52 protein-coding genes (2 of these 52 running past the window's edge) are annotated in these 56,764 nt (G+C 68.5%); 11 read left to right on the top strand and 41 right to left on the bottom strand.

Features of this window, described 5'->3' with window-relative positions; all coding sequences use genetic code 11:
- From bioA to ABD116_RS28370, 5 genes are all read right to left on the bottom strand, one after another.
- Positions 1-282, bottom strand: the start of a protein-coding gene (gene bioA / locus ABD116_RS28390) for an adenosylmethionine--8-amino-7-oxononanoate transaminase (RefSeq protein ID WP_343976754.1). Its footprint begins 1,029 nt before the window's first position; only the first 282 of its 1,311 coding nucleotides appear in the window; its start codon is at positions 280-282; the stop codon falls past the left edge of the window.
- 3 nt (positions 283-285) lie between these two features.
- Positions 286-474, bottom strand: a complete 189-nt coding sequence (gene bsaP, locus ABD116_RS28385) for a biotin synthase auxiliary protein BsaP (protein ID WP_343976751.1) — start codon at positions 472-474, stop codon at positions 286-288.
- Positions 471-1,466 (bottom strand): biotin synthase BioB, encoded by a 996-nt coding sequence (gene bioB / locus ABD116_RS28380; protein ID WP_343976748.1) that lies wholly within the window; start codon positions 1,464-1,466, stop codon positions 471-473. The genes bsaP and bioB overlap by 4 nt, the downstream gene beginning before the upstream one ends.
- A gap of 687 nt (positions 1,467-2,153) precedes the next feature.
- Positions 2,154-3,902 (bottom strand): GMC oxidoreductase, encoded by a 1,749-nt coding sequence (locus ABD116_RS28375; protein WP_343976746.1) that lies wholly within the window; start codon positions 3,900-3,902, stop codon positions 2,154-2,156.
- Entirely contained in the window at positions 3,899-5,491 is a 1,593-nt protein-coding gene (locus tag ABD116_RS28370) for a succinic semialdehyde dehydrogenase (RefSeq protein ID WP_343976743.1), read from the bottom strand. The genes ABD116_RS28375 and ABD116_RS28370 overlap by 4 nt, the downstream gene beginning before the upstream one ends.
- Before the next feature lie 138 nt (positions 5,492-5,629).
- Here ABD116_RS28370 and ABD116_RS28365 point away from each other — a divergent pair, with 138 nt between their 5' ends.
- Both ABD116_RS28365 and ABD116_RS28360 read left to right on the top strand, forming a co-directional pair.
- Positions 5,630-7,069 carry a tetratricopeptide repeat protein gene (locus tag ABD116_RS28365; protein WP_343976740.1) on the top strand — a complete coding sequence of 480 codons (1,440 nt, stop codon included), beginning with the start codon at positions 5,630-5,632 and terminating at the stop codon, positions 7,067-7,069.
- A gap of 52 nt (positions 7,070-7,121) precedes the next feature.
- The gene (locus tag ABD116_RS28360) at positions 7,122-8,042 is read left to right on the top strand and encodes a TIGR03086 family metal-binding protein (protein ID WP_343976737.1); all 921 of its coding nucleotides are present in this window, start codon (positions 7,122-7,124) and stop codon (positions 8,040-8,042) included.
- 3 nt (positions 8,043-8,045) lie between these two features.
- On the opposite strand, the gene ABD116_RS28355 is transcribed toward ABD116_RS28360, so the two are convergent.
- The 9 genes from ABD116_RS28355 to groES form a co-directional block, all read right to left on the bottom strand.
- Positions 8,046-8,453, bottom strand: coding sequence for a hypothetical protein (locus ABD116_RS28355; protein ID WP_343976734.1), 408 nt, complete (start codon positions 8,451-8,453; stop codon positions 8,046-8,048).
- 37 nt (positions 8,454-8,490) lie between these two features.
- Positions 8,491-9,225, bottom strand: coding sequence for an alpha/beta fold hydrolase (locus ABD116_RS28350; protein ID WP_343976731.1), 735 nt, complete (start codon positions 9,223-9,225; stop codon positions 8,491-8,493).
- Positions 9,222-10,328 carry a GuaB3 family IMP dehydrogenase-related protein gene (locus tag ABD116_RS28345; protein WP_343976728.1) on the bottom strand — a complete coding sequence of 369 codons (1,107 nt, stop codon included), beginning with the start codon at positions 10,326-10,328 and terminating at the stop codon, positions 9,222-9,224. The genes ABD116_RS28350 and ABD116_RS28345 overlap by 4 nt, the downstream gene beginning before the upstream one ends.
- Before the next feature lie 25 nt (positions 10,329-10,353).
- Entirely contained in the window at positions 10,354-11,868 is a 1,515-nt protein-coding gene (gene guaB / locus ABD116_RS28340) for an IMP dehydrogenase (protein ID WP_343976725.1), read from the bottom strand.
- A gap of 124 nt (positions 11,869-11,992) precedes the next feature.
- On the bottom strand, positions 11,993-13,474 hold the full coding sequence (locus ABD116_RS28335; RefSeq protein ID WP_343976722.1) for a hypothetical protein: 1,482 nt from the start codon (positions 13,472-13,474) through the stop codon (positions 11,993-11,995).
- Positions 13,475-13,476: 2 nt separating this feature from the next.
- Positions 13,477-14,073 carry an RNA polymerase sigma factor ShbA gene (gene shbA / locus ABD116_RS28330; RefSeq protein WP_343976862.1) on the bottom strand — a complete coding sequence of 199 codons (597 nt, stop codon included), beginning with the start codon at positions 14,071-14,073 and terminating at the stop codon, positions 13,477-13,479.
- A 133-nt stretch (positions 14,074-14,206) separates the two neighbouring features.
- On the bottom strand, positions 14,207-14,749 hold the full coding sequence (locus ABD116_RS28325; protein ID WP_343976719.1) for a hypothetical protein: 543 nt from the start codon (positions 14,747-14,749) through the stop codon (positions 14,207-14,209).
- 82 nt (positions 14,750-14,831) lie between these two features.
- A complete protein-coding gene (gene groL / locus ABD116_RS28320; protein ID WP_343976716.1) occupies positions 14,832-16,451 on the bottom strand; it encodes a chaperonin GroEL in 1,620 nt (539 codons plus the stop codon).
- Between the two features lie 108 nt (positions 16,452-16,559).
- Positions 16,560-16,856, bottom strand: coding sequence for a co-chaperone GroES (groES, locus tag ABD116_RS28315; RefSeq protein WP_328329211.1), 297 nt, complete (start codon positions 16,854-16,856; stop codon positions 16,560-16,562).
- A gap of 314 nt (positions 16,857-17,170) precedes the next feature.
- On the opposite strand from groES, the gene ABD116_RS28310 reads away from it, so the two are divergent.
- The 3 genes from ABD116_RS28310 (at position 17,171) to ABD116_RS28300 (ending at position 19,582) form a co-directional block, all read left to right on the top strand.
- Entirely contained in the window at positions 17,171-17,791 is a 621-nt protein-coding gene (locus tag ABD116_RS28310; protein WP_343976710.1) for a peptidoglycan-binding domain-containing protein, read from the top strand.
- A gap of 107 nt (positions 17,792-17,898) precedes the next feature.
- Entirely contained in the window at positions 17,899-18,390 is a 492-nt protein-coding gene (locus ABD116_RS28305) for a peptidoglycan-binding domain-containing protein (protein WP_343976707.1), read from the top strand.
- A gap of 22 nt (positions 18,391-18,412) precedes the next feature.
- Entirely contained in the window at positions 18,413-19,582 is a 1,170-nt protein-coding gene (locus tag ABD116_RS28300; protein ID WP_343976704.1) for a class I SAM-dependent methyltransferase, read from the top strand.
- A 258-nt stretch (positions 19,583-19,840) separates the two neighbouring features.
- On the opposite strand, the gene ABD116_RS28295 is transcribed toward ABD116_RS28300, so the two are convergent.
- The 10 genes from ABD116_RS28295 to ABD116_RS28250 form a co-directional block, all read right to left on the bottom strand.
- A complete protein-coding gene (locus ABD116_RS28295; RefSeq protein ID WP_343976701.1) occupies positions 19,841-20,566 on the bottom strand; it encodes a dienelactone hydrolase family protein in 726 nt (241 codons plus the stop codon).
- On the bottom strand, positions 20,563-21,015 hold the full coding sequence (locus ABD116_RS28290) for a GNAT family N-acetyltransferase (protein ID WP_343976698.1): 453 nt from the start codon (positions 21,013-21,015) through the stop codon (positions 20,563-20,565). Before ABD116_RS28290 ends, ABD116_RS28295 begins: the two co-directional genes overlap by 4 nt.
- Entirely contained in the window at positions 21,012-22,067 is a 1,056-nt protein-coding gene (gene tsaD / locus ABD116_RS28285) for a tRNA (adenosine(37)-N6)-threonylcarbamoyltransferase complex transferase subunit TsaD (RefSeq protein ID WP_343976695.1), read from the bottom strand. The genes ABD116_RS28290 and tsaD overlap by 4 nt, the downstream gene beginning before the upstream one ends.
- Entirely contained in the window at positions 22,067-22,516 is a 450-nt protein-coding gene (locus ABD116_RS28280) for a GNAT family N-acetyltransferase (RefSeq protein WP_343976692.1), read from the bottom strand. Before ABD116_RS28280 ends, tsaD begins: the two co-directional genes overlap by 1 nt.
- Positions 22,513-23,181, bottom strand: a complete 669-nt coding sequence (gene tsaB / locus ABD116_RS28275) for a tRNA (adenosine(37)-N6)-threonylcarbamoyltransferase complex dimerization subunit type 1 TsaB (RefSeq protein WP_343976689.1) — start codon at positions 23,179-23,181, stop codon at positions 22,513-22,515. The genes ABD116_RS28280 and tsaB overlap by 4 nt, the downstream gene beginning before the upstream one ends.
- A gap of 2 nt (positions 23,182-23,183) precedes the next feature.
- Complete coding sequence (gene tsaE, locus ABD116_RS28270) at positions 23,184-24,236, bottom strand: tRNA (adenosine(37)-N6)-threonylcarbamoyltransferase complex ATPase subunit type 1 TsaE (protein WP_343976686.1); 1,053 nt, start codon at positions 24,234-24,236, stop codon at positions 23,184-23,186.
- Positions 24,237-24,285: 49 nt separating this feature from the next.
- The gene (locus ABD116_RS28265) at positions 24,286-25,404 is read right to left on the bottom strand and encodes an alpha/beta fold hydrolase (RefSeq protein ID WP_343976683.1); all 1,119 of its coding nucleotides are present in this window, start codon (positions 25,402-25,404) and stop codon (positions 24,286-24,288) included.
- Positions 25,405-25,409: 5 nt separating this feature from the next.
- Positions 25,410-26,558: an alanine racemase gene (gene alr, locus ABD116_RS28260; RefSeq protein WP_343976680.1), complete on the bottom strand. Its 1,149-nt coding sequence runs from the start codon at positions 26,556-26,558 to the stop codon at positions 25,410-25,412.
- 17 nt (positions 26,559-26,575) lie between these two features.
- Positions 26,576-27,223 carry an HAD family hydrolase gene (locus tag ABD116_RS28255; protein WP_343976677.1) on the bottom strand — a complete coding sequence of 216 codons (648 nt, stop codon included), beginning with the start codon at positions 27,221-27,223 and terminating at the stop codon, positions 26,576-26,578.
- A gap of 154 nt (positions 27,224-27,377) precedes the next feature.
- Complete coding sequence (locus ABD116_RS28250) at positions 27,378-29,828, bottom strand: lamin tail domain-containing protein (protein ID WP_343976674.1); 2,451 nt, start codon at positions 29,826-29,828, stop codon at positions 27,378-27,380.
- A 156-nt stretch (positions 29,829-29,984) separates the two neighbouring features.
- Between ABD116_RS28250 and ABD116_RS28245 the strand changes: the two genes are divergently transcribed.
- Positions 29,985-30,824: an META domain-containing protein gene (locus ABD116_RS28245; RefSeq protein ID WP_343976671.1), complete on the top strand. Its 840-nt coding sequence runs from the start codon at positions 29,985-29,987 to the stop codon at positions 30,822-30,824.
- Here ABD116_RS28245 and ABD116_RS28240 read toward each other — a convergent pair.
- The 3 genes from ABD116_RS28240 to ABD116_RS28230 are packed head-to-tail and all read right to left on the bottom strand — an operon-like array spanning position 30,811 to position 35,626.
- Complete coding sequence (locus ABD116_RS28240; RefSeq protein ID WP_343976668.1) at positions 30,811-33,783, bottom strand: sugar-binding protein; 2,973 nt, start codon at positions 33,781-33,783, stop codon at positions 30,811-30,813. The genes ABD116_RS28245 and ABD116_RS28240 overlap by 14 nt on opposite strands.
- Before the next feature lie 54 nt (positions 33,784-33,837).
- Positions 33,838-35,274, bottom strand: a complete 1,437-nt coding sequence (locus ABD116_RS28235; protein WP_343976666.1) for an NAD(P)H-hydrate dehydratase — start codon at positions 35,272-35,274, stop codon at positions 33,838-33,840.
- A 1-nt stretch (position 35,275) separates the two neighbouring features.
- Positions 35,276-35,626 carry a holo-ACP synthase gene (locus ABD116_RS28230; RefSeq protein WP_328329245.1) on the bottom strand — a complete coding sequence of 117 codons (351 nt, stop codon included), beginning with the start codon at positions 35,624-35,626 and terminating at the stop codon, positions 35,276-35,278.
- A 93-nt stretch (positions 35,627-35,719) separates the two neighbouring features.
- Here ABD116_RS28230 and coaA point away from each other — a divergent pair, with 93 nt between their 5' ends.
- Positions 35,720-36,673, top strand: a complete 954-nt coding sequence (gene coaA, locus ABD116_RS28225; RefSeq protein WP_343976662.1) for a type I pantothenate kinase — start codon at positions 35,720-35,722, stop codon at positions 36,671-36,673.
- A gap of 176 nt (positions 36,674-36,849) precedes the next feature.
- Here coaA and ABD116_RS28220 read toward each other — a convergent pair whose 3' ends face one another.
- The 12 genes from ABD116_RS28220 to ABD116_RS28165 all read right to left on the bottom strand — a co-directional run bounded on the left by ABD116_RS28220 (position 36,850) and on the right by ABD116_RS28165 (position 50,411).
- Complete coding sequence (locus ABD116_RS28220; protein ID WP_343976659.1) at positions 36,850-37,800, bottom strand: hypothetical protein; 951 nt, start codon at positions 37,798-37,800, stop codon at positions 36,850-36,852.
- Positions 37,801-37,916: 116 nt separating this feature from the next.
- Positions 37,917-38,867, bottom strand: coding sequence for a hypothetical protein (locus ABD116_RS28215; protein WP_343976656.1), 951 nt, complete (start codon positions 38,865-38,867; stop codon positions 37,917-37,919).
- A 171-nt stretch (positions 38,868-39,038) separates the two neighbouring features.
- Positions 39,039-39,989 carry a hypothetical protein gene (locus ABD116_RS28210; RefSeq protein WP_343976653.1) on the bottom strand — a complete coding sequence of 317 codons (951 nt, stop codon included), beginning with the start codon at positions 39,987-39,989 and terminating at the stop codon, positions 39,039-39,041.
- 6 nt (positions 39,990-39,995) lie between these two features.
- A complete protein-coding gene (locus ABD116_RS28205) occupies positions 39,996-40,904 on the bottom strand; it encodes a hypothetical protein (RefSeq protein WP_343976650.1) in 909 nt (302 codons plus the stop codon).
- A gap of 80 nt (positions 40,905-40,984) precedes the next feature.
- The gene (locus ABD116_RS28200; RefSeq protein ID WP_343976647.1) at positions 40,985-41,959 is read right to left on the bottom strand and encodes a hypothetical protein; all 975 of its coding nucleotides are present in this window, start codon (positions 41,957-41,959) and stop codon (positions 40,985-40,987) included.
- Between the two features lie 146 nt (positions 41,960-42,105).
- Positions 42,106-43,317 carry an MFS transporter gene (locus ABD116_RS28195; protein ID WP_343976644.1) on the bottom strand — a complete coding sequence of 404 codons (1,212 nt, stop codon included), beginning with the start codon at positions 43,315-43,317 and terminating at the stop codon, positions 42,106-42,108.
- Positions 43,318-43,385: 68 nt separating this feature from the next.
- Entirely contained in the window at positions 43,386-44,669 is a 1,284-nt protein-coding gene (locus tag ABD116_RS28190; RefSeq protein ID WP_343976641.1) for an aminotransferase-like domain-containing protein, read from the bottom strand.
- Positions 44,669-45,754: an alpha-hydroxy acid oxidase gene (locus ABD116_RS28185; protein WP_343976638.1), complete on the bottom strand. Its 1,086-nt coding sequence runs from the start codon at positions 45,752-45,754 to the stop codon at positions 44,669-44,671. Before ABD116_RS28185 ends, ABD116_RS28190 begins: the two co-directional genes overlap by 1 nt.
- Positions 45,747-46,676: an alpha/beta hydrolase gene (locus ABD116_RS28180; RefSeq protein ID WP_343976635.1), complete on the bottom strand. Its 930-nt coding sequence runs from the start codon at positions 46,674-46,676 to the stop codon at positions 45,747-45,749. The genes ABD116_RS28185 and ABD116_RS28180 overlap by 8 nt, the downstream gene beginning before the upstream one ends.
- A 12-nt stretch (positions 46,677-46,688) precedes the next feature.
- Positions 46,689-47,894, bottom strand: coding sequence for a cytochrome P450 (locus tag ABD116_RS28175; RefSeq protein ID WP_343976632.1), 1,206 nt, complete (start codon positions 47,892-47,894; stop codon positions 46,689-46,691).
- On the bottom strand, positions 47,891-49,108 hold the full coding sequence (locus tag ABD116_RS28170; RefSeq protein WP_343976629.1) for a cytochrome P450: 1,218 nt from the start codon (positions 49,106-49,108) through the stop codon (positions 47,891-47,893). Before ABD116_RS28170 ends, ABD116_RS28175 begins: the two co-directional genes overlap by 4 nt.
- A 7-nt stretch (positions 49,109-49,115) precedes the next feature.
- On the bottom strand, positions 49,116-50,411 hold the full coding sequence (locus ABD116_RS28165) for an SGNH/GDSL hydrolase family protein (RefSeq protein ID WP_343976627.1): 1,296 nt from the start codon (positions 50,409-50,411) through the stop codon (positions 49,116-49,118).
- 199 nt (positions 50,412-50,610) lie between these two features.
- Between ABD116_RS28165 and ABD116_RS28160 the strand changes: the two genes are divergently transcribed.
- From ABD116_RS28160 to ABD116_RS28150, 3 genes are read left to right on the top strand one after another with little or no spacing between them, the layout of a single operon-like run.
- Complete coding sequence (locus ABD116_RS28160; protein WP_343976624.1) at positions 50,611-52,173, top strand: class I adenylate-forming enzyme family protein; 1,563 nt, start codon at positions 50,611-50,613, stop codon at positions 52,171-52,173.
- Entirely contained in the window at positions 52,170-53,426 is a 1,257-nt protein-coding gene (locus tag ABD116_RS28155; RefSeq protein ID WP_343976621.1) for an MFS transporter, read from the top strand. The genes ABD116_RS28160 and ABD116_RS28155 overlap by 4 nt, the downstream gene beginning before the upstream one ends.
- A complete protein-coding gene (locus ABD116_RS28150; protein ID WP_343976618.1) occupies positions 53,423-54,082 on the top strand; it encodes an SGNH/GDSL hydrolase family protein in 660 nt (219 codons plus the stop codon). The genes ABD116_RS28155 and ABD116_RS28150 overlap by 4 nt, the downstream gene beginning before the upstream one ends.
- 52 nt (positions 54,083-54,134) lie before the next feature.
- Here the strand turns inward: ABD116_RS28150 and ABD116_RS28145 are convergent, their stop codons facing one another.
- Positions 54,135-54,641: a CatB-related O-acetyltransferase gene (locus ABD116_RS28145; RefSeq protein WP_343976615.1), complete on the bottom strand. Its 507-nt coding sequence runs from the start codon at positions 54,639-54,641 to the stop codon at positions 54,135-54,137.
- A 239-nt stretch (positions 54,642-54,880) separates the two neighbouring features.
- Between ABD116_RS28145 and ABD116_RS28140 the strand changes: the two genes are divergently transcribed.
- On the top strand, positions 54,881-55,582 hold the full coding sequence (locus ABD116_RS28140; protein WP_343976612.1) for an SDR family oxidoreductase: 702 nt from the start codon (positions 54,881-54,883) through the stop codon (positions 55,580-55,582).
- Here the strand turns inward: ABD116_RS28140 and ABD116_RS28135 are convergent.
- On the bottom strand, positions 55,548-56,764 hold the 3' portion of the coding sequence (locus ABD116_RS28135) for a cytochrome P450 (protein WP_343976609.1). The gene runs 34 nt beyond the window's last position; the window shows 1,217 of its 1,251 coding nt (coding positions 35-1,251); the start codon falls outside the window, past its right edge; it ends in the stop codon at positions 55,548-55,550. The genes ABD116_RS28140 and ABD116_RS28135 overlap by 35 nt on opposite strands.

The raw sequence follows: 56,764 nt of genomic DNA, 5'->3' as shown, positions 1-56,764 counted from the left end.
AGCCGGCTCATGCGTGAGCCCACCGAACATCACATGGCTGAACGAGTCGACCTGCGCCTTGAGCGCCGCATCCAGCACCGGGTGCCGATATCCGTGGATCATGCACCACCACGAAGCCATCGCATCGATCGCCTCGACGGTCCCACCGGCCCCGTCATCCAGCTGCAGCCGCACCCCGGACGCCCCGCGCACGAGGTGCATCGGCGCCGGCTCCGTCAACGACGAGTACGGATGCCACAACGTCGCCGCATCCCGCCCGAGCACTTCCTCAGCCGACCACATAGGTCAACCCGCCAGTTCGCCGTGGACGGAGCACTTGGCGGTCCAGCCCATCGGGTGCACCTGGACGATCATCCGCCGCCGGCACTCCGCGCAGTACCGCGGCGGTTCCATCGCCAGCGCGCGACGGCAGTCCGAGTGACTGCCGTCGGCGGCGTCACGGCCGCAGTGGCCGCAGTAGAGCAGAGTGGTCATAGCGTCTTCTGGAGTTCCTTCACCGGCATCTTCAGGTCGGCCAGCAGATCCAGGTCGGCGGTCGCCGGGCGGCCCAGGGTCGTCAGGTAGTTGCCGACGATGACGGCGTTGATGCCGCCGAGCAGGCCCTCGCGGGTGCCGAGGTCGCCCAGCGTCAGCTCACGGCCGCCCGCGTACCGAAGTACCGTCTTCGGCATCGCCAGCCGGAACGCGGCGATCGTCCGCAGCGCATCCTTGCCCGCCATGATCTCCATGTCGCCGAACGGAGTGCCCGGACGCGGGTTCAGGAAGTTCAGCGGTACTTCGTGAGGCTCCAGCTCAGCCAGCTGCGCCGCCAGCTCCGCGCGCTGCTCGAGCGACTCGCCCATCCCGACCAGGCCGCCGCAGCACAGCTCCATGCCGGACTCGCGAACCATCAGGCAGGTGTCCCAGCGCTCTTCGAACGAGTGCGTGGTGACCACGTCGCCGAAGTACGAGCGGGCCGACTCCAGGTTGTGGTTGTACCGGTGCACGCCCATCGCCTTGAGCTCGTCCACCTGCTCCTGGGTGAGCATGCCGAGCGAGCAGGCGATGTTGATGTCGACCTCGGCGTTGATCGCCTCGATGCCGGCCTTCACCTGCGACATCAGCCGGGCGTCCGGGCCACGGACCGCGGCGACGATGCAGAACTCGGTCGCGCCGGTCTTCGCCGTCTCCTTCGCGGCCTCGACCAGCTCGGGGATGTTCAGCCAGACCGAGCGGACCGGCGAGGTGAACTGGCCGGACTGCGAGCAGAAGTGGCAGTCCTCCGGGCAGCCGCCGGTCTTCAGGGAGATGATCCCCTCGACCTCGACCTCTTCACCGCACCACTTGACCCGTACTTCGTGCGCGAGCGCCAGCAGGTCGTCGAGTTGCTCGTCCGGCGATCGCAGGACCTCGACCAGCTGCTCCTGGGTGAGGCCGATCCCTCGCTCCAGAACCTGCTCACGCGCCACATCGAGGATGTCGTTCATGGTTCTCCTGCCTCATCGAACGGTCGGCCCACAGTAAGCCAGGTCCCCACCGGCCGCTGCGAGCGGTATCACCCCGCAGAAAAAACTTTTGGCCAATCTCGTAACCCCTTGTGAGTGGCCTCGTTGATGTGTGCAGAGGCGGTGATCGCAAGAACACCGCTTCCGGTTACGAGGAGCGACTGCAAGGTCGCACATTACGAACAGCACGCAGAGTGATTACGGTCACCGCGAGCAGGTCAAAATGGCTCGGATCGGTAGTAGAGTGAGGACCACGAACTCGGGTCGCCGGCTATGGTCGGTGACCCGATCCCAAAGCGCCGGGCGCCTCACCCCGGCTTGAGTGAGCCCCTCGGGAAACGATTTGGGCGGAAACGTTCCCGAGGGGCTTGCTCCCTTTTACGGCACCAACCAAACCCTCAGAACCTCATTCTGAGGGTTTTTCACTTTCCCCCCAGTGCATTCCAGTCCCGCGACCATCTCTGGTCACGGGACTTTGTCATCACTGCGTCACGGTTTCATTACAACCCGCTGCCCCAGCACCCCCGACCGGCCCGCCTAACCGTCCCCGGGGAGGAACTTGTCCGCGAGTGGGGAGTGTTATAGCCCGATCCCGGTGCATTTCCCTCCCCAGTCGGCCAAGTCCCTTTGGCGCGGAGGGGGTGGGCACCCGCGTCCGCCCGGCGTGGGTCAGCGGGTGGTGGTGGCGCCCGGCTTGTCAGGCTGGGTGGTGGTGGCGCCTGGCTTGTCAGGGTGGGTGATGGTGACGATGGGCAGGCGGAGTGCCGCCGGGGCGTCGACGGGTACCACTGGGTTGGCCGGTGCGACCGGTGTCAGCCGCTGGTACTCCGAACCCAGGGCCGGTCGCGAGTCCTCCTCGCCCTTGTTCGGCCAGAACGCCAGCGCCCGCTCCGCCTGGGCGGTGATCGTCAGGGACGGGTTCACCCCGAGGTTCGCCGAGATGGTCGAGCCGTCGACGATGTGCAGCCCGTCGTACCCGTAGACCCGGTGGTACGGATCCACCACGCCGGTCGCGGCCGAGTCGCCGATCGCGCAGCCGCCGATGAAGTGCGCGGTCATCGGCACGTTGAACGGCTCGCCGATCGTGCCGCCCGGGGTCCCGCCCATCAGCTTCGCCATCCGCCGGACCACCTCGTTGGCGACCGGGATCCAGGACGGGTTCGGGGCGCCGTGGCCCTGTTTCGAGGTCAGCTTCCAGCGGCCGAGCCGGTCGCGCTTGCCGTAGGTGGTGATCGAGTTGTCCGCGGTCTGCATCACCAGCGCGATCACGGTCCGCTCGGACCAGTGCTTCAGGTCGTACAGCCGGCGCAGGTTCTTGCGCTGCAGCGCCATCTCGCGCAGCCAGGTCCGCCAGCGCGGCTTGTCGCCACCGCCGTCGGTCAGCACGGTCTGCAACAGCGACATCGCGTTGCTGCCGCGGCCGTACCGGACCGGCTCGATGTGGGTGATGTCGTCGGGGTGGAAGGACGAGGTGATCGCCACGCCCTTGGTGTAGTCGACCGACTTGTCCCGGGCGATTGCCCCGAGCAACGATTCCGAGTTGGTCCGGGTCAGTACGCCGAGCCGGTCGGACAGGTGCGGCAGCTTGCCCTCGTCACGCAGCCGGTGCAGGAGCTTCGCGGTGCCGAGGGCGGAGGCAGCGAAGATCACCTGCTGGGCCGTGAACTTGCGGGTCGCCTTCTTGTTCGACGTCCGCCGCGTCTCGATCGCGTAGCCGCCACCGGGCAGCTCCTCGACCGACGTCACCGTGGTCATCGGGTACACCTGCGCGCCGGCCTTCTCGGCCAGGTACAGGTAGTTCTTGGTGAGCGTGTTCTTCGCGTTGTGCCGGCACCCGGTCATGCACTCGCCACAGTCGATACAGCCGGTACGCCGGGGTCCCGCGCCGCCGAAGAAGGGGTCGTCCACCTCGACGCCGGGCTCGCCGAAGAACACGCCGACCGGCGTCGGGTGGAAGGTGTCGCCGACGCCCATGTCGTCCGCGACCTGCTTCATCACCTGGTCGGCCGGGGTGAAGCCGGGATAGGTGGTGACGCCGAGCATGCGCTTGGCCTGGTCATAGTACGGGGCGAGCTCGGTCCTCCAGTCGGTGATGTGCGCCCACTGCTTGTCGGCGTAGAAGGCGGGCAGCGGTTCGTACAAGGTGTTGGCGTAGACGAGGCTGCCGCCGCCGACTCCGGCGCCGGACAGGATGATCACGTCGCGCAGCGCGCTGATCCGCTGGATGCCGTACCAGCCCAGCTTCGGCGCGAACAGGAACCGGCTCTTGTCCCAGGAGTTCTTCGCGAACCCCTGGTCCTCGTACCGCGCGCCGGCTTCCAGGACCCCGACGTCATACCCCTTCTCGACCAGCCTCAGCGCTGAAACACTGCCACCGAAACCGGACCCGATGATCAGGACGTCGTGGTCGAAACTCATGCGCGACCCAGTTTCTTCAGCACCCGCAGGGCGCCGGTCATCAGCTCGGCGTAGGCCTCGTCCTTGAGTCCGTGCGAGGCGGCGATCGGCAGGACGCGCTGGGTGGCGATCGCCTGCGGGTCGACGTACCGGCGGATGCCTTCGGCGCCCTGGCGGCGGCCCAGGCCGGAGGAGCGCATGCCGCCCATCGGGGTGTCGATCGAGCCGAAGGTCGCGGCGTAGCCCTCGTTGACGTTGACCGTGCCGGCCACCAGCTGGGCAGCGATCGCGCGGCCGCGGCGGCCGTCCTTGGTCCAGACGCTCGCGTTCAGCCCGTACTCGCCCTCGTTGGCCCGCTCGATCGCCTCCGCCTCGTCGGAGAACCGGTAGACCGACACCAGCGGCCCAAAGGTCTCGTTGTCGAAGCACTCCATCTCCGGCGTCACGCCGGACAGCACGGTCGGCTCGTAGAAGAGCGGGCCGATGTCCGGCCGCGCCTTGCCACCGGCCAGTACGACGGCGCCGTGCTCGCGGGCGTTGTCGACGTGCCGGCTGACCGTCTCGAGCTGGGCCTTGGAGATGAGCGAGCCCATGTCGACGTCCCAGCCGGTGCCGGCCGAGAGCTTGAGCTTCTTCACCCGGTCGATGAACGCGGTGACGAACGCGTCGTAGATCTGGTCGGCGACGTAGAGCCGTTCCATCGAGACGCAGAGTTGGCCGGCGCTGGCGAAGCAGGCCCGGACGGCGCCCTCGGCTGCTCGGTGGACGTCGGCGTCGCGGAGTACGAGCATCGGGTTCTTGCCACCCAGCTCGAGGCTGCAGCCGATCAGGCGCTCGCCGGCCTGCTGGGCGACGAGCTTGCCGGTCTTGGTCGAGCCGGTGAAGCAGACGTAGTCGGTGTTCTGGATGATCGCGCCGCCGACGGTCGGGCCGTCGCCGTTCACCGGCTGCCAGGCATCACGTGGGAGACCGGCTTCGTACAGCAGCTCGATCGCGCGCAGAGCCGTCAGCGGCGTCTGGCTGTCGGGTTTGTGGACGACCGTGTTGCCGGCCATGATCGCCGGGATGCCGTCGGCCATCGCCATGCTGAGCGGGTAGTTCCAGGGCGAGATGATGCCGACGACACCCTTGGGGACGAACCGCTGCTCGGCGCGGGTGAGCACCGGGAACATGCCGAGTTTGCGCTGTGGGGCGAGCAGTTCGGCGCCCTTGCGGCCGTAGTACCGGGCGGTCAGCGCTACGTGCGCGACCTCCTCGAAGGCTTGTTTGCGGGCCTTGCCGGACTCGGTGATCACCAGGTCGACGAGTTCGTGGCGGTGGTCCAGGACGAGGTCGTGGTACCGCAGCAGGATGGCCGAACGGTCGGCGATCGACGTGCCCTTCCAGCTCCGCTGCGTCTTGCGCGCGGACCTGACCGCCCGCACCACGTCGTCCGGACCGGACACCGGCAACTCGGCAACCGGTTGCCCGGTCGCCGGCGCATAGGAGGTGCGCGTACCCGCCGTGGCGCGCAACAGACCGGCCAGCCGACGGATGACCGATTGGTCGGTCGCGTACGACGCGGTCGGGTCGAGCTCGGGGTCGGCAGGGATCGAGGTCTGCTCGCTCATCCACCCAGGCTACCTGCCGGTAATGAGATGTGTCAGTACTTTGCCACGGCACCCATGTAACGGTCGCGAACGTGCGCGATCGGTGGGCGTTTGGCGCTAGGGTGAGCGATTGAACCTGTGAAGGGGTGGAACGTAAAGATGGTGGACAGCGGGGGGCTCTGGACGCCCCCTGAGGACGAGCTCGGTGAGGCTCTGCAGACGGCCCAGGTGCTGATCGAGGAGGGTCGCGCCGACGAGGCCGGGCCGTACCAGCAACGCGTCATCGAGCTGGCCAGGGAGCGCGCCGGGGATCGCCCGGATCACTACGAGGCCAAGCATCTGATGGCGGCGACGCAGTACGAGCTGGCCGGGTCGCTGAACGCCTCGGGCCGGCACGAGGAAGCGCTTGCCGCTCTGCACGAGGCCCAGCTGGGCTACACGGAGCTGAGCGACGCCGACGTACTCGACTGCACCTCGTTCCTCGCCGACGTGCGTGCGCGACGCGCGATGACGCAGGCGCATCGCGGGTACGGAGCGACCGCGGTACTGGAGATGGACGGCGCGGTGATCGCGTACGGCCAGCTGGTCGGCGGTCCCGACGGCCTCCTGCACCAACCGGACTTCGCCCGGGTGCTCGCGATGAACGCGCTCGTGCTGCGCCGGTACGGCGATCCCGACCTCGCTGTCGCATCCGCCGACGCGGCGACCCAGTTGTTCCTGCAACTGGCCGATCAGATCAACGCGAGCTCGCAGTCCCTGTCATACGCGCGCTACCTCTGTTCGGCGGCAGCCGTCTCGGCCGACATCCATGCCGCTGAGGGTCGGCTGGACCTCGCGCTGGAGGCCGACGAGATCGGGCTGAGCACCGCGGACACCCTGGCCGATTCGGAGTCGGCGACGGACCTGCGCACCCTCGTCTCCGCCCTGACCCGCAAGGGCAAGCACCTCGCCATCGCCGGCCGGGTGCTCGAAGGCGAGAACTGCGTGCGGACCGCGTTCGCGACCGACCCGACGACGGCCGCGCTCGTCACCGAGGAGCTCGAGCGCGGCGTACCGCCGTCATTGACGACCGCGCTGGAGACGGCAGAGATCAAGCTCGGTCCGTACGAGCAGTACCACCGACTCCTCGCCCTGAGCCAGCCCGCGCCGGGGATGACGCTGGCGACGGTGTCCGGCCGGACCGATCCGGAGTCGGCCGCGGTACGGGCCACCGAGCTCGCCGAGCTGGTCCGTCCGTTGCTCGCGCACGACGCCGAGACGGCGCTGACGCTCGGGCTGGAGGCGCACTACCTCTTCGCGATCTCGTCGGAGCGTGAGTCGCAGCGGATGCGCTACGAGACGAGCACCTATGCGCCGGTCTGGGCGAAGGTGCTGCTCGACATCTCCGGGGCGTACCACGCGAGCGGCCAGACCGAGATGGCGCTCGACCTGGCCGGCTGGAGCGCCGAGGTGGCGACCGCACTGATCCCGTTCACGATGACGGATCTCGAGATGAAGATCCTGGCCGGCGACTGCCTGCGCCACCACGGTGACCTGCTGGCCGCGAAGGGTGACTTCACCGCTTCGCAGCACGCGCACGAGGCGGCCGCCCAGCTGTAACCATTGACCTGGTTGTCCCCCAGGCGCACTCTGACGCTTGGGGGAGGTTGTCATGGACGTTGTGGAACTTCATCGCCGGGCGGTCGCGGAATTCGTCCGGCAAGTGGCTGCGGTGCGGGCGGATCAGTGGGGCGCTCCGACCCCGTGCCCGGACTGGGATGTGCGCGAGCTGGTCAACCATGTCGTCGGCGAGGAGCGCTGGACGGTACCGCTGATGGCCGGCCGGACGATCTCGGAAGTCGGCTCGTCGCTCGACGGTGACCTGCTCGGCGACGACCCGGCCGCGGCTGCGGATCAAGCGGCCCGCGCGGCCCAGGACGCGCTGGCCGAGGGCATCCCGCGCGATGCGACCGTGCAGCTCTCGTACGGCGAGGAGTCGGCCGCGGAGTACGCGTATCAGCTGGCGGCCGACCATCTGGTGCATGGGTGGGATCTGGCCGTCGCGATCGGTGGAACGGCTCAGCTCGATCCTGAGGTGGTCGAGGCGGTGTCGGCGTGGTTCAAGGACCGGGAGGAGCTCTATCGCGGTGGGGGTGCGATCGGGGCGCGGGTCGACGGGTTCTCCAGCGCCTCGGATTCGCTGATCGGCGCTTTCGGTCGCGATCCTGCCTGGACGCCTGGTCATACGGCGGTCGCGTTGCTCGGTGCGGCTTTCGGGGCAGGTGATGTTGACGCGATCATGGCGCAGATGACGGACGATTGCGTCTTCGAGTCGACCTCGCCGGCGCCCGACGGGGCTCGGTACGAGGGCGCGGAGGCGGTACGGGAGCAGTGGCGCAAGCTGTTCGCGGAGACGCCGGATCCGCTCTTCGAGACCGAGGAATGGGTCGTGCGCGGTGACCGGGCGATCGTCCGGTGGAAGTTCTCGTGGGCTTCAGGCGACGACGGCGAGCGCGGCCATGTGCGCGGCGTCGACGTGATGCGGCTGCGCGACGGCAAGGTCGCGGAGAAGCTCTCTTACGTGAAGGGCTGAACTTCAGGAGTCCTGGGTCGAGTGGTTCTCGGCGCGGAGGGCGCCGACGAAGAGGCCGGCCTCCAGCTCGGTCATGCCGGTCTCGCTGACCACCAGGGCGGTCGCCTGGTGCAGCTCGCCGGCCGCCTTCAAGGCACGGGTGCGCTCGGCCAGGTTGTTGCCCGGCCTCCGTAGTACCGGCGTGTCGGTCACCGGTGGGACGTACCGGCCGAGCCGGATGTCCTCGACGATGTCCTTCGCGTGCTTCATCTGGATGCCGGTCCGGTCCATCACGTACTTGACCGCGAAGACCGTCTTCTTCGTCGTCAGAAGGAAACGAATCTGATCGACATCCTCCGACGTGAGCCGGCCACGAGCCTCGGCCAGCACGACATTGTCAACCTCGGTACGGCGGCTGCTGAACAGTCCCATGCCCCAATCCTTGCAGACTCAGCAAAGCGGGGTCGTCTCAGCGCGTCCCCGACAGCACCCGATCGACAACTGGCCAGGCCAGGCCGCCGAAGGCCCGATCGGCCTCCTCGCTCCCGCCGCGAGCCATCCGCTGTCCGCTCGTCTTGACCTCCTCGCCGGGAAACACCACCCGGTGTCCGGCCGCGCTGGAGATGAGCACTCGGGTGGGCAGGCTGCCTCGTCGGGCGGCGAGCTGCTCCGCGAACTGCGCCGACGGCCAGGTCTGGTCGTCACCACCGGCGAGCAGCAGCAGGTCGCCCTTGAACCGCTCGATCGGGATCTGTGCCGCGTCGGCCTGCTCGGCGTACCGCTCCAACGACTGGCGATAGAGCCCGAGGTAGCTCGGCGGATCGTCGGCCGGCTGCCAGTCCAGGTCGAACGGTACGAACGGCAGCGGCTGACCCTGCTGGCTGAACATCGACGTCTGCTCGCCGTCCCCGATCCAGGCCCACACGTGTGCGCTCGGAGCGATCGCGACGACGGCGTCGATGCGCTCGTCGAAGCTGGCCAGCAGCAACGCTGCCAAGGAGCCGTACGACATGCCCATCACGACGAGCCGGTCGTTGCGGGCGGCCAGCTCGTCCAAGGGGAAGGACTCCAGCGGGATCTCGCTGATCGGCCCGTCGAACCAGCGGGGCGCGACGACGTCGTACCCCGCTGCCTCCAGGATCCGGATGCGATCGGCACCCGGTTGCCCGCTCGAGCCATGCAGGAGCAGGACCCCGGTGGTCACCCGACGACGACCTCGACCCGCTGGAACTCCTTGAGCTCCGTGTAACCGGTGGTGGCCATCGCGCGCTTGAGGGCGCCGACGAGGTTCATCGTGCCGTCCGGGACGAATGACGGGCCGAAGAGGATCTGCTCCATCGTGCCGCTGACGCCGACCTCGACGCGCTCGCCGCGGGGCAGGTCTGCGTGCCAGGCCTCGGCACCCCAGTGGAAGCCGCCACCGGGGGCATCGCTCGCGCGGGCCAGCGGGGAGCCGACCATGACCGCGTCGGCGCCACAAGCGATCGCCTTGGCGAGGTCGCCGGAGCGACCGACCGAGCCGTCGGCGATGACGTGTACGTACCGGCCGCCGGACTCGTCCATGTAGTCCCGCCGGGCCGCCGCGACATCCGCGACCGCCGACGCCATCGGCACCGCCACACCGAGCACCTTGCGCGTCGTGTGCGCAGCACCGCCACCGAAGCCGACCAGTACGCCGGCAGCGCCCGTCCGCATCAGGTGCAGCGCGGCCTGATGCGTTGCACACCCACCGACGATGACCGGTACGTCGAGGTCGTAGATGAACTGCTTGAGGTTGAGCGGCTCCGCCTGACCCGAGACGTGCTCGGCCGACACCGTCGTACCGCGGATGACGAACAGGTCGACACCCGCGTCCACGACGTGCTTGGCGAACTGCTTGGTCCGCTGCGGCGACAGCGCACCGGCCACGGTCACCCCGGAGTCGCGGATCTCCTGCACCCGCTGGGAGATCAGCTCGGGCTTGATCGGCGCCGAGTAGATCTCCTGCAACCGGGTGGTGGCCTGGTCCTTGCTGATGCTGGTGATCTCCTCCAGCAGCGAGGTCGGGTCGTCGTACCGGGTCCAGAGACCTTCGAGGTTGAGCACCCCGAGCCCGCCGGCCTTGCCGATCGCGATCGCGGTGGCCGGCGACATCACCGAGTCCATCGGCGCCGCCAGGATCGGCAGCTCGAACCGGTACGCGTCGATCTGCCAGGCGACCGAGACCTCCTCGGGGTCCCGCGTCCGCCGCGACGGCACGATCGCGATGTGGTCGAACGCGTAGGCCTGCCGGCCGCGCTTGGCCCGGCCGATCTCGATCTCGGTCATCTGAATCCTTCGGTGTTGGCGGAGCTCAGCGGCCGGAGTAGTTCGGCGCCTCGACCGTCATCTGGATGTCGTGCGGGTGGGACTCCTGCAGGCCGGCCGAGGTGATCCGGACGAACTGGCCCTTCTCCTGCAGCTCGGGGACGGTGCGGGAGCCGCAGTACCACATGGACTGGCGCAGGCCGCCGATCAACTGGTGGGCGACGGCGGACAGCGGGCCGCGGTACGGGACCTGGCCCTCGACGCCCTCGGCGATCAGCTTCTCGTCGCTGCCGACGTCGCTTTGGAAGTACCGGTCCTTGGAGTAGGACTTGCGCAGACCGCCGGACGACTGCATCGCGCCGAGCGAGCCCATCCCCCGGTACGCCTTGAACTGCTTGCCGTTGATGAAGACGAGGTCGCCGGGCGACTCCTCGCAGCCGGCCAGCAGCGAGCCGAGCATGACGGTGTCCGCGCCGGCGACGAGTGCCTTGGCGATGTCACCGGAGTACTGCAGGCCGCCGTCGCCGATCACCGGGACGCCGGCCGGCTTGCAGGCCAGCGACGCCTCGTAGATCGCGGTGACCTGCGGGACGCCGACGCCGGAGACGACCCGGGTGGTGCAGATCGAGCCCGGTCCGACGCCGACCTTGACGCCGTCCGCGCCCGCGTCGACCAGCGCCTGGGCGCCGGCCCGGGTGCCGACGTTGCCGCCGATGATGTCGACGCCGCGGGTGGCCGGGTCGGCCTTGAGCTTGCGAATGATGTCGAGCTGGGCCTGCGAGTGACCGTGCGCGGTGTCGACCACCAGCACGTCGACGCCGGCCTCGATCAGCGTCATGCCGCGCTTCCAGGCCTCACCGAAGAAGCCGATCGCGGCGCCGACGACCAGGCGGCCGCCGGAGTCCTTGGTGGACAGCGGGAACTGGTCGCGCTTGACGAAGTCCTTCAGCGTGATCAGGCCGGTCAGCTTGCCGGACTCGTCGACCAGCGGCAGCTTCTCGATCTTGTGCTGGCTGAGCAGCTTGATCGCGTCGTCGGCGCTGATGCCCTGCGGGCCGGTGACGAGCGGCTGGCGGGTCATCACCTCGTGGATCGGCCGGGACGGATCGTTCTCGAAGCGCATGTCACGGTTGGTGACGATGCCGACCAGGACGCCGGCGTTGTCGACCACCGGCACGCCGGAGATCCGGTACTGACCGCAGAGCGCGTCGGCCTCGCCGATCGTGGCGTCCGGGCCGATGGTGATCGGCTGGGCGATCATGCCGGACTCGGAACGCTTGACCAGGTCGACCTGCTGAGCCTGGTCCTCGATCGAGTTGTTGCGGTGCAGCACGCCGAGACCGCCCTGGCGGGCCATCGCGATCGCCATCCGCGCCTCGGTCACGGTGTCCATCGCGCTGGAGACCAGCGGGATGTTCACCTCGATGTTGCGGCTGACCCGCGACTTGGTGACGGCCTCCGACGGGATCACGTCGGACTCGTTCGGTTGCAGTAGCACGTCGTCGAACGTCAGTCCGAGCACGGCGAACTTGTCGGGAACTCCAGCGGGTGTGATGTCCATGAGGAAGGCAAGCACCTTTGCACGGCGAGAACGGGCTCCCATCGTAAGCCGCCCCTGCCCACCGTCCCGAATCGGTCCTCTACAGCCGACCGCGTGGTCCCCATCGCGGGGGACCACTTTGCGGTCAGCGGTCGGACATCGGGGTGTTGAGGACGCCGAGGATCTGGCGGATGGTGACTGGCGCCATCGAGCCGTGGGCCCGGGTGAACGCGGCGTGCCTGCCCTCGGCGTAGTGACCGGTGGAGTGCTTGCCCTTGGCGTACTCCGACTTGGCGTAGCCCAGCGCAGGCTTGCCGCTGGAGTGCTTCCCGTGGCCGGTGAACCCCTTGCCGACGTACTGCGGCAGCCGGGCCGGCTCCTCGGCCGGCGCAGCGGTCCGAGTCGACAGCGCCACCGGCAGCACGTTCTCGACGACCTCGGAGATCGGGTCGCCCTTCACTTCCCCGCTCTGGTCGCCGACCGGGACGATGGGCAGGTCCGGGAGGGGCAGATCCTTGACGGGCTGGTCGCCTGCGGGCACGTCGGGCTTCGAGTCACCCGTCTGGCCACCCGGCGGCGTCTGGTTGTCCCCACCGTTGTCGCCGGCAGGCGGAGTCCCGGGGTCCTCGGTGTCGGTACCCGTGCTCGTCTCGCCGGGACCGGTGTTCGGCAGCGTGATCGGCGGCTCACTCGTGACCGGAGCGCTCGGGGTGTCTCCCGGGCCCTGCGGCGGGGTGTCTCCCGGGTTGCCGGTCGAGCCGTTGTCGCCCGGCCCTGGAGCCGGCGTGGTCGGCGGCGTCGTGACCGGCGGTTCCGTCGGCTCGGTCGTGGTCGGGCCGTCTGTGGGCTGCGGCGTCGGCTCGGTCGTCGTCGGGCCGTCGGTCGGCTGCGGCGTCGGCTCGGTCGTCGTCGGCTGGCTCGGCTGCGGGTCCACCGGCGCGGGCGGGTTGGCGTCCGTCGGCTCCGGGTCGGCCGGCTTCGGGTCCACCGGCGGGGGCGGCGCGGCCGGCGTCGTCTCGATCGGCGACGTCTTGTCGACCACCGGCTGCACCAGGAACGGCGGCTTCGGCAGTGCGACGGACTGGGCCGGCGCGTTGGTCGAATCGTCGGTGTCGGTGGCGGAGGCCGTCTGCTGGCCGTCGTTGCGCTGTTCCTGGTGGGCGCGGAAGTCCTTGCCGACCTTGACGATCTTCGTCTTGTCGAAGGCGGGCAGCCCGTCGAGTTGCTCCTTCGGCAGGCTGGTCTCGGGCCGCAGCCCGTCGGCGATCTTCTCGATCACCTTCTCGTACGGCGAGAGCGGGTTGCCCGTCACGGCCGCCGCCACACCCGACACCGACAGCGCCGCGACCGCGGCGACACCCAGCGCCAGGCCGCGCGCGGCCAGCTTCCGGGCGAACGGGTCGGTGACCGGGTTCAAGGCGGCACAGCGCGCCAGGAAGCTCTCCGGATCGTCGATCGACTCCACCGGGAGCTCGCCCTCGACCTCGACCGCCAGCCGCAGATCGGCCAGCAGCATCAGGGCCGGGTCGTGCTCGCCCGCCTGCCAGGCGGACTCCCCACCGGCTGCGAGCAGGTCGAGCAGTGCGTCATCGGCCTCAATCGCGTCTAGATCGAAACGGTCAGCCATGGTCACTCCTCCCCTGCCTCTCGTTGCGCCTTTGCTTCATGCCCCACAAACCCCCTGAGCGTGTTCAACGCCCGATGTTGTGCGACCCTCACCGCCCCCGGTGTCATCCCCAGTGCCCGGCCGGTCTCCTCGGCTGACATCCCCGCTACCACCCGGAGCCGCAGGATCTCCCGCAGCTTCTCCGGCAATCTGTCCAGCAGCCCCACGATGTGCTGGACCTCTGAATGTCTGACCGCGTGCTCCTCCGGCGTCGGCGACTCGTCCGCTCCGTCCGGAAGATCCGGCGTCGACAAGTCCGCCACCGCGAACGCACGCTGCGCATCGGCCACCTTACGGGCTGCGATGCCGTACACGAAGGCCTCGAACGGCCTCCCCTCGTCCCGGTACCGGCCCAACGCGCCGAACACCGCGACACACACTTCCTGAGCGACGTCATCGACCATGTCGGCGCCACCGGGGTATGTCCACAGCCGTGACCGCACGTAGCGGTGAGCAACGGCCCGGACCCGGGTGAGCAGGTCGTTCAGGGCATTCCGGTCGCCTGCACTCGCCAAAGCGGCGAGATCACGAAGTTCAACGCGATCCTGGGTGTGCGGCACTTGGACCTCGGTCACCCCTCGCCCCCCTAGTTCACGGACTGACCAGCCTGCAAGAGAATACGACGCCGGCCCCCCTTTGCCTAGTGGCAATAGGTGAGAACCGAGCTTTTTTCATCACGAACAGTGATCGCCGCTACGAGGTCAGCACGGCCCCCGCCGCCAGCGCCGGTACGCCGCTCCGCTCGACCAGCAGCGTGAACCGTCCGCCACCCACCCCGGTGAGCTCCAGCCCGAGCACTTTGACCGCCTGGCCGTCGGCGGTCCGCAGTACCGACCCCGCCGCGACTTTGCCCGTGACGAGCTGTCCTGCGACCAGCAACCCACCCCGCGAGTCCAGGTCGAAGACCTCCTCGACCGAGAACACGACCGGCGCGACCTCAGCCGGCACCTCCAGCCAGTGCTCCCTGGGCAATCCCTGCTTGCGCGGAAACCCGGGCTCCGTGGCCGGGCCATGCGCCAGCCCGACCATCTCGTAGTTCCCGCACCGCAGGCAGACGAACCCGTCCCCGAGCATCAGCCCGTCCTCGCTGCCGTACATGTCCTCCAGACACTCGTGCGCCCCTTCGTCGAGGCAGCACGGGTCCTCACCTCCGTGGACATAACAGACCACCGCCACCCGCTCAGGGCAGCCGTAGGCGTACTCGCAGCAGTACTTCACACCCCAGACGGTAGCCACGCCCAGGGGCACCCAGACAAAGAACTGCCCGGCTGGTCCGAGGACCGGCCGGGCAGTTCTGGTGGTGCCAAGTACGAAGAGGTCAGTGACCGTGACCGTGGCCGTGACCGGCTGCGGCGGGCTCTTCTTCTTCGGGCTTGTCGACGATCAGCGTCTCCGTGGTGAGCAGCAGAGCGGCGATGGAGCCGGCGTTGGCGAGCGCGGAACGCGTCACCTTGACCGGGTCCAGGACACCCTGGGCGAGCAGGTCGCCGTACTCACCGGTGGCGGCGTTGAAGCCGCTGCCGACCTCGAGCTCCGCGACCTTGGCGGTCACGACGTAGCCCTCGTAGCCACCGTTCTCGGCGATCCAGCGCAGCGGCTCGACGACCGCCTTGCGGACGATCCGGACACCGGCGAGCTCGTCGCCCTCCAGGCCCAGACCCTCGTCGAGCACCGCGGCGGCGTGGACGAGAGCAGAACCGCCACCGGCGACGATGCCCTCCTCGATGGCCGCACGGGTCGCGGACACCGCGTCCTCGATCCGGTGCTTCTTCTCCTTCAGCTCGACCTCGGTGGCCGCGCCGACCTTGATCACGCAGACGCCGCCGGCCAGCTTGGCCAGCCGCTCCTGCAGCTTCTCGCGGTCCCAGTCGGAGTCGGTGCGCTCGATCTCGGCCTTGATCTGGTTGACCCGGGACTCGATCTCGTCGGACTTGCCGGCACCCTCGACAACAGTGGTGTTGTCCTTGGTGACGACGATCCGGCGGGCGGTGCCGAGCACCTCGAGACCGACCTGGTCCAGCTTGAGGCCGACCTCGGGCGCGATCACCTGGGCGCCGGTGAGGGCAGCCAGGTCCTCGAGCATCGCCTTGCGGCGGTCACCGAAGCCCGGCGCCTTGACGGCGACGGAGGTGAAGTTGCCGCGGATCTTGTTCACGACCAGGGTCGACAGCGCCTCGCCGTCGACGTCCTCGGCGATGATCAGCAGCGTCTTACCGGACTGGACGACCTTCTCCAGCAACGGCAGCAGGTCCGACACCGCGGAGATCTTGCCCTGGTTGATCAGGATGTACGGGTCGTCCAGCACCGCTTCGCCACCCTCGGCGTCGGTGATGAAGTAGGGCGAGATGTAGCCCTTGTCGAACTGCATGCCCTCGGTGAAGTCCAGCTCGGTGCCGAACGTGTTCGACTCCTCGACGGTGATGACGCCGTCCTTGCCGACCTTGTCGAACGCCTCCGCGATCAGCGAACCGATCTCGGCGTCACGGGCGGAGATGGTGGCGACGTGGGCCATGTCGCCCTTGTCGTCGACCGGACGGGCGGTCTCGATCAGCTTCTTCGAGACGGCCTCGACGGCGGCCTCGATGCCCTTCTTCAGGCCCATCGGGTTGACGCCGGCGGCGACGGCGCGCAGGCCCTCGTGCACCAGCGCCTGCGCCAGGACGGTCGCGGTGGTGGTTCCGTCACCGGCGACATCGTTGGTCTTGGTGGCAACCTCTTTGGCCAGCTGCGCACCGAGGTTCTCGAACGGGTCGTCCAGCTCGACCTCACGCGCGACGGTGACACCGTCGTTGGTGATGGTCGGGGCGCCCCACTTCTTGTCCAGCACGACGTAGCGGCCCTTGGGCCCCAGCGTCACCTTCACCGTGTTCGCGAGCTTGTCGACGCCACGCTCCAGCGCGCGCCGCGCGTTCTCGTCGAACTCGAGGATCTTCGGCATAAAAAACAAGTCCCTCTCTGAGTTTCAACAATGATGCCCGCGACCCGAACGACTCCGCTCCGGAGCCGAGTCGGCGCCGGAGCGGTGTCGGTCAGGAACGAGCGATCGTCACTTGGTGACGACTGCGAGGATGTCGCGGGCGCCCAGGATCAGGTAGTCCTGGCCGTCGTACTTGACCTCGGTGCCGCCGTACTTGGAGTAGATGACCTTGTCGCCGACGCTGACGTCCAGCGGGACGCGGTTGCCGTTGTCGTCGATGCGGCCGGGGCCGACGGCGAGGATCTCGCCCTCCTGCGGCTTCTCCTTGGCGGTGTCCGGGATCACCAGGCCGGACTTCGTGGTCTGCTCGGCTTCGAGCGGCGCAACGAGGATACGGTCCTCGAGCGGCTTGATCGTGACCGACACTTGCTGACCTCCACGGTCGAGTTCTTGTGTGTTCAAGGGGTGCTGCGAGCGGCCGTTCCACCTCTGCCGTCGCGGGGATCAGAGGCCGGGCCGCTGGCACCCTCGAGTGGAGAGTGCCAATAAAGAATCTAGGCCGCGATTAGCACTCGGTCAACTCGAGTGCCAGATTCTCGCCACCGGCGAACGCAGGTACCGCCCGTGTCCGCCTCGACGCTTTCTGCCATCAAGGGCTGGGCGAACCCCGCCCGCTCGTGGGACCGTCGTCTCTGTAGGGATCCCGGCCGCCCCGGGACCGACCGCCCGAGGAGAGAACCATGGCGCTCCACCTCCCGTCACTGCCGAAGCTGACCACCCGCAAGACGGTGGTGATCGCACTGCTGGTGATCAGCCCGTTCGCGGTCGCCGGCCTCGCGGCCAAAGGCGCGCACGACTCCTCCTCCGGCCACCCCGGCAACGCGGCCCCTGGCGGCGCCGCGCCCGCAGTACAGCTCAAGGCCAAGGACGCGGCCGCAGAGACCGCTGACCGGACAGCCGCGGCCCAGGCGGCCGCCGCGACCCCGCAGTGCCTGTATGCCCGGGTCGTACCGATCGGCAAGACCGGCTGGGGCATTCCGATGCCGTCGCTGTGGAACAGCCCGAGCACCACCTGCAACCTGATGTACGGCGACGACCCGTTCCGGGGCTCGAACCACAGAGGCGACCCGGACACCGCCATCCGGGTCCTTCAGCGCAACCTGAACTACTGCTACGGCTACAGGCTCACAGTGGACGGCATCTACGGCAGCAACACCCGTGGAGTGATCAAGGCCGTCCAGAGGCGCCACAAGCTGGCCGTCGACGGCATCTACGGTCCCAAGACCCGCTCGGCGATGAACTGGCGCCTGTACGCCACCAAGACCAACACGTGGAGCAAGAACTGCTCCAGCCCGCTCTGACCCGCTGCAACTTCCTGCAACCAACTGCAACGAACAAAAGGGCAGCCGGCGCAGTCTCAACGAGCAAGCGATCCCGGAGGGGGGATCGGATACTCGAGGGGCACACCATGGGATTTCTACGTACCGCAGTCACTGTCGGCGCGACGGCCGTGATGGCCATCAGCGGCGCAGTGGTCGCGACCACGACGGCCGATGCCGCACCGGTCAGGGTCAAGGGGCTGGAGCAGTGTCTGTCCGCGCTGATGAAGCCGGTCGGCAAGGGCTGGGCCGTGCAGGTGCCGGGCGGCTGGGAGGACACCTCCACCAACTGCAACCTGAAGTACGGCGACAACCCGCGGCGCTACGGCCCGGACTACGTCGGCGATCCCGCGTCGGCGATCAAGGCCCTGCAGCGGGACCTGAACTTCTGCTACGGCAGCAAGCTCACCGTCGACGGCAAGTACGGCAGCAAGACCCGCGCGGCGGTGCTGAAGGTCCAGCGCAAGCACAAGATCACCGCCGACGGCATCTACGGCCCGAAGACCAGGTCTGCGATGAACTGGCGGATGTACTCGCTGCAGAAGCACGCCTGGAGCAACACCTGCGCAAGCCCGCTCTGAGCGGCGGGGCAGACTGTGCCGGGTGACACCTGACTCGATCTCGCTGTTGCTGGCGCCGGCCGGAGCTGAAGTACTAGCCGAGGCCTGCGCCGGCTTCACGCCAGGAGGCGAACTACGCCTGGTCGAGAAGCTCAGACGCCGGTACGACGTTGCTGTGGTCACCGCTGCTGTCACGCAGGCTTCTCTGCGGCATCGGGCGGTGGCCAAGTTCGGTGCCGAGGATGCAGCACGCATGTACTTCACCCCGGACGGCCTGGAGCAGGCCACGCGCACGACGGTCGGGGTGCACCGGGCCGCTCGCATCGGTGCGACGCTTCCGGGAGCAACTGTGGTCGACCTCGGCTGTGGGATCGGGGGCGACCTGATCAGCGCGGCACGGGCCGGGTTGCGAGTCACCGGTGTCGAGCGGGATCCCGCGACGGCTGCAGCGGCTCAGGCGAACCTTGCCGCCCTGGAGTTGCCCGGCCAGGTTCTGGTGGGTGATGCAGAGGCGCAGGACTGTTCGCAGTACGAGGTGGTGTTTGCTGATCCGGCACGGCGGGCGGACGGGAAGCGGGTGTTCGACCACAACGCCTATTCGCCGCCGTGGTCCTTCATTACCGATCTACTGGCGGGCACTGCCTGCGTGAAGGTCGCCCCGGGCATCCCGCACGAGGCCGTCCCGGACGGCGTCGAGGCTGAGTGGGTCAGCGACGCAGGCGAGGTCAAAGAGGCAGCGCTTTGGTCCGGCAAGCTCTACGCCGGTACTACGCGCCGTGCGACCCTCCTCCCCAGTGGAGCGACAGTGACGTCCGCACCGGAGGTCGACAGCGCTCCGGTCGGCCAGTACATCTATGAGCCCGACGGAGCCGTCGTCAGGGCCGGTCTGGTCACCGCAGTGGCCGAAGCCGTCGACGGGTGGCTGCTTGATCCGCGGATCGCCTATGTGAGCGCCGATAGCTTGGTGGCGACGCCGCTGGCATCGGCGTACGAGGTGGTCGAGGAGCTGCCCTACAAGGAGAAGGCGCTGCGGTCCTGGGTGCGCACACAGGGCATCGGGACGCTGGAGATCAAGAAGCGCGGCGTGGATTTCGACCCGGCCGTCCTGCGCAAGAAGCTGGCCCCCAAGGGCGCGGCGAGCGCCACCCTGATCGTCACCCGGATCGGCCGGGACGCCGTCGCGTACTCCTGCCGGCGGGTCGCCCGCCCTTGACTTGCATTCGCAGGAGATTCGAACATATGATCGATCTCACGAGCGGGCTCCTGGCCGGCTCGCCGACGGACGAGGTGCTGCGTCCGTTGCCGCCGCCCCGGCCAGGAGCCCGCCACTAAGCAGTAGGCCGTCGTTCGACAGCTCGGCGTCATGCGGACGCAGGAGGATGTTCACCTTGTCGAGGCAGGCTGATCCTCAGAACCGGCCTACCGCTGGCCGTTACTGGGGACCTAGCGGTGCACTTTGGTCCGCAGTTTTCTACAGACGCCCGACGACCCGATGGGTCAGCCGCGCCTTGGCGATGTCGAGTACGCCGCGCAGCGCGCTGTCCGCGTGCTTCGAGTGCGGCAGCGGGTCGACGCGATCGGAGTCGAGGCTGAGTTCGTACGACGTACCGGCGGCGAAGTCTCGTACCAGCGCGTTCCAGTCCGGGCTGCGCTGGAGCATCGTGTGGTTTTCGCCTGCCACCGACAACAGAGCAACCGGTACTCCGGAAGCCCGCAACCGCTTGGCGTAGGCGGCCGTCTGCGCCGGGGCGGTGATCCGGTCGTCCGTGCCATGGGCGAACACGACCGGTCCGCGCGACTGCACCAGCGGCTCGCCGTCCGGCAGCCAGGGCGCGAGCGCCAGCACCCCGTCGACCAGCGGGTGGTTGCCCGCAGCAACGATGGCGCGCCCGCCCATCGAGTGCCCGATCAGCACGACGCGGGTGATCCGTACAGGCAATCGATCCAGCACCGCCCGGAGGTCAGCCACGGGATCGGCGTCAGCGCCGTTCCAGCCGCGGTAGCGATAGCGCATCAGCCCGACGGCAGCTCCCGGCGCACCAGCCCGAGCAGCCGGGGCAAACGGCCACATCCGCAGGATCGCCGCCCGCCAAGCACCCGCCGGCTCCCGCGAGTCCTCTTCACCGCCGTGTGCCAGGAGGATCAGCTCGGTCGCCTCCGACGGCGCCACCAGCAGATCAATCCTCGGAAAACTCACGCGTGGCTGCCGTACAGCGTGGCTGGGTCTTGCTGGACCACCAACATCCGGCTTGGGTCGGGCAGGTCATGGAAGCCGTAGGACCGGTACAGGTCGTGTGCGTCGGCTGTCGCCAGCATCAGGCGCCGCAACCCACGCAGCTCCGGGTGCTCCAGCAGCGTGGACACGACGAACCTGCCGAGTCCGTGCCCCCGCTGCGATTCCAGCACGAACACGTCGGCGATCCACGCGAACGTCGCCCGATCCGTCACCGCCCGCGCGTACGCCACCTGCGCGCCCGCTTCGTCATACACACCGAGATTCAACGACCCGGCGATCGCCCGCTCGACCACATCCCGCGGCACACCCGGCGACCAGTACGCCGTACGCAGGAACCCGTGCACCACATCGACATCGATCCGGGCCGCGTCGTCATCGGCGACGAACCCGCCGTCGTGCTGCCACCTCATGAGTTCAGCACCGTCGTGATCGGCATCGACGAGTCGGCCGGCAACCCCAACGGCGACGGCTCCTTGCCGGCCCGGACCAGCTCCGACCCCAGCGCGGCCACCATCGCCCCGTTGTCCGTGCACAACCCCGGCCGCGGAACCCGTACTGCGATGCCTGCCGCGGCGCAGCGCTCCTCGGCCATCGCCCGCAGCCGCGAGTTGGCCGCGACGCCGCCGCCGATCAGCAGGTGCTCGTAGCCGCGGTCCTTGCACGCGTCGATCGCCTTGCGGGTCAGCACATCGCAGACCGCCTCCTGGAAGGCCGCCGCGACGTGGTTGATCGGAACCTCCTCACCGTCGCGCCGCTTCGCCTCGACCCAGCGCGCGACGGCCGTCTTCAGCCCGGAGAAAGAGAAGTCGAAGCGATGCCGCTCCAGGTCCTTCTGGCTGGTCAGCCCGCGCGGGAAGCGGACGTACAGGGCGTCTCCGCCATCCCGTGCCGCCTTGTCGACATATGGACCTCCGGGGAACGGCAGCCCGAGCACCCGCGCGACCTTGTCGAACGCCTCGCCGGCCGCGTCGTCGATGGTCGACCCCATCGGCTCGACGCCGACGGTGATGTCCTCGACCGCGAGCAGCGACGAGTGCCCACCGGAGACGAGCATCGCGATCGCGCCCTTGGGGATGTCACCGTGTTCGAGGGTGTCGACGGCGACGTGCGCGGCGAGGTGGTTGACGCCGTACAAGGGTTTCTCGAGGGAGAGCGCGAGGCCCTTGGCGGCGGCGACGCCGACGAGCAGCGCGCCGGCCAGACCGGGGCCGCTGGTGACGGCGATCGCGTCGACGTCGGTGGGTTTGATCCCGGCCGTCTCGCAGGCGCGGCGGATCGTCGGCACCATCGCCTCGAGGTGCGCACGGCTGGCGACCTCCGGTACGACGCCGCCGAACCGCGCGTGCTCCTCGACACTGGAGGCGATCGCGTCGGCGAGCAGCGTCTGACCGCGGACGATGCCGACCCCGGTCTCGTCGCACGACGTCTCGATCCCGAGGATCAGCGGTTCGTTGTCACTCATCAAGCCTTCTCCTGCCACTGCATGATCACTGCGTCCTCGCCGCCGGCGTAGTACCCGCGCCGCCGGCTGATCTCCTCGAAACCGTAGCCGCGGTACAAAGCCCCGGCCCCTTCGTTGCCTGCAGCAACTTCCAGCAGGACCGTCCGGCCGGTGCATCGTTGCAACGCGGCGGTCATCAACTGCCCACCGATCCCGGTACGCCGTTCAGCCGGGCTGACCGCGATCCGGAGCAGGTCAACCGGGTCCTCCGGTGCGGGCGGCATCAGCAATACGACGTACCCGACCTGCATTCCCTCGTCCGCCACGAGCACGACCCGGTCCGTACTGAGCCGGGCGAACTCCGCTGCCCACGACTCGGCACTCCACGCGGAGTCGCCGAAACAAACCTTGTCGAGCGCAACCAGCGCATCGAGGTCGGCTGATTTCGCTGGTCGGATCGCTGGTCTCACTTCGGCAGCACGCTCTTGGGCCCGCCCGACATGGTGACGTCCGGGCGGCGGAGGTAGAGCGGGTCGGGCGCGACGATCGGCAGCGTGCCGGTCGCAACTCCCAGAGCGAGTACCTCAGCCGACGGGTACTCGATCACGTCGCTCGTCTCGAGCCCCAACGCCTCGCCGTACAAAACAGCCCCACGCCCGATCACCGGCAACCCGGCGAGCACGTGCGCAACGTCCGCCGGCTTGTCCACCGCCGGCCCCTCGAGCCGCCGCCGGCTCCCATCCGCCGCAGGCCCGTCATACAACGCCCAGTAGATCTCTTTCCGCCGAGCATCCGTCGCCACCGCTACCGGCAACTGCAAAGAAGACTGCCGAGCCAACACATCAAGACTGCAAACCCCGACAACCTCGACCCCCAGCACCTCCCCCATAGTCCGGGCAGTAACCAACCCGACCCGCAACCCGGTGAACGGCCCCGGCCCAACCCCCACCGCAATCTTCGTAAGATCCCGCGGAGTCGCCCCCGCCGCAGCCAACGCCTGCTCGATAGCAGGAGCCAACAACTCCCCATGCCGCAAAGCATCCACCGTCGAAGAAGAAGCAACGGTCGCCCCGGTCACTGGGTCGGCAAGCGCCACAGTCACGGCAGCACTGGAGGTGTCAAAAGCAAGCAGCATCGTCAGTTCTCCTCATGCCCAGCGTCGGCACTCCGCACCGCGCCACCTCCGGCGGCGCTCGCGGAGGGCGAGTCCACGCTCTGATCGGCAGCCGGCTGCGCCGTGCTGTCGCTCGCCGGCAGATCTGCTGCCGGCTGGGCAGGCGCAGTCAGGTGGATGCCGCTCTCCGCCCAGCGGGGGCCTGCGGGGGTGATGCGGAGTTCGCGGGTTTCGTCTGTGTCGTTGTCGCCTCGGGTGACGACTATGTCCAGGCGGTCGGGGGCTAGGGCTTCGGCTAGGCCTTGGCCCCATTCGACGACTGTTACCGCTTCTTCCAGGGAGGCGTCCAGGTCCAGGTCGTCCAGTTCGGCGAAGCCGCCTAGGCGGTAGGCGTCTACGTGGACCAGGGCGGGGCCGCCGGACAGAGAAGGGTGGACTCGGGAGATTACGAAGGTTGGGGAGGTGATGTCGCCTCGGACCTTCAGACCCGCGCCCAGGCCCTGGGTGAAGGTGGTTTTGCCGGCGCCCAGGTCGCCGGAGAGGACCAGTACGTCGCCGGCGCGTAGCTGGCCGGCTAGTTCCTCGGCGATCGAGCGCATGTCATCGGCGGTGGGGACGGTGAGGAAGACGGGCATCGCCTTGGCGTAGATGAGGTTCTGGCCCTCCTGCGCAACGACGGAGTAGCCGCGGCGGCGCCAGAATTCGACCGTGTCGGGGAGTTCGACCCGGGCGATCAAGCGCACCCGGCGCAGTCCGCGTGCGCGCGCGGCATCTTCGGCGCAACCGACCAGCGCGGACGCCACGCCACGGCCCTGGAAGCGTGGGTCGACCGAGACCCGGCGCAGGCCGAGGACGTCGCCGGAGATCTCGAAGAGCATCGCGCCGGCCGGTTCGCCGTCGATGCGGACCAGCAGGCCGCCGTACGTCGAGACTGCCTCGCCGACCGTCGTCGCGTTCTCCTCCAGCGCGGTGGAGGGCGGGTCGAGGGTGCGGCGGGCGGCGAACGCGTGATGGATCACCGCAACGATCTCGTCCACGTGCTCCGCAGTCGCGTCCACCACGTGCAGGTCGGTCATCTCTGTCCCAGGGCTAGTGCGGTCGTGTCTGTCCGAGAGCTGGGCCGGGTCATCTCTGTCCCAGGGCTAGTTCGGCGCGCTCGATCATGCCGAGCAGGGCCGCGGTGAACTCACGATGATGCTCGATCAGGCCGAGGTGACCGCAGTTCGGTACCTCGACCAGTTCTGCTCCCGGCACGTGCCGGACGATCTCCTCGGAGTGCTCGAAGGGAGTCAGATGATCGGAGTCCCCACCGATCACCACGCACTCCACCTTCTGCAACGGCTCCAGGTCCTCGTACCTGTCGTGCAGCGCGAAGATCGGGTAGAACTCCGCGATCACCGAGATCGGCGTCGCCGCGATCATCTCGTTGACGAACTCGGTGTACGCCGGCGGTACCTCCGACCCGAACGAGTACTTCCGGGTCAGCAGATAGCTGATGTCCGTACCAGCCTTGCGACTCCGCTCGACCACATCGGGAATCCGCGCCAGCGCCGCAACCGTCGGCGTCGCCAAAGCCCGCGCGAGCATGCCGACCCGACCGGGAAAAACGATCGGTACGTCGTCCAGCCCGCCGGCGCTGGTCGAGCACAGCCCGACCCCGATCACCCGATCCCCGAACAGCTCCGGGTGCTCGCCGGCCAGCGCCATGATCGACATGCCGCCCATCGAGTGCCCGATCAGGATCACCGGACCCGTCGGGGCGAACTCCTCCAGGATCCCGTACAGATCCCGCCCGAGCTGGTCGATGCTGACGTTCTCCTTGGGCGACCGCCCGGACCGCCCGTGCGAGCGCTGGTCGTAGAAGACCATCGTGCCGATCCCGGCCAGGTCGCGGCGCTCGAAGTGCCAGCAGTCCATGTTGAGCCCGTAGCCGTGCAGGAAGATCAGCGTCAGATCCTCCATCGGCGGCGGCACCTTGCGACCCAGCCGTCGCCGTGGCGGCGGTTCGGGCCGGCGCGATCGCTTCAAGGCGTCGACCTCGACGTACAACTCGACCCCGTCATCGGCCGTGAACACGTGCGGCGTACCGCGCAGCGAGCCGAACGGCTCGGCTTCCAGCTGCGCGCGCTGTCCCGACCGGCGCCCGATCACCTGCCGCTCGACGGCCACGCCGGCGGCAGCACCTGCCGCGAGCACACCGACCGCGGCGCCGATCAGACCGGCAGTGCGTCCTACCTTCGCCATCCCGGTCACCTCCCGCTGTCGACGTACCGGCGGGGGATGCGAGCTCCCAGCCGGGTCACGATCTCGTAGTTGATGGTGCCTGCCGCATCCGCCCAGTCGTCCGCGGTCGGCTCTCCGTCGGCACCGGGGCCGAACAGCACGACCTCGTCGCCCGCGGCCACCTGGTCGTCCTGGAGATTCACCACGCACTGATCCATACAGATCCGGCCGACGATGGTACGACGCTCGCCGCCCACCTGGACGGGCGCACCGTTCGACGCGTGCCGCGGCAGGCCGTCGCCGTACCCGAGCGGGATCAGTCCGAGCGTCGACGGCCGCGGCGCGGTCCAGGTCAGCCCGTACGAAACGCCCACGCCGGCCGGCACCCGCTTCACCATCGCGAACCGCGCCTTCAACGTCATCGCCGGCCGCAGTCCCAGCTCCCCCGACGGCACGTCGTGCCCGAACGGAGACAGCCCGTACGTCGCGATGCCAGGCCGCACCAGGTCGAGATGAGTCTCCGGCAGCGCCAGCGTGCCACCCGAGTTCGCGATATGCCGCAGCCCCGGGTCGACCCCGAACGACTCCGCCACCTCGACGGCATGCCTGAACGTCGCCAGCTGCGCCTCGTTGACCGGACTCTTCGGCTCGTCCGACGACGCCAGATGGGACCAGATGCCCGCGATCTCGATCCGCCCGGTCGCCACTTCGGCCAGCGCGGCGCGGATCAGGGCCGGCCACTCCTCCGGTACGGCGCCCCCGCGGCTCATCCCCGTGTCGATCTTCAGGTGCACGCGGGCCGGCCGGTCGTCCACACCCGCGGCCAGCTCGTCGATCTCCCACGGCGCGGACGCCGACAGGTCGATGCCCGCGGCAATGGCCCGCGCGAGCGGCTCCCCCGGCGTGGTCAGCCAGCAGAAGATCGGCCCGGTGTCCCCGGCCGCCCGCAATTCGAGCGCTTCATCGAGTACGGCCGCACCGATCCAGTCCGCGCCGGCCTCCCGCGCGGCCCTGGCGACCGGGATCATCCCGTGCCCGTACGCGTCCGCCTTCACCACCGTCATGACCTGCGCCGAGCCCACGCGCGCACGCAGCGTGGCCACGTTGTGGCGGATCGCGCCGAGGTCCACGACCGCGACAGCACGAACCTTCGAGGGGGCTTCAAGCTCTGACATAGCCCTACCAGTGTCCATCAGGCCTGGTGGATAAGCTCCGGGAGGTCGGTCATCTTGTGGAAAACCTGGGTTGCGGTGGCCAGTTTCGCCGGGTCGGTCATCGCGGCGAAACCGAAGACTCTCATGCCGGCCGCGTTGGCGGCGGCGACGCCGAGTGGGCTGTCCTCGACGACCACGCAGCCGGCCGGTGCGACGCCCATCGTGGCCGCGGCGTGCAGGAAGAGATCAGGCGCCGGCTTACCGTGCGCGACGTCCTCCGAGCTGAAGATCCGGCCCTCGAAACGGTCCCAGAAGCCGACCGCGGTCAACGCCGTGTGGATCCGCCGATGCGTTCCCGATGACGCCAGGCAGTACCTGATGCCCTCCGCATCGAGCTGATCCAGCACCTCCCGTACGCCGGGAATCGGCTCCAGCCGGGCGAATCCGGCGAAGAGCCGTTCGTGGTACCGGTCCTCGAGATCAGCCGGCAACGGCGACCCGAGCTTGGCCTCGGCCATCGTTCGCATCGACGCCATGCTGCCGCCCATGAAGTCCCGCACGGTCTCCTCGAACGTGTACGGCAGCCCCGCCTCGGTCAGCAACTCGGCCAGGATGCCGTTGGCCAGCCGCTCCGAGTCCACCAGCACGCCGTCGTTGTCGAAGATCACCAATCCGGGTCTGCTCACACCGCGACCCTACGCACACCCCGCCAACCCCCGGCCGCCCCCACCGCGGCATCTCGGGGGTTAACCCCTCACCTGGTGGGTTGCCTCCCGAGAACCACGGGTGGCAACCCACCATCTCGGGGGTTAACCCCCGAGATGGTGGTGAGGCCAGGTGTTACGGGACGTCGACCACCGGGCTGCCGGGGAGGCAGCGGGTCGGGAGGGGGTCTACGTCACAACCGGTCAGGATGCGGACGATCTGCGGATCGTGGTCGCTGGCCTGGTCGGAGAACTCCGCGTTGATGTGCACGACACCGTACGAGTAGCCCTTGATCGCCGGGCTGACCGCGATGTGGTCGAGCACCTGCGAGTTGCCGTCGAAGATGTAGCTGTACCGCTGGTCGGCGGGCAGCGTGTCGATCAGCGTCTTCAGCACCGTCCCGTTGCCGGTCAGGGTCTGGACGGCCGGGCTGAACTGGTAGTCGTTCAGGTCGCCCAGCACGATCGCCCGGGCCCGCCCGGCCGACTTGGTGTTGAGGTCGGAGATGAACTCGTTCACCTCGGCGGCCTGCTTCTGCCGCTGTACCTCGCTACTGCGGACCGGCGGCTGGACCGCGGCCGACAGCGGGTAGTCGCCACCCTTGGAGTTGAAGTGGTTGGCCACCACGAACAGCTGCTTGTTGCCGTCGTAGAGGAACTCGCCGACGAGCGGCTTGCGGCTGGACGGCCACGCGTCGCTGGTCGGGTCGATCCGGCCGGGCGAGACCGACAGCGAGACCTGGTTGCTGGTCGGCCGCGCGCGGACCACCTGGACGGCCGTGTTCGCGTCACCGCCGGGACGGTCGACGAACGTCGTACGGGCCGGGTTGAACAGGAACACCTGGCGGATGTTGCCGCCCGGCTCGCCGCCGTCGGTGTCGTTGTTCGGGTTGATCGAGCGCCAGTCGTACGTCGGTCCGCCGGCCGCCTGGATCGCGGCGATGAACTTGGCGATGGTCTGGTCGGCCGCGACCACTCCGTTGTCGGTGGCGCCGTTGTTGTCCTGGATCTCCTCCAGCGCGAGGATGTCCGGGCTGCCGAGGTTGCTGACGACCGCCTGGGCCAGCTTCGCGAACTTGGAGTCCGGGTTGGTGGCGGCCAGGTTCTCCACGTTGTAGGTCGCGACGGACAGGTCACCGGCCTTCTTCGGCGGCAGCACCATCTGCTTCTTCAGACCGCCCTCGGTGATCGTGCCGAGCTGGGTCGCCATCAGCGCGTAGCCGCCGAACGACTGGTAGTCGAGCGGTCCGGCGGTGCCGGCGGCCAGCGTCGAGCCGACGTTCGCCGCGGGAGCGCCGATCAGCGAGGCAATCATCAGCCGGCCGCCGTTCTGGTCGTCGTACGACTTGTAGATCGTGCCGCCGCGCGGGGTCGGGTTCTGGCCCGGCTTCAGCGTCACCCAGAGCTCACCGAACTGGGTGTTCACCGGGCTGACCAGCCGGGTGGCCTGGTCGATCGAGATCCGCATGCCTTCGTGCGTCTCGAGCCAGTCCAGCACGTAGCTGTTCGGCTCCAGCGGCTGCGCCTCGAGGGAGCCGGTCTTGGTGTAGGCGTCCGGGAAGACGACCGGTACCGGCGCCGGCAGCGGGTTGCCGCTGGTCAGCTTGATCGTGTTGACCGGGCCGCCGATCTCGGTCAGCGACTGGGCGCCGGTGGCCGGGCGGAACTCGGTGACCCGGCCAGTGGCCAGCACGGAGTCGCCGGCCACGACCGCCGGGGTCGTGGTGCCGGTGAAGACGAAGATGCCTTCGCTGCTCAGCGGGTCGGCGTCGGCGGTCGGGTCCTGGAACCAGTAACCGCGCGCGGAGCCGGTGGTACGGACCGCGGTGACGATGCCGGGGACGTTGGTGACGGACGTGCCGACGATCGGCGAGATCCGGCCGGTGCCCTGGATGTCGTGGATGCGGACGGTACCGGGGGTCGGGTCACCGGGGTCGCCCGGGTCTCCGGCGCTGACCGTCGTACCGGCGCTGTTGGTCGCCTTCGGTACGCCGGAGGTGAAGTCGACCGAGTTGTTGTCGGTGTCGATCATCGCGCCGCTGCGGGCGTCGGCCGTGGTGTTCGTGAGGCCGGGAGCCGCGAGCGTCTCGACGTTCGCCGTCGCGCCGTAGCCCACCAGGTCCTTGACGTTCGGCGCGGTCGAGCAGGTGATCCCGCAGCCCACCAAGGGGATCTGTGCGGTGACCAGGGCGACGACGCCGGAGGTCGCCGACATCGGGACCGAGCCGGTCGCATCGGGTGTCGGCAGGGCGACCGTGCCACCCGCACCCGCGGCCTGCTGGACCAGGTACTTGCCGTGGGCCGGGATGCTGCCGGTCAGGTTCGTCATCTGGAAGACGGCGCCTGCGGCGGACGCGTACTGGACGCTCCAGCCGGCGACGCTGACCGGGCTGTCGCTCAGGTTCGCGAGCTCGATGTAGTCGTTCTTGAAGACCGCCAGGTTGTTACCCCCGCCGCCGTAGACGCCGGAGATGACCACGTCGGTCGACAAGGCGTTCGCGGTACCGGGCAGCCCCACCATCGCCGTGATGACGGCCAGCGGTAACGCTGCCGCCACAATGCGCCGGCGCGCTCTGGAATGTGCCACTTGAATGTTCCCCCACCTAGATCGGATTGATTCCCACCGAGGAGCATGGTGCTACGAACGCCGCGCCGAAACCAGCGTTGGCGACTGTTTGCTTCCGGCATCCGAGGTGTTCACCTGCAACGCCTGGACGCCCCGCGGCGTCCTTAGATTGTGAGGATGCGGATAGTAGTGGCGGCGGTGGCCGGAGTGATGATGCTGACGGCTTGCGGGAGTGAGCCGTCCACGGGCGGACCAGGCGGCGGCGGGTCCACCAGTAGCGGGCCTACCAGCAGCGGGTCGGCCAGCAGTGCGCCTGGCGGTGGTGGGTCGCTCGACGGGCGGTCCTTCCTGTCCGTGTCGGTGACGGAGGACGGGAAGCCGAAGGAGCTGGCACCGAAGACCCGGATCGGGCTGCGGTTCGCGGACGGGAACGTGCATGCGGAGACCGGCTGCAACGAGGTCGGCGGCGAGGTCTCCACCGCCGGCGGCAAGCTGACGATCGATGTCCTCGGCGGCACCGAGATGGGCTGCGACACACCTCGGCAGGAGCAGCAGTACTGGGTCGAGCAGCTCCTGAAGGACCGGCCCACCTGGAAGCTCGACGCCGACACGCTCACTCTCACCCGCGGCACCACGACGGTGGTCCTGAAGGATCGCAAGGTCGTGCAACCCGACAAGGTGCTGGACGGCACCCGATGGTCGCTCGAGACCGTCGTCGAAGGCGGCGACACCGAGTGGCACCTGGTCGGCTCCGAGAAGGCTCACCTGACGATCAGCGGCGAGCGGATCACCGGATTCACCGGCTGCAACGACTTCCAGGGCGTGGTCGCGACGACCGGCAACCAGCTGACCTTCAGCGACCTGGTGAGCACCCAGAAGGCCTGCGCCGGCGACGACGGCAAGCTCGAGAAGGCCTTCGTCACCACGTTGAAGGGTCAGGTCACCTACACCATCGAGGCCAACCGCCTGCAGCTTCGCGCCGCAGACGGCAACGGCCTCGACCTCACCGCCCGCTGAGCCGTACGTCGAACGCCTGTACCTCGTTCTGCGCTGTCTCGAAGGACACCAGAAGTCGGCCGTCCGCCGCCAGCTTCGCTCGCTGCGCTGCGGTCAACGGGATGGACAGGTGCTTCACGCCGTTGGCGAGCTGCCGCTCGGCCTGCTTCACCACATGGCCGCTCATGTCCGGCGACCACGGCGGATAACCGCCATCCGTGACGGCGCAGGGCGTGAGGCCGTAGTCGGGTGCTGGGTCGGCGGCGGGCGAGCAGCTCGTCGTGTAGACCGGAATCGCGCCGATCGCGCCCGTCCACAGGAACAGCCTTGCCGTCCCTGGGGTCTTGGCGAACGTGTAGAGCTCCAGTGAGTTGCGGCCGAGTTCGGCGTACAGGAGCTTGAGGTCCTTGGTCGGTACGCGACCAGAGATCGGTACGCCGGTACGCGCCGACCGGGCGATCGTCTGGGGCGACAGTGCTCCGTCGAGGTTGGGGTTGGACACGTTGGGCGGGGCCGGCGTGGTCGGGCGATCGGCGGGTGGGGTGTAGCCGGTCAGCGTCGCCTGGCCCCAGCGGTACGGGTCGGACTGGACCGAGCCGAGGGCTGACCAGCCGGTGCGGGTGCTCATGTCGATGTGGCGCAACGTCGTCGTACCGGCTGCTGAGGTGTCGTCGTTGTCGTACGGCGTGATGTTGAGCCCGAGCCGGGCTGGGTCGACGGCGGCCGGGAGGGCGGAGAGGGGAATCTTGACCTCAAGGTCGTAGCCGCCACCGGCGTACGCGTGCGGGGTGGTCGTCTCGTTGCTGCCGACCCACTTGGCCGTCGTCGCGACCTGGACGCCCGGGGCGTTGCCGATGCTGAGCGGGCCGGACGAGTAGCCCTGGTGATTGTCGGCGTCGCGCTCCCAGCAGGGGCCGTTGGCGTTGGCGGGGTCGTTGGTGAAGGGGAAGATGCCGAGTTTGAAGGTGTTCGCGGTGTCTTTGAGGACTTGGGATGCGGTGCCGCGGGGGTCGAGCAGGATCTCCACCGAGTCGGCCTGCCAGTGGCCGACGCATTCCTGCGGGGTGACGGCATAGGACTGGTATTCGTCCCGGACGTGGACGAAGAAGTAGAGCGCGTCGTCGGACCAGGTGACCTTCGCGGTACTCCCGGCGCCGCAGTCGTTGGCATCCGAGCAAGCACCCTGCCAGACCCTCCCGATGTCGAGCGTCTCGCCGCTGTACTCCCCTGGCGTCGCCACACCGTCGACAACTGGCGCTGCAGCGGCATGGGCGATCGCTGTCGCGGGGACAAGCGACAGTGTCAGGGTCTCGCTGCCGGAGCCGGACGGAGCGCTGTAGGTCGTCGTGATCGGAATGGAGACGTTCTGTGTCGGCGGCAGGCTGGTGTCGGTGCTGGTGAGCTGGAACGTCACCGTCGTCTCGGCGCCGGGCTGGATGCTTGGGTATGGCTTGCTGGTCGCGTCGGCGCTGAAGTTGGCAGGCAGGGCCAGGCCGACTGTGCCGCTCTGGGGCTGGCTCGACCAGTTGTGGACGACAACCGGCAGCGCGATCGTGCTTCCGACCGCCATCGACTGGATCGCCGCCGATCTGCCCAGCCTCATCGCCTGCGGCGCCGTGTTGGCGAGCCATTGGTCGTACTCCTGCCAGTTCCCCCAGCGCTGGAACCGGCCCTCGGCCGGCGAGACGATCCTGATCACGCTGTCCGTGTAGCCGGACTTGCCGTCGTCGCTGGTGAAGAGGGCGGAGATCTTGAAGTTCTGGTTGACCGCGGCGGTGCTGCTGGGCGTGACCGTGAAGGTCAGCTCCTTACTGCCGTTGATCTTGCCGGTCTTCTGCGGCGCACTCACTGTCCAGCCGGCCGGCACGGTCAGCGCGACCTGCCCCTTGGGTAGCGAACCTTTGAGATGCAGGGTCGCTTGGAAGGGTTCGCCCGCGACGTTGAAGAAGCGGGAGAAGGTCAGGTACTCGAGCGTGCCCTTCGGCAGGCCGCCCGGATCCTGTTTGGTCGCGCCGAACAGGATCGCGTCGTCCTGACCGGCCGCAGGGCTGGTGTTCGGCTGGAACGGTACGAACGACTGCGTCATCCCGAAGCGGGGACAGGCGGGCGCCGAAACGCCCTTGTACATCACGCGACTCTGGGTCGGGTACGCCGCGCGTCCCTCGTCGGCCACCTGCTGCCAGCTCTTCGGCGTACCGGCTGGTTGGCCCTGCAGGTTTCCGGCCGGCCATTTGTAGGGCGAGTCGTAGCCGGTCCAGACGCCCGCGACCGGGTCGAGGCCGGTGGGGACGAAGCCGGTGGTGCAGTTGGCAGCTGTCGTGGTGCCGCCGGTGCCCGCAGTACTGCCGCCCGAGAACACCTTCTTGACCTGCCAGGTGCTCAGCGCTTTCGGGCCCTTGAGTTGCTCGGGGAACTTGGTCGGGTCAGCCGCGGCGAGCACTCCTTCCCAGATCAGGCGGCCGGCCTGCTGGTGGTTGCCGTGGCCGGCCTGCAGGGTGGGCGTGAAGCCGATGTAGATCTCCGGCTGCGTCGTCCGGATCACCCGGGTGACGCGGCGCAGGGTCTCCTGCTCGTCCCAGAAGTACTGCGTCAGCGGGGCGCTCTGGTTGTAGAAGAAGTCGACCCGGTCGAGGTTGAAGATGTCGACGGTGCCGGAGCGGTAGTGCGCGACGCGGTCCTCGTTCTCCCGCCGCAGGCCGAGGGCGGGACCGAGCTCGTTGCCCGCGGAGTTCCCGCCGCCCTCGCCGCGGGTGACCATGATGATCCCGCACTTGGTGCCGTAGCGCTGATGCCAGACGCCGCACGGCCCGATGATGCTGGTGTCGTCATCGGGGTGGGCCCACTCGCCCATCACGTCGATCTTCGTCGCTTTGTCGGCGACGTACGTACCGGCTTCTGTTGTTGGTGCGGCCTGCGCCTGGACTTGAACTCCCGTGGTGAGGAGCAGGACAGCGGCGAGCAGGGCGAGCGTGCGCTTCATGTGCGATCTCCTCGGGCGGTGGAGGCACTGGCACTTCTCGTCCTACCCGGCTATTCACTCTTCAAGCAAGACCTGCCGGGTCGCTTCTGCAACGTTGGCAGAAACCTGCATCGCCGTGATCGGCCCACCCCTCGACGCCAGGTTGGCGGCGGCGGCGTGCAGGTAGGCGCCGACAGCAGCCGCGTCGATCGGGGTCAGCCCGCCGGCCAGGAGGGCTCCGGTCAGGCCGGCCAGTACGTCACCCGCGCCCGCGGTGGCGAGCCAGGCGCCGGCGTTGGTGTTGACGCGGATCTGGCCGTCCGGGGCGGCGATGACGGTGGTCGAGCCCTTCAGCAGGACCGTCACGTCGAAGCGCTCTGCCGCCTGGCGGGCGTGCTTCAGGCGTTCTGCCTCGACCTCATGGCGTTCGACGCCGAGTAGCCGGGCCAGCTCGCCCGCGTGGGGGGTGATCAGGACGTTGGCCCGGTCGCCTGAGTCGTCGAGCGCCTTCAGTCCGTCGGCGTCGAGGAGTACGGGCTCTTCGGCGTCGAGGAGCTCGCGGATCTTGTCGACGTCGAGTTCGTCGCCGAGGCCGGAGCCGATCGCCCAGGCCTGGACGCGGCCTTCACCGGCCACCACCTCGGGGTGCTGAGCGCGAACTGCTTCGGCGACGGGGTCGGGGCCGACGTACCGGAGCATGCCGATCGGGCCGGCGAGCGCTCCGGAGGTGGCGATGACGGCGGCACCGGGGTACTGGGTGGAGCCGGCCATCAGGCCGAGGACGCCACGTGAGTACTTGTCGGATTCGCCGGTGGGGGTCGGGTACAGGGCGCGGATGTCGGGATCCTGGAGTGATTCGACCGGTGCCGGAGGTAGGTCGAGGCCGATCTCGACGAGGTGAACCGGACCACAGGCGGCCGCGGCGGGGTCGATCAGGTGACAGATCTTGTGCGTGCCGAAGGTGACGGTGAGTGCGGCCTTGACGTGCTCGGCGGGGGTCTCACCGGTGTCCACGTCGACGCCGGACGGGATGTCGACGGCGATGATCGGCACCTGGTGCTCCTCGGCGAGCTTCACCGCCGCCAGCGCTTCGGGTTTGAGGCCTGGCCGGCCGCCGATCCCGACGATGCCGTCGACAACAACATCAGCCACGGCGATCGCCCGAGCCGCAACCGGCTGCCCATCGGCGCTTGCCCCTCCCCCGTCGGCCACGCGACCACCGGCCTTGAGCAGGGCGGCCAGCCCCTCGCGGTGGTACTTGTCGGACAGCAGCACCGCGGTGACTTCGGCGCCTCGACGAGCTAGGTGCGTACCGGCGTACAGGGCGTCTCCGCCGTTGTCGCCGCTGCCGATCAGCAGCACCACCCGGGCGCCGTAGGTGAACCCGATGAAGTTGCTGATGGCAACGGCGAGCCCGGTCGCGGCGCGCTGCATCAGCGTGCCCTCGGGGAGTTTCGCCATCAGCGCGGCCTCGGCGGCGCGGACCTGGTCGACGGTGTGAGCGCGGCGCATCTCAGCCCTCCAGTACGACGACCGCCGACGCGATGCCGGCGTCATGGCTCAGCGACAGATGCAGACTCTGTACGCCGAGCCGCGCGGCCTGCTCGGCGACCGTGCCGGTGATCTCCAGCCACGGCCGGCCGGTCTCGTCGGTCCAGACCTCGGCGTCGTGCCACTGCATCCCGGCCGGCGCGCCGAGCGCCTTGGCGAGCGCCTCCTTGGCCGCGAACCGGGCCGCCAGCGACGCGGGCGGCTTCTTCGCCTCCGCCTCGGTGAAGACGCGATCACGCAGCATCGGGGTCCGTTCGAGCGTTTTCATGAACCGCTCCACGTCGACCACATCGATGCCCACGCCGACGATCATGGGGTCCCTGGTGTGACAACTGCCACACCCACAGTCTCGTTGCCGCACATGCCGGTCAGCGTATCCCCGCCAGGTGTGGGAAGAATGGGCCCCATGCTGCAGCCGTCGCGGGAGGTGACCCCGTACACCGAGCTGGACCGCGCCGCCTGGTCCCAGCTGGCCGAGACGACCGAGTCACCGCTGACCGCCGAGGAGGTCGAGCGGCTGCGCGGTCTCGGTGACGAGATCGACATCGACGAGGTCCGCGAGGTCTACCTGCCGCTGTCGCGGATCCTGTCACTCTACGTACGGCACGCCCGGGCGCTGCATTCCGACACCGAGGCGTTCCTCGGCAAACCGGCCGCCACCCGGACCCCGTTCGTGATCGGCATCGGCGGATCCGTTGCCGTCGGCAAGTCCACCACCGCCCGGCTGCTGCGCGAACTGCTCGCCCGCTGGCCCGAGCACCCCCGCGTCGCGCTCGTCACCACCGACGGCTTCCTGTGGCCGAACTCGGAGCTCGAGCGGCGCGGCCTGATGCTGCGCAAGGGCTTCCCGGAGTCGTACGACCGCAAGTCCCTGCTGCGCTTCGTCGTCGAGGTGAAGTCCGGCATGGACAACGTCGAGGCGCCGGTCTACTCCCACCTGCACTACGACCGGATGCCAGGCGTCCGCACCACCGTCGAGCAACCCGACATCCTGCTCCTCGAAGGCCTCAACGTCCTCCAGCCCGCGCCTAGGCACGCGGACGGCAAGAGCGGCCTCGCGGTCAGCGACTTCTTCGACTTCTCCGTGTATGTCGACGCCGCTGCGGACGACATCCGCTCCTGGTACGTCCACCGCTTCCTGAAACTCTGGGAAACAGCCTTCCGCAACCCCGAGTCCTACTTCGTCCGCTACGGCGAACTGAGCCGAGCCGAGGCGATCGCGAAGGCCGAGTCCCTGTGGGACGGCATCAACGGCCCCAACCTCCGCGAAAACATCCTCCCGACGCGCTCCCGAGCAACCCTGGTACTCCGCAAAGGCGCCGACCACGCAGTCCGCTGGGTCCGCCTCCGCAAACTCTGAACTACTGAATCCCCCACGCAGGTAATCCCCCACGCGACCGAAGCCGCACGCGATGCAGGAGCGGGTAGGCGCAGGCCGCGTGGGACAACCCACCACAGTCGGCCAAGACGTCGAGCTGACCAACAGAACGGCGGGCCATTGCAGCTTGTGCGATGGCCCGCCGTCTACCTGCTGGGTTACTCGCCGATCAGTTGGTCCTTGTACCAGGTGGCGGCGACGTGGCTGACGCCGTCGAAGGTGGCCGGGACCTTGCCGTAGGAGGTGATCACGGTCGCCTTGCCGTTCGCCTTGCCGAAGGCGTACTGGTAGCCCGTGTTGGTGTCGTGGTCGATGCCGACCACGAGCGTGCCGCCGCGGACGCCGCAGCGCTGGGTGACCAGCGACTCGAAGGCGGACCAGCCGGAGGCCTGGATCACCTTGACGACCGGCTTCGCGGCCGCCGTGATCGGGATGTGGATGGTGTAGAGCGCGCCGGCCTTCGTGGTCATCAGCAGCGTGTCGTAGGTCGGCGTCTCGCTGATCACGGTCAGCGCCTTGAAAGCCGCGAATCCACCGAAGTTGCCGAGGTTCTTGTAGCCGGTGCCGTTCTTGGCGTACCGGTACAGCTTGCCGTCGGTGTTCAGGCCGTACAGGTACGAGTGCACGGGCGCCGCGACGTTGTAGTTGGAGGTCGCGACGGCCTTGAAGGCCGTCCAGCCGGCCCCGACCTTGGTCGTCGTCACCCGCGGGTCACCCTCGTCGGGGAAGACGGTGGTGTGCCGCATCAGGTTCCCGTTCTGCAGGAACAATCCGTAGGCGAAGTCCTGGGTGCCCGAGGAGTTCGACGCCAGGTACCAGGTGGTCATGGACCGGACGTCCGCAGCGAAATTGAAGGGCACGTACTGGTCGGCCCGGGGCGGCTTGGCAGCGGTGACCTCGGCCACCCCCACGGTGCCCGCGACGGTCGGCCAGATGACCGTGTTGACGCAGGCCTCGGCGACGGCCTTCGCCGAGGGCTGCTGGGCAGCGGACTTGGCCCAGGACGGCGTCGGCTCCCCCTGCGTCGCGGCGAGAGCCGGTCCGGATGCGGCGGTGGCGGCGAGCATGCCGGCACCCGCCACGGCGAGCGCGAGGCGCTGCAACTTCATGAGATTCCCCTCCAGGAAAAACAGGATCTGGCTCGGTCGCACCGAGGTCAAGCAGACCGTAGCGGCCCGACCGGCCTGAACCCTCATCAATTGCAGCTACTTGCAACGGCCCCGAGTCACTCGCCGACCAGCTGGTCGTAGTGCGTGACGAACGAGACGTGGCTGACACCGTTGAAGACGGCCGGGATCTTGCCGTACGACGTGATCGCCGTCGCCGTCCCATTCGCCTTACTGAAGGCGTACTGGTACCCCGAGTCGGTGTCATGGTCGACACCGACCACCAGCGAGCCGCCGCGGGTGCCACATCCCTGCACGACCAGGGATTCGTACGCCGCCCAGCCCGAGCTCCGGATCAGCTTCACGACCGGCTTCGACCCGGCCGCGAGCGGGATCCGGATCGTGTAGAGCGCGCCGGCGTTGGTGGTCATCAGCAGCGTGTCGTAGGTCGCCGTCTCACTGATCACCGTCATCGCCTTGAACGACTTGAAGCCGGGGAACGAGCCGAACGACTTGTACCCGGCACCGTTGCGCACATAGCGATACACGCTGCCGTTGGTGTTCAGCCCGTACAGGTTCGCGTGCCGCGGCGCCACGATGCTGTAGTTGGAGGTGGCGATCGTCTTCATCGCTCCCCAGCCGGACCCGATCTTGGCGGTGGTCGGCTTCGGCGGGTCGAAGTCGGGGAGGACGTCCGTGTGCCGGTAGAGGTCACCGCCCAGCAGGTACAGGCCGTAGATGTAGTACTGCGTCCCCGAGGCGTTCACTGCGGTGTACCAGGTCGCGGCGGTCCGGACCGGGAAGAAGTCGAACGGCTCGTACGCCACCGCGCGCGGCGGCTTGGCGGCGGTGACGTCGACCGCCTCGGCGGTGTTGGCGGCGGTCGGAAAGGCGACCGAGCTGATACAAGGTCCGGCGGCGACGGCCTTCGCCGACTGCTTGACGGCCGCCTTGGCCGCCCAGGACGGCGACGGTTCCCCTTGGGTGGCGGCGATCGCCGGTCCGGACGCGGCAGTGGCGGCGAGCATGCCGACCCCTGCCATGGCGAGCGCGAGACGCTGCAGCTTCATTGAATTCCCCTCCCAGGAAACAAATCTGGCTCGGTCGCACCGAGGTCAGGCCGACGGTAACCACGCGATCGGTCCGGATCGGCGACTATTGCGTTCACCCGCAAAGGTCCTGGCAGGCACAACCGGGCCAGGGCTGTGGAAGCCCTGGCCCGGTTGGGTGTTCGTCTGGTGTTACTCGCCGACCAGTTGGTCGTAGTGCGTGGTGAACGGCGCTGTGGTGACGCCGCTGAGCACGGCCGGGGCCTTGCCGTACGCCGTGATGGCGGTAGCCGTTCCGTTGAACTTGCTGAAGGCGTACTGGTACGCCGAGTCGGTGTCGTGGTCGATGCCGACGATCAGCGTGCCGCCGCGAACGCCGCAGTTGTGGGCGGTCAGCGCCTCGTAGGCCGCGAAACCGGTCTTGCGGACCAGCTTGAGGACGGGCTTGGTGCTGGCCGCGACCGGGATGCGCACGGTGTAGAGCGCGCCGGCGGTCGTCGTCATCAGCAGCGTGTCGTACGTCGGGGTCTCGCTGACCACGGTCAGCGCCTTGAACGACGTGAAGCCGGCGAAGTTGCCGAGCGACTTCACCGCGGTGCCGACCTGCGAGTAGCGGTAGAGCTTGCCGTTCGCGTTCAGCCCGTAGATGTAGGCGTGCCGCGGCGCCGTGATGCTGTAGTTCGAGGTCGCGATGGTCTTGAAGCTTGCCCAGCCCCCGCCGACCTTCGCGATCTTCGGCGTCACCGCACCGGTGTCCTGGTTGATGTAGGTCGTGTGCCGGTACAGGTTGCCGGCCTGGATGAACACGCCGTAGTAGTACAGCTGCGAACCCGACGCGTTCTGCGCGAGATACCAGGTGCCGGTCGCCTTGGCGGCGTAGAACTTGAAATCGAACCACGGCTCGACCTTCGGCGGCTTGCCGGGCAGGATCTCGAGCGAGTTCACGGCGCCGTTGGCGGTCACCCCGCCGAGGAGGCTCGAGCAGGGCTCGGCCACGGCCTTCGCGGCGGCCTGCTGCTTCAGGGCGGCGATCCTGCTCTTCACCGACGGGTTCGGATCGGCCGCGACGGCCGTACCGGAGACGGCGGTGGCCGCGAACAGCCCGGCACCAGCCAGCGCAAGCGCGAAGCGCTGCAGTTTCATTGGCAGTTACTCGCCTTCTAGTGGGACGTAGTGGGAGGTTTGCGCGGCGTGGCTGATGCCATTGAAGACGACCGGGATCTTGCCGTACGCCGTGATCGCGGTGGCCGTCCCCTTCGCGTGGCCGAAGGCGTACTGGTAGCCGGAGTCGGTGTCGTGGTCGATGCCGACGACCAGGGAGCCGCCGAAGTTGCAGCCCTCGACGACGAGCGACTCGTAGGCCGCCCAGCCGGTCTTGCGGATCAGCTTGACGACCGGCGTCGCCTTCGCCGTGATCGGGAGGTGGACGGTGTAGAGCGCGCCGGCCTTCGTGGTCATCAGCAACGTGTCGTACGTCTGGGTCTCGCTGATCACGGTCATCGCCTTGAACGATGCGTAGCCGCCGAACGACCCGAGAGCCTTGTAGCCGGCGCCGCTCTTCGCGTAGCGATAGAGGCGGCCGTTGGCGTTCAGCCCGTACAGGTACGCGTGATTCGGAGCCCCGACGCTGTGGTTGGAGGTCGCGATGGCCTTGAACGTTCCCCAGCCGGAGCCGACCTTGGCCGCGGTCGGCCGCGGCGCGCTGCCATCATTCGGAATGACGGTCGTGTGCCGGTACAGGTTGCTGCCCTGAAGGAACAAGCCGTAGGCGTAGACCCGGGTGCCCGCGCTGTTCTGAGCCACGTACCAGGTCGCCATGGACCGGGTGGCGAAGAACTTGAACGGCTCGTACCGCAGCGCCCGCGGCGGCTTGGCCGGGATGACCTCCGCGGACTCCACCGTGCCCTTGGCCGTCGGCCAGACGAGTTGGTTGCCGCACGGCGGCCCGCTGGCCGGAGCCGGGCCGGACTGGGTGGCGCCGAACGCCGGTCCGGACGCGGCGGTGGCGGCCAGCAGACCGGCACCGGCAAGCACGAGTGCGAAGCGCTGCAGCTTCATCTCAGGAGTCCCCCTCCAGGGCGGTAAAAGGACCGACCGGGGACACCGTCGCAACGGTTGTCCCCGGTCGGGTCGAGGTGTTACTCGCCGTTCAGGTTGTCTTTGTACCAGGTGAAGGGGGCGTGGTTGTTGCCGTCGAGGACGGCCGGGATTTTGCCGTACGACGTGATCACGGTCGCTGTGCCGTTCGCGTGGCCGAAGGCGTACTGGTAGCCGGTCTGGGTGTCGTGGTCGACGCCGATGACGAGGGTGCCACCGCGGTTGCCGCAGGCCTGGGTCGCGAGCGACTCGTACGCCGACCAGCCGGAGGACCGGATGGTCTTGAGGACCGGCTTCGCCGACGCGGTGATCGGGATCCGGATCGTGTAGAGCCCGCCGGCCCTGGTGTTCAGCAGCAGCGTGTCGTAGGTCGCGGTCTCGCTGATCACGGCCAGCGACTTGAAGGATGCGTAGCCGCCGAAGGTGCCGAGCGCCTTGTAGGTGGAGGTGGTGCCGTTCTTGGCGTATCGGTACAGCAATCCGTTGGTGTTCAGGCCGTACAGGTACGAGTGGGTGGGCGCGGCGACCTGGTAGTTCGAGGTCGCGATCGCCCGGAAGGTGGCCCAGCCGGAACCGATCTTGACCCTGGTGGTCTTCGGCTCGCCGGTCGCGGGGAGGGTGGTCGTGTGCCGGTAGAGGTTGTCGCCGGTCAGGAACACCCCATAGGCGAAGTACTGGGTGGCGGAGGCGTTGGCCGCCGCGTACCAGGTCGCCGTGTAGCGGGCAGCACCGAAGTTGAACGGCGCGTACTGGTCGACCCGCGGCGGCTTGGCCGGGGTGACGTCGACCGTTCCGGTCACGTTCGTGGCTTCGGGATAGACCAGCGACTGGACGCACTCGGCCTCGGCGGCGACGGACTTGTCCGACTTCGCCGCCGCTTCCTTGGTGTTGGCGGCCCGCTGCGCCCAGGACGGCGCCGGGTCGTTCTGGGTGGTGGCGAGGGCCGGTCCGGACGCGGCCGTGGCGGCGAGCATTCCGACGGCGGCGACGGCGACTGCGAGGCGCTGCAGCTTCATTGAGGTCATCCTCTCGGCAAAGCAGTTCGGTCCAGGGCACCCCGGGACCGAACTGACGGTAACTTCGCCACCGGGCGACGCGCGTGAGATTTGCATCTTCGTGCAATGGATTGCTGCCGGTTCGTGCATCGACCGCAGTCAGTTCGTTACCTGGAGTGAGCTCGCAGCGTGGGAAGAGTGGCTGCGGCGACCAGGGCGGCGGTCAGCGCGAAGGCCAGTGGATAGCCGGTCCCGGCGACCACGAAGCCGAAGATGATGGCGCCGGCGCCCCAGCCGCCGTCGTACGCGAGGTTCCACAACGCGCTGACCTGGCCGTACCGGGACTTCGGTGAACGGTCGTACATGATCGCCAGGGTGAGGTTCTGGGCGGCGCCGAAGCCGACCCCGAAGAGCGCGGCGCCGGTGATGACGGCGGCCGGGTTGCCGATGAAGACCAGCGCGCCGGCGCCGAGCGCGGCCAGGATGATGGCCAGAGGCAACAATTTGGCCGGTCCGACGCGGTCACCGACCCGCCCGGCCAGCCAGCGGGCGGCCGGTGCGGCGATCGCCTGGATCAGCAAGGCGATGGCGACCACGAAGTGGTTGCTGGATCCCAGCGGCAGAAAGGTCACACTGATGCCTGCGGCAACGGTCACGGCCGCGAAGACGAGCGTCGGCATCAGCAGTCCGCTGCCCCGCAAGCCGCCCAGCACCTTCACGTGCTGCTCTTCACTGCCGGTACTACGCGCCGCCACGCCCGGCACCATCGCAAGGCCGGCCAGCGACGCGACGGCGGCGAGGACGAACAGCGCGTCGTACCCGATGACGCCGGTGAGGTAGATCCCCAACGGCAACCCGATCACCGCGGGCAGCCCGACGACGACGCCGTAGATCCCCAGCGCCTCGCCCCGTCGGTGGGCCGGGGCGACATCCGCGACCAGCACGACCGCGCCGACGACCATGATCGCCAGCCCGGCGCCGCGAACGACGCAGACGGCCAGCACGAGTGGGAGCGATGAGGTCACTACCAGAGCAAGTGACGGCGCACCCAGCAACACGAGCCCCAGCGCGAGCGTCCCCCGATACCCAAACCGCCTGAGCATCCGGGGTACCAGCAGCTCGACACCCACTGCCGCCAGCATCATCGCCCCGGTCGACAGGCCGGCGCCGATGCCGCCGGCTCCGTTCGCTGCGAGGTAGAGCGGTACGACCGAGGTCAGCAGGTACATGCTCAGCCCGGACCCGAACACCATCACCAGCAACCGCGCAAAGGCCGGCGTCACCAGCGCCGATCCGGCTGCCGGCGACCGCTCCGGCGATTTCGCCTCGGGCGCTGGTGGCTGTAGGTCGGCGGTGGCCGGGAGCTCGCAGGTAGTCATGGATTCACCGTAGGAGCAGAGCGGTCTGGTCTACAGGTCCAGTTCTTGGGGCGTAGGGAGTACCAGTTTCAGAGCTGGTCGTGGATCAGGGCGGCCAAGCGGTTCAATGCGGCGTCGATCTGCGCCGGGGTCACTGAACTGCAGGAGAGACGGAGGGCGTTGAGCGGGGCGTCGCCGTCGTAGAAGTGGCTCATCGGGGTGAAGAGGACGCCGTACTCGTGGGCGGACTTCTCCAGCAGGGCGTCGGTGACCGGGAAGGGGACGGTGACGACGATGAAGAAGCCGCCGGACGGGACCGTCCAGGCGACGTCCCCATCGGGGAAGCGGGCGGCCAGGCCGTCGGTGATGGCGCGGAGGTTGGTGGCGTAGATGTCGCGTTCGCGCAGGGTGGCGGTGACCAGGCTGCAGTCGTTCTGGAGGAGCTTGCCGCCGATCACCGCCTGCGCGACGGCTGAGGTGTTGACGGTGAGCATGCTCTTGAGCTTGGAGAGTTCGTCAGCCAGCAAACCGACGGTGCCGTCGGGGGTGGCGACGGTCTGGTCCGCGACGACGTAGCCGACCCGGGCGCCGGGCAGCGCGGTCTTGGCAAAAGAACCGAGATAGATCACGCGTCGCTCGGTGTCCAGGGCCTTCAGGGTCGGCACCCGGTCGACACCGGCGGCGGGGAACAGGCCGTACGGGTTGTCTTCGAGCAGGAGGAGGTCTTCCTGGGCGGCGATCTCCAGCAGTCGCCGTCTGGTCTCCAGGTCGAGGCTGAGGCCGGATGGGTTGGCGAAGTCGGGCATGACGTAGCAGGCGCGTGGGCGGAGACCGTCGGCTCGCGCTCGCTTGACGACGGCGACCAGGTCGTCGAGGTCGACGCCATCGTCGCCCCCGGCAACCGGCAGGACGGGGAGGTCGACGAGTCGGGCGGCGCCGGTGATGCCGACGTAGGCCGGGGAGATGGCGAGCAAGACGTCGGCGGGGGTCGCGCGGAGCGCGCGGAGTACGAGGACCATCGCTTCCTGGCAGCCGACCGTCACCACGATCGCGTCCGGGTCGACCGCGATGCCCTCGTCGGCGGCGAGGTTGCGGGCGACCAGCGGGTGGATGATGCCCTTCGTGCGGCCGTACTGGAAGATCTGCTGTCGGACGCCGGCCTCGTCGTAGCCGAGTTCGTCGCGCAGGTACTCGGCGAAGGTGTCGAGGTAGGAGTGCAGGTCCTCGAGCGCGTAGTACTCCTCGTACGGACGCCCGGCGGCGAGCGAGATCGCGTCGGGGTAGTGGTTGGCGACCTCGTTGAGGAAGTTCATCGAGTTCAGCGCGCGGTCGGTGAGCGAACCGTGCAGGTCGGTGACGTTCAGATCGGCCATCAGGCCCTCCCGGTGGTGAGGCGCGCTGCAGCTTGGACGTTCGCACAGCCTGCCAGCAGCATCGCGTCGCTCAGCTCTTTGCGCAGCAGCTCCAAAGCTTCTCCGCACGCGTCGACGGCAAGTGCCCAGAGCAACGGACGGCCGATCAGTACTCCGGAGGCGCCGAGCGCGAGCGCACGCAGTACATCGGTACCGCTCCGAATCCCGCTGTCGAGCAACACCTCACACTCCTTGCCCACGGCATCCACAATCCTCGGCAAGGCGTTGACCGAGGCAACCGCCCCGTCCAGCTGCCGACCGCCATGGTTCGACACCACGATGCCATCAGCACCCACTTGCACCGCCCGCACAGCGTCACGCGGATCGAGAATCCCCTTCAAAAGCAGCGGAAGCTTGGTCTTCGATCGCAACCACTCGAGGTCCTGCCACGACACCGCAGGCTCGAAGGCCGATGCCGTATGAGCCGCGACAGCAGACAACCCCGGTACTCCGACGTGCGCCTCGCTCCGCGCCCCGACCAGGTTGGCCGCGACCACATCCGCAGGCAACGCGAAGCCATTCCGCACATCCCGCAGTCGCCGACCCATCACCGGAACATCCACGGTGACCATCAACGCGCCACACCCAGCAGCCTCCGCCCGATCGATCAGCGACTCCACCACTGCTCGATCCCGCAGCCAATACAACTGAAACCACGAAGGCGCCACCTCCGCGATCTCCTCCAGCGGGAAGCTGCTCAACGTACTGATCACATACGGCACCCCCGCCGCCGCAGCCGCCCGAGCCAGCAACAACTCCCCACCCGGATGCACCAGCCGCTGATAAGCCATCGGCGCCACCACCACCGGCATCCCCACCTGTCCACCAACCAGCCGACACCCCACCTCAGCCTCAGCCACCCCCGCCAGCACCCGAGGCACCACAGTCACCCCATCCAACGCCGACCGATTCAACCGAAGAGTCGTCTCAGTCCCACTCCCCCCAGCAACAAACTCCCTCACCTCAACAGGCAGAACCCCAGCCGCCAACCCCTCGAAGTCGTCGAGACACAACGCGGGTGCGGGAGGTGCCTGGAGGTCAGGCATCGGCGAAGGTCTTTCTTAGCCAGTCGGCGGAGTCGGTCAGTGCCTTGCGGGCGGTGTCGAGGATGCCGGACATGGTGTAGAAGCCGTGGGGCATGCCTTCGTAGCGGGTTAGTTGGGTGGGGACGCCGGCGGCGTAGAGCTTTTCGGCGTAGTACTCGCCTTCGTCTCTTAGGGGGTCGTACTCGGCGGTGATGACCAGCGCCGGCGGGAGGCCGGCGTGGGAGGGGGCCAGGAGTGGGGAGGCGAGCGGGTTGGTGCCGTCGGACTCGTCGCGCAGGTAGTGCTTCCAGTACCAGTTGACTGAGGTGCGATTGAAGAGGAAGGGGTCGTCGCCGGCGCGCATGGAAGCGGTGTCGGAGCCATACAAAGTGTTGGGGTAGACCAAGAGTTGAGCAGCCAGGGACGGGCCGGAATCTCTTGCCAGCAAGGTGGTTGCGGCCGCGAGGTTGCCGCCGGCACTGTCGCCTCCGACAGCTAGACGGGCTACGTCCACACCCAGTTCGACGGCGTGAGCCGCGATCCATTGGGTTGCTCGGTGGCAGTCGTCGACCGCCGCCGGGAAGGGGTTCTCCGGCGCCAGGCGATAGCCGACTGTGATGACCTGGCACGGGACGAGGTTGGCCAGCCGACGGCACACCCCGTCAGCGGTCTCGATGCTGCCGAGCGTCCATCCGCCACCGAAGAAGTACACGAGCGTCGGCAACGGCCCATCCCCCACCGGACGGTAGATCCGCAACGTCAGCCCGGACTCCTCCATCACGACATCCCGCACGGAGTGCACCGGCTCAACCTCGCCACCACCCGCTTGGATGGACGCGAGATCAGCCGCCCGCGCCTCGGCCAGCGTCTGCGTGTAGAGCTGCGGCACGTTGTCCGCCGCCCGCTTCGCCCGCATCTCCTCGACCTGAGGATCCAATGGCATCTCAAGCACCTCTCAAGTCAGCGTGACCGGCATGGTCGCGAACCCACGAAGAGCAAACCCGGCACTCTGCACCGGCGCCCCGGCCAGCGCCAGCTCCGGGAACCGCTGGAACAACCGAGGCAACGCCAGCCGCCCCTCAGCCCGCGCAAGCACCGCCCCGATACAGAAGTACGCGCCGGCCCCAAACGTGATGTGCCGCTTGTCCGCCCGCTCCGCATCAAACACCTCAGGCGAAGGAAACCGCGCCGGATCCCGGTTGGCCGCCCCCAGAATCACCAGCACCAGCCCACCCTCAGGGATCGTCACCCCACCCACCGACAGATCCTCAGAAGCAGTCCGTACTACGACCTGCGCCGTCCCGTCCCACCGGAGCACCTCCTCGACGCAAGCCTCGGCCACCGCCGGATCAGCAGCCAGCGCCTTCACCAGCGACGGCCGTTCGAGCAATGGCGGCAGCGCGTTGCCGAGCAGGTTGATCGTCGTCACGAAGCTGGCGTTGAAGAGCACCAGCAGGTTGCCGACCAACTCCTCATCGGTCAGCACGCTGTCGCCGGAGTCGATCACCTGCACCAGCCCGCTGATCAGGTCGTTGCCAGGGGCAACACGACGGTCCGCGATCAACTGTTGGTAGTACGCCGACATCTCCACGGCAGCTTCATTGGCCGCGGCAACCTTCTCGACCGTCCGCCCACCGAAGTCCAGATAGTCCTCCACCCGCTGCACCCGGGTCCTGAACCACTCCAGATCCGGCGCCGGGATCCCCAGCAACGCACTCATCACACCGGCAGGCAGCAGATACCCGAACTCCGCGATGAAGTCGACCGGCCCATCAGCACCCAACACGCCGAGCCGATCCAGCAGCGAGTCCGTCAACGCGACGATCTCCGGCTCCAGCTCGGCGACCCGCCGCGGCGTGAAGGCCTGATGGAACGCCCGCCGCATCCGCCCATGATCAGGCTCGGTCCGGAACATCATCGAGTTCCCGAGCGCCGTCGACACCGGATCGGCGTCGGGCCCGGGCGGCGGACCACCCTTGACGAAGCGTGGATCACGCAGGATCTGATCGACCGCCGCATACCCGTTGGCCACGGCCGCGTACGCAGTACTGGCCGGTGTCAAACTGACCGGACCCAGCTCGTGAAGTCTTTCGTACAAGGGGTACGGCGCTCGCCGCCCCTCGTCGGTCTGCAGCAGCGCAAGGATCTCGTCGGCGGTCATGTTGCCACCGGCATCGACTTGTACCCGCGCAGGAACTGCTGTGGATTCCGCACCGGCGGCCGCGCGGCCCGCAACGACGGGAACCGCTCCAGCAACCGCGGAAAGGCGATCCGGGCCTCCGCCCGGGCCAGCGCCGCACCCAGGCAGTAGTGCGGACCGGCGCCGAAGCTCAACGGCTTCACGTCCGTCCGCCCCGCATCGAAGAGATCCGGCGACGGGTACCGCAGCGAATCCCGATTGGCAGCACCGAGCATCACCAACACGATCTCCTTGGCTGGAAGGACTGTTCCGGCGATCTCGGCATCCTCTTCGGACCAGCGGGCGACGAACTGTACCGGCGCCTCGTACCGCAGAACCTCTTCGACGAAGGCGGGCGAGCCGGCGGCCGCGCGAAGCCCGGGCTGGTCGAGCAGTTGCCACATCCCGTTGCCGATCAGGTGGATCGTCGTCACGAAGCTGGCGTTGAAGAGCACCAGCAGGTTGCAGATCAGGTCGTAGTCCGACACCTCGTGCAGCCCGGCGTCGATGGCCGCGACCAACTGGCTGATCAGGTCGTCGCTCGGCGTCTTCCGTCGCGCGACGATCAGGTCCTGGTAGTAGTCGGACAGCTCGCGAGTCGCCTGGTCGGCGGCCGCCAGCACCTCGTCGGTCTTGCCGACCACATCGAGAAAGTCGTTGATTCGTTCGACTCTGGGCCGGAACCAGGCCAGGTCGTCCTGCGGGATGCCGAGCAGCGCAGCGACCACGCTGCTCGGCAACGGGTAGGCGAACTCGGTCATGAAGTCCGCCTCCCCGTCCCGGTCGAACCGCTCGGCCAGCTGGTCGATCAGGCCGTCGACCAACTGGCCGACAGCCGGCTCCAGCTCGGTCACCCGGCGGGGCGTGAACACCTGGTGGAACAGGCGTCTGGCCGTCAGGTGCCGGGGACCGTTGCTGTACATCATCGAGTTGTTGAGCACCGCCAGCAGCGGATGCTCGCGCCACCCGGGACCACCGTGATCGTCGCTGAACACGTCGTCGGCGACATGGAACCGCGGGTCGCGCAGCAGCTCGTCGGCTGCCTGGTAGCCGGTGACCACCGCCGCATATCCGCCATCGCCTCCCAGCAGGGAGACTGGACCTAGCTTGTGGAGTTCGGCGTAGTACCGGTATGGATCGTCCAGACCGGCTTCGCTGAAGAGTCCCTTGAGCACTTGATCGGCGGCGGTGGTCATCAGCGGCTCACCGGACCAGCTGCAGCGGGATCGAGTCGGCCATCGCCTGGTAGCCGGCGTCGTTCAGGTGGATGTGGTCGCCGCCGTCGTAGGCAGCCAGCAGCTTCTCGGGCGCGCTTGGGTCCCGAACGGCCTTGTCGAAGTCGATGACGCCGTCGAACTCGTGCTGGTTGCGCAGCCACTTGTTGACCGCGACCCGGGTCGCCTCCTTCTCCGGCGTCCAGCCGCCGGGCGTGGTGAAGCCGCCGTACGGCGTGATGGTGGCGCCGATGCTGGTGATGCCGTTCTCGTGCAGCTGGCTGTTGATCTGCTTGAGCGCGCCGATGATCTGGTCCGAGCCGGCGCCGTTCATCCAGATGTCGTTCACGCCGAGGTGGGTGATGACGGTTCGCTCGTTGGTCTGGGCGTAGACGTCCTCGTTCAGCCGGGCCAGCGCGTTCGGGCCGAGCTGCTCGGTGCCGCTCGGGCCACCGAGGATCAGACCGTCGCTGTCCTGCAGCAGCCGGTTGCCGGCCTCGCCGACGTTCAGCACTCCGGGAGCGTTGTGGTGACGGTCGGCGACCAGGCGCTCGGCGAGCTGGTCGGGCCAGCGGTTGTTGCCGTTGAGCGTGCTGAGCAGGCCGTCCGCGATCGAGTCACCGAGCACGACGATCGAGCCCGCCGACTTCTCGGTCAGGACGTCGACGCCGGACAGGAACGTCCAGCAGCAGGCCCGGGTCCGGTCGTACCCGGTCCCGTCGGGCGCGTTGGTCAGGTCGCCCGGACCGAAGAAGTTCTCCTGGTCCGAGGACGCGTGCCAGCTGGTCGGGCCGGTCGCGGTCGGGTAGAAGACGCTGATCACCAGCGTGCTCAGGTCCGGCACGGTCAGCTTGACCGGGTCGCTGAGCAGCTCGGCGCCCTTGTTCATCACCGCGGTCGGCGAGCCGCCGTTGAAGGTCAGCGCCCGCTTGGACGCCACCACGATGTCGGACTGTACCGGCGTCGAGGTGTCCCCGAACGCCACGGTCGCCGCGCCGATCTGGACCGGTCGGTCGCCGTAGATGTTGGTGAACCGGATCCGGACCTTGTCGCCCCCCACGGACGGCCGGACCACGTAGCGGGCGCTCTGGTTGTTGAGACCGGTGGCGGTGAACCCGGCCGTCTCGGGCTTGACGATGCCGGCGGACCAGCTGCCCACCCACTCGGACCGGTCGCCGTGGCCGCCGGACGTCTGAGCCGACGATCCGGTGAAGACCAGGGCCGAGCCGGCCAGTGAAACGGCGGCCGCTAGTGCGGCCGATCTGACGGTACTGGGAATGCGCATGGAACAACCCCCCAATGGGTTGGCGCGCGACGGGTGAGAAATACCCTGCGCGAGTGGCGGTGACGGTGACGGAAACCTAGTTCCGGATTCCTGACACGTCAACGGGCGCTTTGAATTGTTCGCTTGAATTCACCCGACCGCTGGCCGCCGGGAAATATCGGAAGTACAGTCGCCCCGGATACCGAAAGGGTGGGGCGCCATGTCGGTCGATTTCGTGCTGGACCGGAACCTGGAGCGGTCCGGTTCTTATGTGGTCGCTGCGCTCCGGCTTTTCGCGCGGTACGGCGAGGCCGAGGCGATCGTCGCCGGCGGCCGGCGGCTGACGTACGCCGAGCTGCGCGCGCAGGTGCTCGACCTGGCCGCGACGCTGCAGGATCGCGGCGTCGGCCCGGGTACCGGCGTGCTCGTGCTGGCCGGCAACACGATCGAGCTGCCGGCCCTCCAGCTCGCGCTGCACCTGGTCGGCGCCCGGACGATGTGGATCGCGCCGATCGCGGGCCGCCGGGAGATCGAGGCGTTCGCGCGGCTGTCCGAGGCGGACGTCTTCGTCTACGACGCCCGCACCAAGGCCGTCATCGGAGAGCGGCTGGCGGTCAGCCTCGCAGTACCGGTGCACTGCCTCGGTGCAGGCGGGTTGGGGCCGGATCTGCTGGCCCCACCGGCCACGGCGTTCGAACCGGAGTACGGGGAGCTGACCCCGGCCACCTGCCTGCAGACGAGCGGTACCACCGGGGAGCCCAAGCTGGTGCACCACCGGCAGGCGTTCTACGAGCAGATCCTCACGCTGGCCGACGACTACCTGGCCGCCGGGCTGCCCGTGCTGCGGCACCTGTCGCACTCGCCGATGGCGTTCGCGAGCGGGCAGATCACCAGCTTCTTCAACCTGTTCATGGGCGGCGTGCTGTTCCTCGAGGACGACTGGGACCCGGGCCGCGCGCTGGCGACGATCGAGCGCGAGCGGATCAACTCGACGTACGTGTCGCCGCCCCTGCTCTACCAGCTGCTCGACCACCCGGACCTGCCGACCACTGACGTCAGCAGCCTGTTCATGCTCAACGTGGGGGCCGGCCCCGCCGCTCCGTCCCGGCTACGGCAGGCCATCGAGCGCTTCGGGCCGGTACTGCGGATCGTGTACGGGCTGAGCGAGGTCATCGTGGTGACGGCCCAGCCTGGGCTGACCGAGGACCCGGAGCATCCCGAGCGACTACGGTCGAGCGGTACGCCGTACGGGGACGTCCGCGTGGAGATCCGGTCCCCTGATGGGGCACCGGTCGCGGCGGGGCAGACCGGGGAGATCTACGCGACCAGCAGGCTCCGCTTCGCGGGGTACTGGGGGCGGCCGGACCTGACCGAGCAGGCCATCGTCGACGACTGGGTGCGGACGGGTGATCTCGGGTATCTGGACTCCGACGGGTACCTGTACGTCGTCGATCGGGTGCAGGACACGATCGTCACGGGGTCGAGCAACTGGAACGTGTACTGCCGGCCGATCGAGGACCTGCTGCAGTCGCATCCGGGGGTACGGGCGGCGGCGGTCATCGGCGTACCGGACGAGGCGTTCGGGGAGGTGCCGCACGCGTACGTGGTCCGGTACGACGGCGCTGTGGTGACGGCCGGCGAGCTGCAGACGCTGGTCCGGAACGAGTTCAACGAGATGTGGACACCGCGCGAGATCGAGTTCCTGGACGATCTCCCGCTGACCTCCGCCCACAAGATCGACAAGGTGGCCCTGCGCTCCCGACACGAAGCAAAGCCGGCATGAGCGAGCCGTCGGCGCAGGCGTCCGGGCGGCGTCGGGCTGGGCTGATCGCGCTGTTCAGCGCGGATGTGTTGTCGGTGCTGGGCGACCGGGTGTCGATGGTGGCGATCCCCTGGCTCGTCCTGACCACCACCGGCAGCCCCGCGAAGATGGGCCTGGTCGCGGGGGCCGAGATGCTCCCGTACGTCGTATCGGGCGTGCTCGCCGCGCCCCTGGCCGACCGCTTCGGGCTGCGCCGGACGTCGATCGTGACGGACCTCGGGAGCGCCCTGGCGATGGCTGCGATCGTACTGACGCCGGGCTCGTCCTTCGCCCTGCTGTGCCTGCTGGTCGCCATCGCGGGCGCGCTGCGCGGCTGCGGCGACCGGGTCAAGCACGTCATGCTCAAGCCGATGGCGGACGCGGCCGGGGTCAAGATGATCCGCGTGACCTCGTCGTACGAGGGCTTCACCCGTACCGCGACGCTGGTCGGCGCACCCCTCGGCGGGCTCCTGATCAGCTGGATCGGCCCGAACAAGGCGATCACCGTCGACGCGATCTCGTTCGTCGTCTGCGCTGCGCTGATCGGCTTCCTGGTACGCCTGCCGGCCGTCGTCGATGACACCCCCGCACCGCCGCGGGAGCCGTACTTCCGAGCGCTGCGGGGTGGGTTCGCCTATCTCCGCAAGGACCAGCTGCTGCTCGGGATGATCGTGATGATCTTCTTCCTGAACGTCTTCAACCAGGCCGGCACCGCGGTCTTCGTGCCGCTCTGGGTCGAGCAGGTCCTCAAGTCGCCCGCAGCCCTCGGCCTGCTCTTCGGCGGCTTCGCGGCCGGCGCCCTGCTCGGGAACGTGATCTTCACGCTGCTCGGCCCGCGCCTCCCGCAGTACTCGTCCTTCGTCATCGGCGCCGCGATCGGCGGCGCCCCGCGCCTGTTCACCCTGGGCCTGTCACACCACCTCTGGGTGGTCATCTCAGTCAGCTTCGCCTGCGGCATCGCGAACGCCGCGGTCAACCCGGTCATGGGCGTGACCCTGTACGAACGGGTACCGGCCGAACTCCAGACGCGGGTCTTCGGCGTGACCGGCGCGATCGCCTTCATCGGCATCCCCATCGGCGGCGTACTGGCCGGCTGGTCTGCCGCCACGTTCGGCCTGCGCCCCGCGGTCATCGGCTCCGGCGTGATCCTCCTCCTGGTCACCCTCATCCCCGTCTACCGCTGGTGGCGCCACCCGGTAGAGCTCCCCAACTACCGCTCCAAGGAGGCAGCATGATCACCGAAGCCACCGACGAGTACTGCCTGTCCGAGGGCGAGTCCGCCAAGCTCCTGGCCGGCCACCCCTGGCGCCGCTTCGTAGTCCTAGGCGACAGCGTCGCCGAAGGCCTCTGCTCCCCCGTGCCCGGCTACTCCGACCTCCAATGGGCCGACCGCCTGGCCGCCGAACTAGCCGTCCCCCACTACCTGAACCTAGGCGTCTCCGGCCTCCGAGCCCACGAGATCCGCTCCACCCAGCTAGCCCCCGCCTTGGCCTTCCGCCCCGACCTCGCCCTGGTGGTAGGCGGCGGCAACGACGCCTTCTCCGCCCGCTACAACCCAGACCGAGTAGACACCGAACTAACCGAGATGGTGCAGGCGCTGCAGGCAGCCGGCGCCGACGTAATCACCCTAGGCATGTTCAACGTCTCCTACTCCCCCGCCATCCCCGCTTGGCTCCGCCCCGGCCTCCGCACCCGCATGACCACCCTCTCCGAACGCACCCAAGCCCTAGCCGCTCGCCTAGGCACGATCCACGTCCACCTAACCACCCACCCCCTCTCCACAGACCCCACCCTCTACTCCCCCGACGGCCGCCACGGCACAGCCCGAAGCGACGCAGTAGCCACCGCCGAAACAATCCGCCGCCTGGCAGCCCACCTAGCCCCCCACTAGCCCCCCACCCGCTCACCGGGTGCCGGTGGTCACGAGCCTGCCCACACGGGGGCTACTGGTCGGTGGTTAGGCCGTGATCCAGGGCGATCTGTTCGACCTGGGTGGGGGTGCCGGTGAAGATCGCGTGGGTGTGTTGGGTGACCAGGTCGACCGGCCAGTGCCACCAGGCGGCTCGGAGGAGACGGGCGGTGTCTTCGGGCGAGTAGCGGTGTTTGAGGACTCGGGCCGGGTTGCCGCCGACTACGGCGTACGGAGGGACGTCGGTGGTGACGACGGACCCGGTGGCGATGATCGCGCCGTCGCCGATGGTGACGCCGGGCATGATCGTGGCGGCGTAGCCGATCCAGACGTCGTTGCCGACCACCGTGTCGCCCTTGCGCGGAGCCGACAGCGCAGGCGACAGCGTCTGCTCCGCCCACGCGCCGCCGAAGATGAAGAACGGGTACGCCGAGACGCCGACCAGCGGGTGGTTGGCCGACGACAGCAGGAACGTCGCCTTGGCCGCGATCGGGCAGTACTTGCCGATGATCAGCTTCTCCGGCCCGAACGGATACAGCACATTGTTCCGCTCGAAACCCTCGGCATCGTCCGGATCGTCGTAATAAGTGAATTCCCCGATTTGGACATAGGGGACCGTAATCAGGGGTCTCAGAAAAACAGTGCGCCGTCGATCATTAAATGGATAGACGACATCAGGGTCTGGCGCACTCGGCACAGGCTGCTCCTCACTCACGGACTTCCCCGGATGGTGATTTCCGAACACTGCCGAAATGTCGTGACTTCGTCTACAGTCCGGCCATGGCCGACAACGACCCGATCCTGATCTCCGGCGCCACCGGCTGCATCGGCAGCACGCTGGCCAGGTCCCTGTACGCCGATGGCCGCGCCCTCGTCCTGTTCGGACGCAACGAAGAGCGCCTGGCCAAGCTCGCCGCCGAACTCCCCGACGCCGAAGTACTCGTCGGCGACATCGGCCGAGCCGACACCCTCGCGGGCAACCTCGAGCTCCCGCGGAAGCTCAAAGGAGTCGTCCACGCGGCCGGCATCTGCGAGGGCCGCACGCTCAGCGACAGCGACCCCGCCCAGATCCGCGAGCACCTCGAGGTCAACCTGGTCGGCCCGGCCGAGCTGACCCGCCTCGCCCTGCCCGCGCTCCGAGCAGCGCGCGGCACCGTGGTACTGGTCAACTCCCTCGTCGGCCTGTACCCGTGGCCCGGCTGGATCGGCTACGCGATGAGCAAGTACGGTCTGCGCGCCTTCGCCGAGACGCTGCGGCTGGAGGAGTTCGAGACCGGCGTCCGGGTGAGCAGCATCTTCGCCAGCCGGGTGGCGACGCCGCTGCAGGCCAAGGTGCACGCCCAGGAGGGCAAGGAGTACGTGCCGGACGCGTGGGTGCAGCCCGAGACGATGGCCCGGACCATCCGCAACGTGCTGGAGACGCCGCACGACGCGGAGCTGAAGGACATCACTCTGATGCATCAGCAGTACCCCCGGCCGTGACCAGCACCCGGTCGGTCACCGTGATCGGCAGCGACTTGTAGCCGCGCAGGATCAGCTGGTCGGTCCGCACCGCGGCGCTCCCGAGCGCCAGGTGCGGGAACCGCTCCAGCACCATCGGCAGCGCGATCTGCGCCTCGGCCCGCGCCAGCGCAGCTCCCAGGCAGTAGTGCGCGCCCGCCCCGAAGCTGATCGGCTGGTTGTCCACCCGCGCCGGATCGAACCGGTCCGGCGCGGCAAACCGCCGCGGATCCCGGTTGGCGGCCCCAGTCAGTACTGCGACCAGCTCCCCCTCCCGCAGCGGTACTCCGAGTAGCTCCGTGTCAGCACTGGCCACCCGGATGAACACGTGCGCGGGAGTGTCGAACCGCAGCACCTCCTCCACGTACGCCGGCATCGACTCCGGCGTACTCCGGACAGCCGGGCGCTCAAGCAGCAGCGGCAGCGCGTTGCCGAACAGATGGATCGTCGTACTGAAACTCGCGTTGAACAGGACCAGCAGGTTGCCCACCAGCTCCAGATCCGTGACCTCATGCCCGCCCGCCTGGACCAGGTCGCTGATCAAGTCCTGCTGGGGCGAAGCCCGCCGCTGCGCGATCAGGTCGAGGTAGTAGTCGGTGATCCGGATCGCGGCCTCATCCGCCGCCTCCAGTACGTCGAACCCCTTGCGCCGGAAGTCGAGCCAGTCGTTGATCAGGTCGACCTGCGAGCGGAACCAGGCGATGTCCTCGTCCGGCAGCCCGAGCAACCGGCCGACGACCCGGGCGGGCAGCAGATAGGCGAACTCGGCCATGTAGTCAACCTCGTTGCCATCGGCACCCAACTCGGCAACCCGGTCGAGCAGCTCGCCGGTGATCCGGATGATGTCCGGCTCCATCGCCTGGACCCGGCGCGGGGTGAACACCTTGCGGAACAGCCCGCGCATCCGGCCGTGCCGGTCGCCGTTGCTGAACATCATCGAGTTCATCAGCGTCACGAGCACCGCGTGGTCGCGCCAGCCCGGCGTCATCGGCTCCAGCCGGTACGCGTCGTGGACCTCGAAGGCGGGGTCGCGCAGGATCCGGTCGACGGCCCGGTAGCCGAAGACGGCCGCGGCGTACGGCAGCTCGGGCGCCGTCACCGGCACCGCCTCACCGAGCCGGTGCAGTTCGGCGTACAGCGGGTACGGATCGTCGGTCCCACCCG

Origin of the sequence: Kribbella koreensis (assembly GCF_039525325.1) — a bacterium.
In the GTDB taxonomy this organism is placed as follows: domain Bacteria; phylum Actinomycetota; class Actinomycetes; order Propionibacteriales; family Kribbellaceae; genus Kribbella; species Kribbella koreensis.
The sequence above is the reverse complement of the archived record's forward strand: the minus strand, read 5'-3'. Positions and strand labels throughout refer to the sequence as shown.

What these genes read in the sequence shown, in the direction of transcription:
- tsaB (WP_343976689.1), bottom strand. Translation starts at nt 23,181, where the DNA reads ATGCTGCTTGCTTTTGACACCTCCAGTGCTGCCGTGACTGTGGCGCTT.
- ABD116_RS28265 (WP_343976683.1), bottom strand. Translation starts at nt 25,404, where the DNA reads ATGGCGAAGGTAGGACGCACTGCCGGTCTGATCGGCGCCGCGGTCGGT.
- ABD116_RS28175 (WP_343976632.1), bottom strand. Translation starts at nt 47,894, where the DNA reads ATGACCGCCGACGAGATCCTTGCGCTGCTGCAGACCGACGAGGGGCGG.
- ABD116_RS28240 (WP_343976668.1), bottom strand. Translation starts at nt 33,783, where the DNA reads ATGAAGCGCACGCTCGCCCTGCTCGCCGCTGTCCTGCTCCTCACCACG.
- ABD116_RS28220 (WP_343976659.1), bottom strand. Translation starts at nt 37,800, where the DNA reads ATGAAGTTGCAGCGCCTCGCGCTCGCCGTGGCGGGTGCCGGCATGCTC.
- ABD116_RS28345 (WP_343976728.1), bottom strand. Translation starts at nt 10,328, where the DNA reads ATGACCGAGATCGAGATCGGCCGGGCCAAGCGCGGCCGGCAGGCCTAC.
- guaB (WP_343976725.1), bottom strand. Translation starts at nt 11,868, where the DNA reads ATGGACATCACACCCGCTGGAGTTCCCGACAAGTTCGCCGTGCTCGGA.
- ABD116_RS28370 (WP_343976743.1), bottom strand. Translation starts at nt 5,491, where the DNA reads ATGAGCGAGCAGACCTCGATCCCTGCCGACCCCGAGCTCGACCCGACC.
- ABD116_RS28215 (WP_343976656.1), bottom strand. Translation starts at nt 38,867, where the DNA reads ATGAAGCTGCAGCGTCTCGCGCTCGCCATGGCAGGGGTCGGCATGCTC.
- ABD116_RS28210 (WP_343976653.1), bottom strand. Translation starts at nt 39,989, where the DNA reads ATGAAACTGCAGCGCTTCGCGCTTGCGCTGGCTGGTGCCGGGCTGTTC.
- ABD116_RS28355 (WP_343976734.1), bottom strand. Translation starts at nt 8,453, where the DNA reads ATGGGACTGTTCAGCAGCCGCCGTACCGAGGTTGACAATGTCGTGCTG.
- ABD116_RS28165 (WP_343976627.1), bottom strand. Translation starts at nt 50,411, where the DNA reads ATGCGCATTCCCAGTACCGTCAGATCGGCCGCACTAGCGGCCGCCGTT.
- bioB (WP_343976748.1), bottom strand. Translation starts at nt 1,466, where the DNA reads ATGAACGACATCCTCGATGTGGCGCGTGAGCAGGTTCTGGAGCGAGGG.
- ABD116_RS28335 (WP_343976722.1), bottom strand. Translation starts at nt 13,474, where the DNA reads ATGGCTGACCGTTTCGATCTAGACGCGATTGAGGCCGATGACGCACTG.
- ABD116_RS28375 (WP_343976746.1), bottom strand. Translation starts at nt 3,902, where the DNA reads ATGAGTTTCGACCACGACGTCCTGATCATCGGGTCCGGTTTCGGTGGC.
- ABD116_RS28205 (WP_343976650.1), bottom strand. Translation starts at nt 40,904, where the DNA reads ATGAAGCTGCAGCGCTTCGCACTCGTGCTTGCCGGTGCCGGTCTGCTG.
- tsaD (WP_343976695.1), bottom strand. Translation starts at nt 22,067, where the DNA reads ATGAGTGACAACGAACCGCTGATCCTCGGGATCGAGACGTCGTGCGAC.
- ABD116_RS28305 (WP_343976707.1), top strand. Translation starts at nt 17,899, where the DNA reads ATGGGATTTCTACGTACCGCAGTCACTGTCGGCGCGACGGCCGTGATG.
- tsaE (WP_343976686.1), bottom strand. Translation starts at nt 24,236, where the DNA reads ATGACCGACCTGCACGTGGTGGACGCGACTGCGGAGCACGTGGACGAG.
- ABD116_RS28160 (WP_343976624.1), top strand. Translation starts at nt 50,611, where the DNA reads ATGTCGGTCGATTTCGTGCTGGACCGGAACCTGGAGCGGTCCGGTTCT.
- bsaP (WP_343976751.1), bottom strand. Translation starts at nt 474, where the DNA reads ATGACCACTCTGCTCTACTGCGGCCACTGCGGCCGTGACGCCGCCGAC.
- ABD116_RS28185 (WP_343976638.1), bottom strand. Translation starts at nt 45,754, where the DNA reads ATGCCTGACCTCCAGGCACCTCCCGCACCCGCGTTGTGTCTCGACGAC.
- ABD116_RS28235 (WP_343976666.1), bottom strand. Translation starts at nt 35,274, where the DNA reads ATGCGCCGCGCTCACACCGTCGACCAGGTCCGCGCCGCCGAGGCCGCG.
- coaA (WP_343976662.1), top strand. Translation starts at nt 35,720, where the DNA reads ATGCTGCAGCCGTCGCGGGAGGTGACCCCGTACACCGAGCTGGACCGC.
- ABD116_RS28155 (WP_343976621.1), top strand. Translation starts at nt 52,170, where the DNA reads ATGAGCGAGCCGTCGGCGCAGGCGTCCGGGCGGCGTCGGGCTGGGCTG.
- ABD116_RS28290 (WP_343976698.1), bottom strand. Translation starts at nt 21,015, where the DNA reads ATGAGGTGGCAGCACGACGGCGGGTTCGTCGCCGATGACGACGCGGCC.
- ABD116_RS28230 (WP_328329245.1), bottom strand. Translation starts at nt 35,626, where the DNA reads ATGATCGTCGGCGTGGGCATCGATGTGGTCGACGTGGAGCGGTTCATG.
- alr (WP_343976680.1), bottom strand. Translation starts at nt 26,558, where the DNA reads ATGTCAGAGCTTGAAGCCCCCTCGAAGGTTCGTGCTGTCGCGGTCGTG.
- ABD116_RS28190 (WP_343976641.1), bottom strand. Translation starts at nt 44,669, where the DNA reads ATGGCCGATCTGAACGTCACCGACCTGCACGGTTCGCTCACCGACCGC.
- groL (WP_343976716.1), bottom strand. Translation starts at nt 16,451, where the DNA reads ATGCCGAAGATCCTCGAGTTCGACGAGAACGCGCGGCGCGCGCTGGAG.
- ABD116_RS28195 (WP_343976644.1), bottom strand. Translation starts at nt 43,317, where the DNA reads ATGACTACCTGCGAGCTCCCGGCCACCGCCGACCTACAGCCACCAGCG.
- ABD116_RS28180 (WP_343976635.1), bottom strand. Translation starts at nt 46,676, where the DNA reads ATGCCATTGGATCCTCAGGTCGAGGAGATGCGGGCGAAGCGGGCGGCG.
- ABD116_RS28245 (WP_343976671.1), top strand. Translation starts at nt 29,985, where the DNA reads ATGCGGATAGTAGTGGCGGCGGTGGCCGGAGTGATGATGCTGACGGCT.
- ABD116_RS28170 (WP_343976629.1), bottom strand. Translation starts at nt 49,108, where the DNA reads ATGACCACCGCCGCCGATCAAGTGCTCAAGGGACTCTTCAGCGAAGCC.
- ABD116_RS28365 (WP_343976740.1), top strand. Translation starts at nt 5,630, where the DNA reads ATGGTGGACAGCGGGGGGCTCTGGACGCCCCCTGAGGACGAGCTCGGT.
- ABD116_RS28310 (WP_343976710.1), top strand. Translation starts at nt 17,171, where the DNA reads ATGGCGCTCCACCTCCCGTCACTGCCGAAGCTGACCACCCGCAAGACG.
- ABD116_RS28360 (WP_343976737.1), top strand. Translation starts at nt 7,122, where the DNA reads ATGGACGTTGTGGAACTTCATCGCCGGGCGGTCGCGGAATTCGTCCGG.
- ABD116_RS28150 (WP_343976618.1), top strand. Translation starts at nt 53,423, where the DNA reads ATGATCACCGAAGCCACCGACGAGTACTGCCTGTCCGAGGGCGAGTCC.
- ABD116_RS28200 (WP_343976647.1), bottom strand. Translation starts at nt 41,959, where the DNA reads ATGAAGCTGCAGCGCCTCGCAGTCGCCGTCGCCGCCGTCGGAATGCTC.
- ABD116_RS28140 (WP_343976612.1), top strand. Translation starts at nt 54,881, where the DNA reads ATGGCCGACAACGACCCGATCCTGATCTCCGGCGCCACCGGCTGCATC.